The sequence below is a fragment of the Methylobacterium sp. 391_Methyba4 genome, assembly GCF_029691625.1.
Taxonomy (GTDB): Bacteria; Pseudomonadota; Alphaproteobacteria; order Rhizobiales; family Beijerinckiaceae; genus Methylobacterium; species Methylobacterium fujisawaense.
Genome location: NZ_CP121475.1, coordinates 6,439,950 through 6,495,320, shown reverse-complemented (window position 1 = coordinate 6,495,320; position 55,371 = coordinate 6,439,950). Strand labels below are relative to the sequence as shown.

Genomic DNA, 55,371 nt, shown 5'->3' with positions numbered 1-55,371 from the left:
GATGGGTTTCGCTGCCTGCGTATCTGGTGCGGGCGGCTGGATCTCGCGGCGAGAGCTCACGAAGAGGGCTCTCCCATCGAACCCTAATAGGTTGTGCAGGGGGAAACGGCGGCAGCTCTCAAAGTTTTACGAGCGCCGCCGGGCTTGAGGGCGCTGAGCGACCAGCCTTTGCGATTTTCAAGGCCTTTCACGATCCTCGGTTCAGAGGATCGGAGAGCACCATGTCGGACGATTTTCACGACGGGAACGACGCGCGGCGGTACCGCGCCAGACTCCGGCGCCAGCGCCGGTACCAGGCCGACTATCGGTCGAAGCTGAAGCAGGTCCGTGCGCCGCAGAAGGCCGACATCGCGGCCGCCTGCTTCGAGGAGCTGCTGGTCATCCTCGGTAAGGACTCCAAGGCCGTGACCGGCTTCGTCAATGCCGTCCTGCGGCGCTTGGCCGAGCGGTTCGACCAGCGGGAGGTTGCCGATCGCTTCTCCGTACTGGTGGCCCGCGCCGCGCGAGATGAAGCCAACCGCGCTGGTAGCTCCTGAACACTGCCGCGACATCAACAGGATCAGAGCGCAGTCGGATAAAAAATCGCGATGATGCTTTACATGGCAGGTGCCACGGCATAGCATCACTGTGAGCTTTTGGAGAGGTCGATGGAACCTGCACGGATTGAGAGCTGGGCCTTCAGCCGGAGCGACGCCGCAGCGCTCGTGGGCATGACAAGCGGTCAGATCGGCAACTACCTGACGCGGTACGACCTTTTCCCAGAGCGACCAAAGGGCAAGGGCTATCACGTCGACTTCAAGCTCGCTGATCTCCTGCGCCTCTGCGCCGTCAAGGTTCTGATCGACTCGCACTTCTCGCCGGAACAGGCCGCGTTCGCCATGCGGACCGGCCGCGGTCTCCTGAGCGCGATGCGGAACGACGGCTGGGGCGACGGGCAGGAGCCGCTTCACACCTACCCCGGCACCGTTTTTTTCGGACGTAGGGGCGATGGCACACTTTCCAGGGTCAACGGACCGGACGTGGTCGTCGGCACCGAAGTGCGGGCGTGGCCCATTTTCGACGACCTCTGGCCCCGGGTCCGATCCAAGATCCGCGATCAGGGCAAGTCCGATCCAGCCCCGTACTCGGGAGATGTCGAGGCGGGCATCGCCGCCTTCGAGGCCGAGATCGCCGCTCTCCGGGCTCTACGCTGGAACGAGGAGGCCTGAGACTGTGTCCCGGCGCGACCTTCAGGATCAGGATCTACCGCCGGGCCCTGGCGCCGTTGGGATGCGCCGCTCGCGCCACAGCGCGCTCCCGCCGACGCTGTCGCCCCGCCTCGTCAGTCGCGAAGCGGCAGCGGCCTACGTGTGCATCTCCCCCACCAAGTTCGACGAGATGGTCCGGGATGGTCGGATGCCGCGAGCGCGGCGGATCGATGCCCGGAAGGTGTGGTGTGTCCGCGAGCTGGACGGTGCCGCAGACAACCTCCCCATCGACGGTCAGGATGCCGCCCAGGATTCAACCTGGGAGGATATCGATGCCCCGTAAGCTGCCGCCCTACGTCGAGTGCTGGCGCGACCGGCATGGCAAGGTCCGCGTCTACTTCCGGAAGGACAAGGGCCCTCGCCTGCCGCTGCCCGAGCCCATCGGTTCGGAGGCGTTCCTGACAGCCTACCAGGAGGCATTGGCCGGGCGGACGCCGAAGGCACCGCAGAAGCGCGCCGCGGCCGAGCCCGGCACGATCGAGGCGCTGGTCCAGTCCTACTACAAGAGCGGCGAGTACGCCGCACTGCGCGCCACGACCAAGATCGGTTACCGGCGCCGCATGGAGGCGATCCGGGTCCAGCACGGCCACCGCTCGGTCGCAGGCCTGAATCACGGCCGCATCGTGAAGGCGTTCCTGGACCCGCTGGCCGGCAAGCCCGGCGCTGCACTCGACACGCTCAAGAAGCTCCGGATCCTAATCCGGCGTGCGATCGTCCTGGGCTGGCTCACCGCCGATCCATCCGTCGCGATCCGGCGACCGAAGATCGGCGAGGTGCGCTCCTGGACCGACGATGAGATCGCCCAGTTCGAGGCGCACTGGCCCGTCGGAAGCAAGCAGCGGCTCGCCTGCGCACTGCACCTCTACACCGGCCAGCGCCGGTCGGACGTGCACAGGATGACCTGGGCGGACGTGAAGGGCGAGCGCATCCGGGTCGTGCAGCAGAAGACCGGGGCCAAGATTGACGTACCGCTACACGCCGATCTCCGCGCCATCCTGGCCGAGACGCCGCGGAAGCACGCGACCATTCTCAACACCGAGTACGGGCGCCCTTTCACGGTGGACGGCCTTTCCGGCTTCATGCGCGACGCCATCACGGCTGCCGGCCTGCCGCTCGACGCGCAGCCGCACGGCCTTCGTAAGGCCGCCGGGCGACGCCTCGCCGAGGCCGGATGCACCGCTCACGAGATCATGGCCGTGCTCGGCCACAACACCCTCGCAGAGGCCGAACGGTACACGCGCGAAGCGAACCGGGCAGGCCTTTCGACAGGCGCGATCACGAAGCTGGAGGTCTGGAATAGGAACAAGACCGCCCAAACCACCCCGTGAAGGTTTGGGGAAAATCACCGAAACAGGAGTTATTCGAATGACTTACAGCACCGGCTGGCGCTCCCAAGGGGAATCGAACCCCTGTTTTCGCCGTGAGAGGGCGACGTCCTAGACCGCTAGACGATGGGAGCTTTCCGGCGGCGCGGGGGTGCTATAGCCACGACCCGGCGGCGGAGCAAGAGCCTTCGTCAGGAAATCCGCCTCGGCGGGTCAGATCGGGTGCGGACAAGGATCGTGGTGGACAACGGTGACGTCGAAAAGGCCGGGATCGTGGCCGAGGGAGGCGTGCGGCTCGATCGAGCGCTGGTCACGCTGTTCCCGGATCTGTCCCGGGCCCGATTGCAGGACCTGATCCGCGCAGGCCATGTGAAGCGGGACGGTCTCCCGGCGCGCGATCCGGCCGCCAAAGTTGCCGCCGGCGCGTCCATCATCCTCACCGTGCCGCCTCCGGCACCGGCCGAGCCGGTGGCCGAAGCCGCAGACCTGCCGATCGTCTACGAGGATGACGATCTGATCGTCATCGACAAGCCGGCCGGCCTGGTGGTCCACCCGGCGCCGGGCCACGAGAGCGGGACGCTGGTCAACGCCCTCATCGCCCATTGCGGGGCCAGCCTGTCCGGGATCGGCGGAGTGCGCCGCCCCGGCATCGTCCATCGCCTCGACAAGGACACGAGCGGCCTGATCGTCGTCGCCAAGAACGACGCGGCGCATCAGGGCCTCACCGCGCAATTCGCCGATCACGGCCGGACCGGGCCGCTGGAACGCGCCTACGCCGCATTGGTCTGGGGCCTGCCCCAGCCGCGGGCGGGGACGATCCGGGCCAGCCTTGCCCGGTCCCGGTTCCATCGGGAGAAGATCGCCGTCGTCTCCGACGACAGCGGCCGCCATGCGGTCACGCATTATGCCGTCGCCGAGTCCTATCGCGAGGCTACCCTCGTGCGGTGTCGCCTGGAGACGGGTCGCACGCATCAGATCCGCGTGCATCTCGCCCATCGCGGACATCCCCTGCTCGGGGACACGGTCTACGGAGGTGCCTTCCGCACCAAGGCGGCCCGCCTGAGTCTGGAGGCGCGTGCCGCTCTAACGGCCCTGGGACGGCAGGCGCTCCACGCGGAACTGCTCGGCTTCAGTCACCCGCGCACGGGTGAGACGCTGCGCTTCGAGAGTGCGCTGCCGACCGACATGACTGCCCTGATCCAGGCACTCCGGGCCGACGCAGGCGACCCGGCGCGCCTGTAACCGCCCCTTGCGGCGTGCGAAAGAACACCCCGTACCGCGTCACATCGTGACATGGTACGATCAAAATCGCCGGTGGCGCGTTGTTGGCGACGTGGGTGTCATCGACCGTGACCGGCTCCCCGGCGACCTGCATGAGATGGGTGGCCGGCAGGGTCGGCTCAAGAGCGGCCCGAGTAGACGGCACTGTTGTCCGTCGCGTCCGCCCGGCAGGGGGACACAGGTTCAGGAGAAAGCCATGGCCGGTACGCTTCCCGTGCTCGCCAACGAAGGTGGCCTTTCGCGCTACCTCGACGAGATTCGCAAGTTTCCGATGCTGGAGCCGTCGGAGGAATTCACCCTCGCCAAGGCCTGGCGCGACGCCGGTGACCGCGAAGCGGCGCATCGCCTGGTGACGTCGCACCTGCGCCTCGTCGCCAAGATCGCCATGGGCTATCGCGGCTACGGCCTGCCGATCGGCGAGGTCGTGTCGGAAGGCAATGTCGGCCTGATGCAGGCGGTCAAGCGCTTCGATCCCGACAAGGGGTTCCGTCTCGCCACCTATGCCATGTGGTGGATCAAGGCAGCGATCCAGGAATACATCCTGCGGTCGTGGTCTCTGGTGAAGATGGGCACGACGGCCAACCAGAAGAAGCTGTTCTTCAACCTCCGCAAGGCGAAGGGACGGATCTCCGCCCTCGATGAGGGCGATCTGAAACCCGACCAGGTGTCGCAGATCGCCACGCGCCTCGGCGTGCCCGAGCAGGACGTGATCGACATGAACCGGCGTCTGTCCGGTGACACGTCGCTCAATGCGCCCCTGCGCGAGGAGGGCGAAGGTGAGTGGCAGGACTGGCTCGTGGACAACAGCCCGAGCCAGGAGACCGTGCTCGCGCGCGAACAGGAGGGCCAGAACCGCCTTTCCGCGCTGAAGGACGCCCTCGGTGTCCTCAACGCCCGCGAGCGGCGCATCTTCGAGGCGCGACGTCTCGCCGAGGATCCGATCACGCTGGAAGATCTTTCGGGCGAGTTCGGCGTCTCCCGCGAACGCGTTCGTCAGATCGAGGTGCGGGCCTTCGAAAAGGTGCAGGAAGCGGTCAAGCGCAACATTGCCAGTCGCGAGCTGCCGCGGACCGGCATTGAAGCCCGCTGACAGCAGGTCCCCGGCGTAACTGAGCGCCGGGGACGATCCCGTTCATCACTGCCAGGCGTCGAAGGCGCTCTGCATGACCTGGGCGCCGGCGGTCCCTTTCTCGAAGGTCAGCACCGCCCGGCGACCGGAGGTGTAGCGCAGCGCGATGTCGAACCAGTTCCGATGCAGGAGCAGGTCGGTGTTGCGCTCGACGTCGTTCTGCAGCGACGACAGGCCGATCAGGAAGAGGTTGTCGCGGACACGGACCGGCAGGCCCGAGACTGGCGAACCGCGGGCGCTCTGCTCATCCTTCGCTTGCAGCAATCCGACATCCTGGACCGTCCGCGCGGTGCCGCTGCTGCCGGTCTGGCTGAACGCAAGGCTCACCGTGTGGGAGGCCGGCAACGTCGTGTCGAGGTTGCGCTGGATGGTCATCACCAGCGTCAGCCCGGCCTCCGGAACGGTCACGGTCGCGACGACCGCGTTCTGAACCGGCTGCCCCTGCTCCCCGTTCACCGTCTCCAGGCGCCACGTCACCCGCCCCTGCGTGACGGTCGGCTGGCTGCTTTCTGCGCCGGCCCCTTCCTCGACGAGTTCAGCCCTCTGGGCGACCGAGACGCCCGCCTCGGCGGATGGCGCGTTGGTCCGAGACGGTACAGCACCGTCCGCGCGCGCAGGCGCCTTCGACACCGGCGCCGCATCGCCACCGACCCGATCGCCGAACTTGGACTCGGCCTCGGACTGCTGAGAATCCGCAGTCTCCGCCCCGCTGGATGGCAGATTCTGTGGGCGGTCGCGCAGCAGGAAGGCCGCGACGGCGATCAAGCCGATCACGACCGCAAGGACGCTTCCGACAAAGACGTTGCGCAGCACGCGGGAGCGCCCGGCTCGGAGCGGCACCACCTCGATGCGCGGGCGCTGGCGGCCCGATCCGACGTCTGCGGCGGCCTCGCCGGCGTCCTGCTCCTCGACCGAGGGGCGAGCCGAAGCCGCCGCCTCAGGGGGTAGCCCTTCGGGCGCAGCAGCGGCGGAGGCGCCCGGGCGCCTCGAGGTGATCGGGATCGGTGCCTCGCGCGGTCCGGACTCGGATGCGGAATCGCTATCCCGACCCGGGATCGCGAACGGCGCCTTGGCGGCAGGAAGCACCGGATCGGGCTTCGACGCGACGCTCGGCTCAGGGGGAGACGGTTCGGGGATCTCCGGCTCCGGCTGCACCGCCGGCGCGACCGCGATGGGCTCGGAGACGACCGGTGCAGGCGCCTGCACCGGAGAGGCCTGAACCGCATCGTTGGCCGGCGCAGGCAGACCGCCATGGTCGACCTCGAGCCGTTCGATCGCGGCGTCGAGGGCGCGCCGCTCGAGATCGATATCCGCCTCGGAGAGCGGCGGGTCGAGGGAGCGCAACTGGCTGATCAGCGCGTTGCGCGCACGGTCGTAGACCGCCTTGCGCAGAGCGGGCGTTCGATCCGGTAGCGCATCGAGCGCGCGCGCCAGAAGCGGATAGTAATCGGCCATAATACCCTGGTCCGCCCCTTCGGCCGCCGTCCGGCAACGCCGGTCGAAGGCCGGGGACCGATGGCCGCTCCCGCCGGACAGGTCCGGTCGCGGCCGTCGGCCGGTTTGTCGTATTCCGCCGCACGGATCGGTGCCCGCACGCCGGTTGCGCCGCATACGGCGGATCATTCGCGAGAATGAAGGCCCGACCGCCAGCCCGTTCTAGATCAAGCCTGCGCGGACTGGATACAGGCAGCGCAGCCGGAATCACGCGTCGTCAACGGGATAGCGCGCGACGCGTCAGTCCTCGAACGGGTTGTGCATGAGGATCGTGTCGTCCCGCTCGGGGGAGGTGGACAGCAGGGCGACCGGCGCCCCGATCAACTCCTCGATCCGGCGAACATACTTGATCGCCTGCGCCGGCAGGTCCGCCCAGGATCGAGCGCCTGCGGTCGTCTCCGACCAGCCCGGGATCACCTCATAGACCGGTTCGACCCGCGCCTGAGCGGCTTGGCTCGCCGGCAGATGGTCGATCGGCTGCCCGTCCAGCATGTAGCCCGTGCAGACGCGGATCTCCTCGAAGCCGTCGAGGATGTCGAGCTTGGTCAGCGCGATCCCGTGAATGCCGGAGGTCCGGACCGTCTGGCGCACCAGCACGGCGTCGAACCAGCCGCAGCGGCGCTTGCGCCCGGTGTTGACGCCGAACTCGCGGCCGCGGCTGCCGATGGTCTCGCCGATCTCGTCGAACAGCTCGGTTGGGAACGGCCCCTCGCCGACCCGGGTCGTGTAGGCCTTGGCGATGCCCAGCACGTAGCCGATCGCACCCGGGCCGAGGCCCGAGCCCGTCGCCGCCTGCGCGGCCACGATGTTGGAGGAGGTGACGAACGGATAGGTGCCGTGATCGACGTCGAGCAGCGCGCCCTGCGCGCCCTCGAACAGGATGCGCTTACCGGCCCGCCGCTCCTCGTCGAGCAGCGCCCAGACGGTGTCGGCGAAAGGCAGGATCTTCGGCGCAATGGCCTTCAGCTCCGACAGCAGCGCCTCGGCATTGACCTCGTCGATCCCGAGGCCGCGCCGCAGGGCGTTGTGATGGGTCAGCACGCGCTCGATCTTGGCCGGCAAGGCTTCGGGATCGGCAAGATCGACGACCCGGATCGCCCGGCGCCCGACCTTGTCCTCGTAGGCCGGCCCGATACCGCGCTTGGTGGTGCCGATCTTCAGGCCGGCATTGGCGGTCTCGCGGAAATGATCCAGCTCCCGGTGGAGCGGCAGGATCAGCGTGGCGTTGTCGGCGATCCGCAGGGACGCGGGGGAGACCTCCACACCCTGGGCCTTGATCCGGTCGATCTCGTCCACGAGATGCCAGGGATCGACCACGACGCCGTTGCCGATGACCGAGAGCTTGCCGCCGCGGACCACGCCCGACGGCAGCAGCGCCAGCTTGTAGGTGACGCCGTCGATGACGAGCGTATGGCCGGCATTATGCCCGCCCTGAAACCGGACGACGATGTCGGCCTGCTCGGAGAGCCAGTCGACGATCTTGCCCTTGCCTTCGTCGCCCCACTGGGCGCCCACAACGACGACGTTGGCCATGCCTGCCTGCTTACCCGCGACGGAAACCGGGACGGCGCCGCCCACGGGTGCAGGCGGCGCACGTCGTGTGCCGTTTCCGCGATCCAGCCAGCGAAATCAAGCAAGACACCGCACGGGCGACCCGTTCTGCGGTCCGGCGATAGGCCCGGCGCGGCTACTTGGCCTCGGTTCCGGGCGTCCGGCCCGGGAGTTCGTGCGGCTTGATGACCGGCATGGTACCGGACTGATCGGGCTTCACCACGGTCCCGGTCGTCCCGGAATCCGGTGGCTTGATGACCCCGTCGTTCTTCTGGAGCTTGTCGCTGAGCGACTGATCCTGCGGCGGCGCATCCGCGTTCGGGCGCACGCGCTCGGGCGGCGTCGGAGACGGGCTGGGGGTCTGAGCAAAGGCGGGCACCGCCGCCAGGGTCGCCGCGAAGGCGGCGATCAGGATCTTCTTCGGCATGAGAGCCTCCCCGGTTCGGGATACGAATTCGGGGAGGAACAGTCGGAGACGGAATCCGTTCCTGCGGGCCTGGAAGGCCGGAGGGTCCACCTGTGGACGGTATCCGGGCAACCGATGGGCTTCAGCCCCGACGCGCGGCCTCGATGTACAGGTCCCGCAGGCGCCGGGTCAGCGGCCCCGGACGCCCCTCGCCGATGGCGCGGCCGTCGATCTCGATGACCGGCATCACGAAGGCCGAGGCGCTGGTGTAGAAGGCCTCCTGTGCCGCGTAGGCCTCCTCGACCGGAATCAGCCGCTCCTCGATCCGCAGATCCGCCTCCTGGGCGAGGCGCAGGACCGACGCCCGGGTGATGCCCGGCAGGAGCGCCGTGGAGAGCGGCCGGGTGACGAGCACGCGGTCGCGGCTGACGATGAACGCGGTCGAGGACGAGCCTTCGGTCACCGCGCCATCCTCGACCATCCACGCCTCGGCGACGCCGGCCTCGGCCGCCTGCTGCTTGGCGAGCACCTGCGCCAGCAGGGCCACCGATTTGATGTCCCGTCGCTTCCAGCGCAGATCCTCGACGGTGATCACCCGGGCGCCGCTCTCGACAAGCGGGTTGGCGAGCACGGTCTTGGCCTGCGTGAACATCATCACGGTGGGCTCGGTGCCGGCCTTCGGGAAGGCGAAGTCGCGCTCGGCCACGCCCCGGGTCACCTGCATGTAGACCAGCCCCTCGGTGACGCCGTTGCGGGCGACGAGTTCGGTCTGCAGGCGCTCCCAGCTTGCCGCATCGTGCGGATTGCGGATGCCGATCTCACCGAGGGAGCGGTCGAGGCGGGCGAGATGCGCGGCGTTGTCGACGAGCTTGCCGTCGATGATCGCCGAGACCTCGTAGATGCCGTCCGCGAACAGGAAGCCGCGATCCATGATCGGCACGCGCGCCTCCTCGAAGGGGAGGAACTGGCCGTTGAGGTAGACGATGCGGGGAGCGGTCACGGAGAGCTGTCCTGTGTTCGTCGCGGGCCCAAGCAGGAATCGTGCGGGATGCTCAGCGGTCGCCGAACACCCGCCCGAAAATCGTGTCCACGTGCTTGAAGTGGTAGTCGAGATCGAAGCACGCCTCGATCTGTTCGGGCGCGAGCGCTGCGGCGACCTCCGGGTCCGCCTTGAGCAGGGCCAGGAAATCGCCCTCGCCGCGCCAGACCGGCATCGCGTTGCGCTGGACCAGCCGGTAGGAATCCTCGCGGGACACGCCGGCCTGGGTGAGCGCGAGAAGCACGCGCTGCGAGTGGATCAGGCCGCCGAGCCGGTCGAGGTTCTTCTGCATGTTGGCCGGGTAGACCAGCAGCTTCTCCATGACCCCGGTCATGCGGGCCAGAGCGAAGTCGAGGGTCACGGTGGCGTCGGGGCCGATCATCCGCTCGACGGAGGAGTGCGAGATGTCGCGCTCATGCCAGAGGGCGACGTTCTCCAGCGCCGGGGTGACGTAGCCGCGCACCATCCGGGCGAGGCCGGTGATGTTCTCGGTGAGGACCGGGTTGCGCTTGTGCGGCATGGCCGAGGAGCCCTTCTGCCCCTCGGAGAAGAACTCTTCCGCCTCCAGAACCTCGGTGCGCTGCAGGTGCCGGATCTCGATCGCCAGGCGCTCCAGGGACGAGGCGACGACGCCGAGGGTGGCAAAGAACATCGCGTGCCGGTCGCGCGGGATCACCTGGGTGGAGACCGGCTCGGCGGTCAGGCCCATCTTCTCGGCAACGTACTGCTCCACCCGCGGGTCGATATTGGCGAAGGTGCCGACCGCCCCGGAGATGGCGCAGGTGGCGACCTCCTCGCGGGCCGCGACGAGGCGGCGGCGGTTGCGCTCGAACTCGGCATAGGCCTGGGCCAGCTTCAGCCCGAAGGTGACCGGCTCGGCATGGATGCCGTGCGATCGGCCGATGGTGGGGGTCAGCTTGTGCTCGAAGGCCCTGGCCTTGAGGGCGGCGAGGAGCGAATCGACGTCGGCGATCAGGATGTCGGCGGCGCGCACCAACTGGACGTTGAGGCAGGTGTCGAGCACGTCCGACGAGGTCATGCCCTGGTGGACGAAGCGCGCCTCGGGACCGACGATCTCGGCGAGATGGGTGAGGAAGGCGATGACATCGTGCTTCGTCACCGCCTCGATCGCGTCGATGCGGGCGACGTCGAAGACCGCGTCCTTACCCTTGGCCCAGATCGTCTCGGCCGCCTCCTTCGGGACGACGCCGATCTCGGCGAGCGCCGTGGTGGCGTGGGCCTCGATTTCGAACCAGATCCGGAATCGGCTCTCGGGCGACCAGATCGCCGTCATCGCGGGGCGGCTGTAGCGGGGGATCATGGGGGCCTCGGCACGGTCCGTATTGCGTGCGAGGCCGGTAGCATGCGCCGGCCCGGCCGCTCAATGCGCATCGGCCATGACGGGACGGCAACGGATGTGGACCGTCGGCGGCAGCGGGATCAGTCGATCCGCACCCAGCCCTGGCCCATCAGGCGCTCCTGCGGGCGGAAACGGGACTTGTAGTCCATCTTCTGCGACCCCTCGACCCAATAGCCGAGATAGAGATACGGCAGGCCGAGCCGTTGGGCCCGGCGGATATGGTCGAGGATCATGAAAGTCCCGGGAGAGCGCGCGGCTTCGGCGGGATCGTAGAACGAGTACACCATCGACAGCCCGTCGGAGAGGACGTCCGTCAGGCAGAAAGCGAGCGGCGGCCCGGAGCCGCGGCCGGTGACCGCCGTGTCCGGCCCGTGCCGCCGGTACGACACCAGATGCGTGTCGACGTGGCTGTCCTCGACCATCATGGCGTAGTCGAGCACGGTCATGTCGACCATGCCGCCGTCGCCGTGGCGGGCGTCGAGGTAGCGGCGGAACAGGGCGTACTGCTCCGAGGCGGGCCGGTTCGGCTCCGGCGTGCCGATCCAGTCGGCGCTCCGCGCCAGGATGCGTCTCTGGCTGGCGCTCGGCACGAATTCATCGACCACGACACGCACCGAGATGCACGCGCGGCAGGTCTCGCAGGCGGGACGGTAGGCGATCGTCTGCGAGCGACGGAAGCCGCCCTGGGTCAGGATCTCGTTGAGGTCGCGGGCGCGCCGCCCGACCAAGTGGGTGAAGACCTTCCGCTCCTCCTGTCCCGGCAGGTACGGGCACGGCGAGGGGGCCGTGAGGTAGAATTGCGGTGTGTCGCGCGGATGGCTGGTCACGCTTCTCACAGGCCCTGCGCCGGGTTCGTCCTCTCGGCGCCGGCATGTCAATGTACAGGCGACCGGCCGAGGCTCAATGGCCCGACCGGTCGCACCGTCAGATTTTCATCGCCGGGTTCGACGCTCAGCGGGCGTGGACGACGGCGAGGCCGAGCAGCAGGTCGTGACCGAGACGCCGGTCCGACCGCATCAGGCCGAACGCGATGTCGACGCACCAGAGCAGGAAGGTCGAGATCGCCACGTAAAACAACAGGGCGTGGACCGCGGCCGTGATCACGTCGACCCGCGCGCCGCTCTCGGGTGCGATGGTGCGCAGGCCCATCAACCGCTGGCCGATCGTGCTCTGCTTCGACCCGCCCACCGTGATCGCGCTATAGATGATGCCGCTCGCCGGCAGCACCGCGAACAGGGTCCAGCCGAGGCCGAACGTGACCACGCCGATCACGGTGATCAGCAAAGTCAGCAGGGCCGTGAAGCCGAAGATGAACAGGATATCGAGGAGATAGGCGACCGTCCGGCCGCCGAGACTCGCCCGCACGAATGGAACCGGCAGCGACGCCGCATAGCCGGGTGCCGTGTCGAAGCGCTGCGCGTATCCGGGTTGGGGGTTCTGCATGATGTCGCGTCCTGCCAGCGAGGCTGCGGGCGAGAAGGTGGGTGCGCGCCGCTCAGGCCGCAAGAGGATGCGTTTGCCCGGCCTCGGCTTCGCGCTGCTGCAGGACTGCCTTACCGTCCGGCCGGGTCGCCGGCCGCGGCGTCCGGCGTGTCGAGATAGAATCGCCTCAGCATATAGAGCGCGGGCCCCGACAGGGTCGTCCCCTCGGTGGCGAGGGCCACGAGGGTCGTCCCGGCATCGAACCGGCAGGTCAGCCAGTGCGGCCGGGTCCCGTCGGAATAATCGACCCGGACCGAATTCGCCGCCGGTCCCGGCGCCGCCCGCAGAAGCCGGATCCCAGGTTGCGGCGCCACGGCCGGCAACGCCCGTCGGCAGGTGGCGACGCGATCCCGGCGCAGGGTATCCTGGCAGGCGGCGAGCCCGCCGAGAAAGCCGGCGACGACCGCGGCCCCGAGGAGCCAGCGGTGCCCGCGTGTCACGGATGGCTGCGCAGGCGCTCCGCGACCCGCGGCGCATGATAGGTGAGGACGCCGTCGGCTCCGGCCCGCTTGAAGGCGAGGAGCGCCTCGACCATCGCGCGGTCGCCGTCGAGCCAGCCATTCCGGGCGGCCGCCTCGATCATCGCGTACTCGCCGGACACCTGGTAGGCGAAGGTCGGGACCTGGAACTCGTCGCGGACCCGGCGGATGATGTCGAGATAGGGCAGGCCCGGCTTGACCATCACCGAATCGGCGCCCTCGTCGAGGTCGAGGCGGACCTCGCGCAGGGCCTCGGACGAGTTGCCCGGATCCATCTGGTAGGTGCGCTTGTCGCCCACGAGGGCGGCCTTGGTGCCGATCGCGTCGCGGAACGGCCCGTAGAACGCACTGGCATACTTGGCCGCGTAGGCCATGATCTGCACGTCGAGGAACCCCGCCTTGTCGAGGCCGGCGCGGATCGCGCCCACGCGCCCGTCCATCATGTCGGAGGGGGCGATGATGTCGGTGCCGGCCTCGGCCTGAATCAGGCTCTGCTCGACGAGGACCGCGACGGTCTCGTCGTTGAGGACCGCGCCGTCCTTCATCAGGCCGTCATGGCCGTGGCTGGTGTAGGGATCGAGCGCCACGTCGGTCATGATCCCGACCTCGGGCACGGCCCGCTTCACGGCCCGCACCGCCCGGCAGACGAGATTGTTGGCGTTGAGCGCCTCCGAGCCGGTCGGGTCGCGCAGCGCCACATCCGTGTAGGGGAAGAACGAGATGGCCGGAATGCCGAGGCGCGCCGCGCGCTCCGCGTCGCGGACGACCTCGTCCACCGAGAGCCGCTCGACGCCGGGCATGGAGGCGATCGGCTCGCGCCGGCCCTCGCCCTCGATCACGAACATCGGCCAGATCAGATCGTCGACCGTCAGGGTATGCTCGCGGACCAGCCGGCGCGACCATTCCGATTTTCGGTTGCGGCGCGGGCGCTGGGTGATCTTGAGACCCTCCACGCGGGCGCCCTCATGGGCGGCCTCCACGGCGAGAGGGCGCGGCTCTGGCAGGGTGTCTGACATGCGGCTTCGCTACCGTTCGCGCGGACCACGCCGCGGATCGCGCGGCGCCCCTGCGCCGGAGGCGTTCGACTACCACACCGGACCTGTGCGGCGAAACCCGACCGTTGACGCAGGACGGCGGAACGGCTTCAACCCGGCGCGTTGCGTTCCCGAAGACCAGGATCCTGTTCCCTGTCCATGAGCCGGCCCATCATCTCCGCGAGTCACCGATAGTGCCCGGCTATTTTCCGATCCGGCGCAGGACGCCCCGGCCCGGGGGGATCCCCAGCGACCGGATCGAGCGCGTCCAGGGGCCGGCACCCGGCACGTGGGATACGGTGCTGATCTGGTTCATGCGGCTCACGGCCCTCGTCTGGCTGCTCAAGAGCGTCTTCGCCTGGGCGACCATCCTCGACATCGTGCCGGGGGTCCGCCCCTTCGAGGCCGAGCCCTTCGGCCGCCAATCCGCCATCGTCTACTTCGCGGTGATCGATGCCGCCGCGGCGATCGGCCTGTGGCTGACGAGCGCCTGGGGCGGCGTCATCTGGCTGCTCGCCGTCACGTCGGCGATGACGCTGGCGGTTCTGACACCGCAACTCTTGCCGTTATCGGTGCCGCTGCTCGTATTCGGGGGCTGCGTCGTGACGTTGTACTTCCTGCTGTCCTGGCTGGCGGCGCAGGAAGCACGGTGAACGAACCGTTCTTATCTTCATTCAGTTTGTCTTTACCGCGAAGAGTAAATCGCGAATTCATCCTGTCGCTTAAATCGCCTTTCATTCCCGAGCCCTAGCTTAGCCATCATCAACGGCGCCGCATCGAACGGGTGCCGGATCATCGGATGGCGAGGCAGAGATGAAGACCCAGAACGCCCGAGTCGCGCAGATCGAAGCTCCCGAGGAAGGCTTGGGCGCGAAGGGCTCCTACCTGGAGGCGCTCCACCTCGTGGAACGGCTGCACCGCCGCCTGCTCGACGTGATCAAGGACGAGTTCGAGCGCCGCGGCCGCGAGGACGTCAACAGCGTCCAGGCGCTGCTGCTGTACAACATCGGCGACAAGGAACTGACCGCGAGCGAGCTGCGGACCAAGGGGTACTATCTCGGCTCCAACGTCTCCTACAACGTGAAGAAGCTGGTCGAGGCGGGCTACCTCCACCATGCCCGCTCGAAGACGGACCGGCGCTCCGTGCGGATCAGCCTGACCGACAAGGGCCGTCAGGTCCACGAGATCATCCAGGGGCTGTACGACAAGCATGCCCGGACGATCACGCCGATCGGTGGGATCTCCGAGGACGATTTCGCCCGCCTGAATCAGGCGCTCGGCCGCCTGGAGCGCTTCTGGACCGACCAGATCCGCTACCGCCTCTGAGGCTCAGAGGTTGAGGAGCCCGGCAACCCCGGCGATCACCGCATAGGCGAAGCCGGCATTGATGGCGACGCCGAACACGCCGATGACGAGGCCGCCCAGCACGACGAGACCGTCGCGCTCGACGAGGCCGAGCCCGACCAGGCAGACGGCGAGACCGAGCGGGATCTGCCCGACGATGGGCGCGGCCACGATCAGCGCCAGCGCCAGGGCCAGCAGGACGATCCCCATGCCGCGCATGCCGAGCGCGGTCTCGAAGACGCTGACGCGGGGGCGCGACCAGCGCTCCAGGCGGCGCAGGATCGGCACCGCGCGGGTCACAGCGCGCCGGACATCCGTCAAGGCGATGGAGCGGCCCAGCAGCATCCGCGGCAGCCACGGTGCCGACATGCCGGCGGCGATCTGGATCGCCACGAGCAGCAGGAGCAGGCCGCAGATCAGTGGGATCGGCGGCGGCATCGGCAGGCAGTTCGGCAGCCCCAGCAGGACCACGAGCAGCGCGAAGGCGCGATCCCGTAGGACCGCGACGATGTCGCCCACGGTGAGGCGCTCGCCCTCCTGGCTCGCCAGCACGGTGAGGACGTCCGACGTTCGTGCACCGGAGGTCAAGGATCTGCCAACCTTCGCTAACCCGCGGGGGCTCTAGCCGAGAACATCTGGCACGCCAAGCACGGCGGATTCGCGACAGCGCGATGGCGGCCGGCAGGTGGCCGCGCACCGCGCCGCGCCCGGCAGCCCGGCCAAGCATTCCCAAAGTCACAGCGCATGCCGGCGGACATGCGGCGCGCTTTTGCCGGGCTTCCGGATTATGGCGCCAACAAATCCGGGGATGCCATCGCGCCAATCGATGCAAAAAGGTTAATTTTATCTTAAACCGATCCTTCGAGTCTGGAGGATTGACCGTGCAAAGCCAGCGCACAGCCTCAAAGATCCATGCGCGAAGGCGAACGACCCTGATTCTTCTGGCAGGCATCGTGGGTTTTTCTTCAACGGCGCACGCCAGCGAGATCGACACGCTGCTGTTCGGCAGCCTCGACGCGGGCGGCGACACGTTCCTGACCCTCGGCGCGAAGGTCGGCCTTACCTCTCTCGCGCAGGAGGGTTTCGTCGCGCTGGCGACCGTCGGCGGCGGACGGCGCACGGAAAGCGGCGCGGACGGTCCCCGCGCACGGTACACCGTCGCCGCCGCCGCACTCGCCGGGCATCAGTGGTTTTTCGACTGGGGCGTAGTCGCGGCCTATGCCGGCCTCGAGACCACGAGCGAGATGCTGATCGCAGGGCCGACGCGCGACGCCCTGCCGACCCGCTTCGGCCTGCGCCTGCACGGCGAGGTCTGGGCACGTCCGACCGCTGCGACGCTGCTTCAGGCGACCGCCGTCGCGGGATCGGCCCGGGACAGCCTCTGGGCGCGCCTCGCCTGGGGCTATCGCCTCTGGGAGACCTATCTCGGCCCAGAGGCGGCGCTCTACACCGACGCGACCGGCTACGCGAAGTGGAGCCTCGGCCTGCACGGGACAGACTTCGCCCTCGGCCGGTACAGCCTCCGCGCATCGGTGGGCCTTCAGACCGAGTCGCGCCGGGCCCGGGCTTGTCCCTACGTGACGCTGTCGGTCTGGTCGCCCCTCTGATCGGCGCTCGGCCGGGCCTCGAGGGCATCGAGGAAGGCGGCCGCGTCGCGGCGGATCTCGGCGCGGCGCTTGTCGCCGAATCCGCGCAGGGTCCGGTACGGCATCGCCAAGCGCTGATTGCCGGCCAGCCGCTCCTCGTTCTCGATCAGGAAGTTCCAGTAGAGATAGTTGAACGGACAGGCCTCGGGCCCGGACTTGACCTTCACGTCGTAGGCGCAGGACGCGCAGTAATCGGACATCCGGTCGATATAGGCGCCCGAGGCCGCATAGGGCTTGGAGCCCATCACGCCGCCATCGGCCCACAGAACCATGCCGTGAACGTTGGGCAACTCGACCCATTCGTAGGCGTCGGCGAAGACGATCAGGTACCATTCCTCCACCTGCGCCGGGTCGAGGCCGGCGATGAGGGCGAAGTTGCCGGTCACCATCAGGCGCTGGATGTGGTGGGCGTAGGCGTGGGCGCGCGTCTCGGCGACCACCTGCGCGACGCAGTTCAGCGCCGTTTCCCCCGACCAGTAGAACCACGGCAGGTCGCGGCGCGCGCCGAGGGCATTGGTGTCCCGGTAGGCGGGCATCCGCGCCCAGTAGAGGCCGCGCACGTATTCCCGCCAGCCGAGGATCTGCCGGATGAAGCCCTCGACGCAGTGGAGCGGCGCCGCACCGTCGCGGTAGGCGCGCTCGGCCGCCCAGCAGACCTCCTCGGCGGTAAGCAGGCCGGCGTTGAGGGCGGGCGACAGGAGGGCGTGGTACAGGAACGGCGCGCCGGTCTTCATTGCGTCCTGATAGTCGCCGAAGGTCGGAAGGGCCTCGGCCAGGAAGTGCCGGAGCGCCGCGAGGGCGTCGGCCCGGGTCACCGGCCAGGAGAAGCCGGAGAGATCGCCGAAATGGTCGCCGAATTCCGCCTCGACGAGGGCGATGGCCTCGCGCGTCACGGAATCGGGCTGGAAGCCGATCCGGTCCGGCGGACGATGCCCCTTGGGCAGGCGCTTGCGGTTCTCGGGATCGTAATTCCAGCGGCCGCCGGCAGGCTTGCCGCCATCCATCAGAAGGCCGGTCCGACGCCGCATGCCCCGGTAGAAGGTCTCCATCCGCAGGTGATGCCGGCCGTCTGCCCATTTCGCGAAATCCTCACGCGGACACAGGAAGCGGTTGTCGGCGCGGATCTCGAGCGGCATCGGCAGGCTCTCGCGCCAATCCTGCATCATTTCCCAGACGCGCCACTCGCCCGGTTCGGTGACGACGATCCGCTCCGGCCGGTGCCGCGCGACGGCGCGCTCCAGTTCGCCGGTGAAACTACCGGTATTGCCCGCCTCGGTGAGGCGCACGTAGTCGACGGTGATCCCCTCCGCCTCCAATTCGGCCGCGAAGTGGCGCATGGCGGCGAACAGGAAGGCGATCTTCTGCTTGTGGTGGCGGACATAGGTCGCCTCGTCCCGGACCTCGACCATCAGCACCACGTCGCATTCGGGGTCGAGGTCGACGAGGCTCGAGACCCGGCGCGTCAGCTGATCGCCGAGGACGAAACGCAGCGTGCCGCGCGGTGCGGCGGCGCCGCGGCGTTTTCCGGCCATCGTCTCAGCCCTTGGTCCGGAGGGCGGAGCGGCCGCCATCCACGCCGATGACTTGGCCGGTGATCCAGGCCGCCTCATCGGAGACCAGGAAGGCGGCCAGGGCGCCGACATCCTCCGGACGCCCGAGCCGTTGGAGGGCATGCATGGCCGCAATCCCCTGCGCGAGGGTCTCGTTGCCGGTGATCCCCGCAGCGAGCGGCGTGCGCGTCAGCGAGGGCGCCACGACGTTGATGCGGATCTGGGGCGCGAGTTCGGCCGCCAGGGACAGTGCCATGCCCTCGATGGCGCCTTTCGCCATGGCGACGGAGGCATGCGCGGCAAAACCCTGCGCCACCGCCACCGTCGAGAACAGGACGATCCCGGCCCCCGCCGCGCCGGCACCGGCCTTCAGCGCGCCCGCGGCGGCCTGCACCGCCGAGAAGGCGCCGAGCGCATTGATGGCGAAGTCGCCCTCGACATCGGCCCGCGTCAACCGATTCAGCGGCCGCAGATTGATGGTGCCGACCGCGTAGACCAGCCCCGCGAGGTCCGGGCCCGCCGCCTCGGTCACGGCGGACGCGAAGTCCGGATCGGTGACGTCGCCCGCGGTGATGCGCGTCTCCCCCAGATCCTCGGCGACCTTAGACAGGCGATCCGCGTCGCGGGCCGCGAGATGCAGGGCGTAGCCTCGGGCGCGGAGGGCACGCGCCGTGGCAAGACCGATGCCTCCGGTTCCGCCGTAGATGATCACCCGACGCACGCCGAACCCCTTGCTACCCGCATTGGCACGATCAAGGTAAGGCGAGGGACGCTCCCGGGCAGACGGCGGATCCGCGCCCTCCACGTGCACAAGGTCGCAGGCGGCAAGGATGAAGTTCGCGTTCGCCGGCATCGACTTCCTCGGCGGAGTCTTCGAGGGACTGCTGGATGCCGGCTGGACGCCGGTGAAGCTGTTCACCCGCCCCTGTGACGGGATCTACGACCACAACGAAGTCATCGTCGCCCGCGCCCGGGCGCTGCGGCTGCCGATCCAGCTGTCGCGGATCCGCGAACGGGATATCGAGGCGCTTCAGGCCGAGCACGGCCGGGATTGGGCGCTCGTGGTCGCGGGATATCCCTGGCTCATCAAGGGCTGGAAGGGCCGCGCCGCCTACGGCCTCAACATCCACCCCTCCCCGCTTCCGACGGGCCGCGGCCCCTACCCGCTGTTCCGCGCCGTCCTCGACCGCTACGAGAGCTGGGGCGTCACCGCCCATGTCCTTGCCGACGGCTTCGACACCGGCGACATCCTCGCGCAGGATATCTTCGGCTTAAGTTCGCACGAGAGCCACGAGACCCTGCTGGCCAAGTGCCAGATGGCGGCCCGCCGTCTCGCCGCGGACCCGCTCGGCCGTGAACTGCCCGCACGATGGCGGAGATCCGAGCCGCAGGGCGACGGCTCCTACTGGCCCCGTGCCACCGATTTCGACCGGACGCTCGATTTCCGGCAGGATGTCGCGACGGTCCTGCGCCGGGTGCGGGCCTTCGGCACGGTCGAGACGATTGCGCGGCTGGGAGATGCCCGGGTGTTCGTGGCGGAGGCCCAGGGCTGGCCGGAACGCCACGCGCACACGCCCGGGACGGTGGTGCACCGCCACCGCCGCCACGTCGTGGTCGCGGCCCTCGACGGCTACGTTCAGCTGACCCGCTGGTCACCGGTGCCCCTCGCGGAAGTTGGGCAGGTCGGCCGCTGACCGACGCCGACCGGGAACCGAAGCGCGAACCCTGATGTTTCCGGCGGCCCAGGACATTACGGAGTCCGACATGTCGACACGCGCCAGCCTCGCCGCAGCCCTCGGGTTTGCCGCGCTGTTCACCGGCTCCGCCTTCGCGCAGGCGGTGATCGTGACTCCCGACGAGTTCGGCCCCGACGACGATGTGGTGGTGCGCGACTACATCGTGCGCCGACCGGTGGGGCCCGGGCCGATCGTCGGATCGATCCCGCTGCGTCCCGGCAGCATCGTGCCGCCTGACGTGCGTCTGGCCCCCTTCACCGAGGCCCCGAATCCGCGCCTGCGGCGCTTCGGCTACTTCGTGGCGCCGGGCGACAAGATCGTGGTCGTCGACCCCGAGACCCGTGCGGTGGTGCGAATCCTCGATCGCTGACGCCCCGCGGCGCGCGGCTCACCAGTCGCTGAGCGCCGCGCGCTTCCAGCGATCGGGCGCGACACAGCGGTACTCGTAGGCCTCGTCCCAGGCGTGGTCCCCCGGGATGCAGGGTGCGCGGCTGCTCTCGGGCGGCCGCGGCAGCGTCTCGCGGAAAGAGGCGGCCTCGATCTGCCCGGTGTCGCTCACGCGCAGGACCGGTCCGGCTCCCGTGCCATAGACCAGATCGCGACCGTCGAAGCCGAGGCTGCGGGAGAAGCCGCCGTCGCGGTTGCCGTCGAGCCCGATCGCCTGTCCGGCCGCGAGCAGCATCGGCACGCCGGTAAACCGCGCCGCGGCAGCGTCGATCCCGATGCCGTAGGTCCCCTCCCCCTGGAACGAGATCGCCCGGTCGGTGATGGATCCGGTGAGATTGCCCATGAGGATGCCGTAGCCGGTATGGGCCCCCGGCACGCCGCCGGTGGAGATCTGCAGACCGACCCGCTGGCGGTTCCGATCCGTCGTCGGCGATTGCGCCGAGACGTCGATCTCGGCGCCGATGCACGAGGCCACGGGGTCGGCCTCGTCGGTCATGTCGACGCAATTGAAGTTGCCGGCCCAGGACGGCCCCACCGGCCCCACCCCGTTCGGTTCCTTGAAGATCGTGCCATTGACGGCGACGTTCTGTGCCCCGGTGCTGGCGAGGGCGCGATTGTGCAGTTCGCCCGTGATCGTCCATTCGTAGCCGGCATTGTGCGGGCCGGTGGAGCCGAGCGCCCAGATCGCCTTGTAGGTGTGAGTGGCCTCACCCGACCCTTCGGGCACGTGCCGGTCGACCCGCAGGGTCGAGACCGGATCAAAGGCCTGCGGCCGGTTCCAGAGGAAGACGTGGCCGCCGTCCAGCCCCGGCACGCCGGTTCCCTGGACGCTCCGGGAAAGGGTCGGCAGCCAAGGCTGATCGGGGACAGGCGCGGCTGACGGCGGCCGTCCGGGTGCCTCGGCGGCGCCGGAAAGCGGCAGACCGGCCGCGATGCTGGCCAGCAGGACCAAGCCAGGGCGGATGCGCATGATCGTCTCCGATATCCGTACGGCACGGCCGCGCCCGGAACCGGACGGGCGGCCGCCCCTCGGTGCGAGATAGGCTCTGCCGAGCGTCGCGGCGACATTAGCCCCGATCAACCGGGCAGGTTGCGGATTCGGTGCCTGGATCCCGATGTGATCTGATGCAGGCCGGATTTCGCCACCGGTTCGGACCCATGAAAGCCCTTCGTTTCCTGCGAATTTGGCTCCTGATATCGATCCCGCTGGGCCTCCTGGTCGGCAGGTTCATCAAGGTCGGCAAGGGACCGCCATCGCCCGGAAAGGGCCCGCGGTGATTATGCGAACTCCCGCCGATAGACGCGCCACGTCTTGTCCTTCTGCCGGACGATCGGGGACCATCAATCATCTATTAGTAAATACCGCGCATTTTTACTGATATCGCGCCCATCAACGGATCCAGGCAGGAACCTCGGCCGTGTCCCGCACCGCACGCCCTTACAGCGCCCTGGCGGAGCGACGGGCGACCGAGCGGAAGCCCACCGCCCTGCTGGCCTTTGCTCAGCAACGGGACGGCGCGCGTTATCCGTGTCAGGTCAGAAACATCTCCGATCGCGGCGCGATGTTGGAGTTCCTCGGCCAGCAGGCGGCGCTGCTCGAGAACGCGTTCTATCTGGTGTTGACGAGTTCAGAAACGCGGCACGCGGTTCGCCTGATCTGGCGGACGGAGCAGACGGTCGGCGTGGCGTTCAGTCCGGATTCCGATTGAGGCACGCGCCGTCCCGGCTCAAGTCGCCAAGGTCGCCATGAGCATCAGTCCGAATGCCGGGAGCGTCAGCGCCAGGATAGCCAGGGCGTCGAGCGGTGCCGGCCGGCTCGCGGCGAGCCAGCGATGCTCGGCGAACTTCTCGGCTGCGAAACCGAAGAGAACCAAGCCGCAACCGATGAACGTGACAAGCGCGGACATGACCCGGCCCCTTTGCGGAACGCCGCACGGAAGCGTGCGCCTGCCCGGCAGTACCCGCCGCGGAGGCGTAAAGTTTCACCGCAGGTCCGCCGATCGCGAAAATCACCACCCGGGCGCCTACGGGTCCCTGCACTCCGGACACGACCGCAGGGCGGCGCCGCGCCGGCATCTCCACCGTAGACCCGTGCCGAGCGCGTGCCCTCAGGGTCAGGGGGTTGCAATCCCGCGCAGATCCGTCGAGGCGGAAGCAAGCGGCATCGTTGAGGATTGTCGCAGGCAGCGGGGGGACTTCGACCTGTGAAGGCGAGCGGCAGCGGCGTGGCTGTGGGACATGAGGGCTGGTTGTACTGGGTCGGGCGCGCCGGCGAGGTAGAGGCCTTCTACGGCGACACCGCGACCTCGCGACGGATCCTCAGACGCTGGACCCGGCTGATCGGGCAACGGGCACGCCGCCTGGACGCCCTCGGAATCCGCCACGTGCATACCGTCGTCCCCGACAAGCTGGCGATCTATCCCGACCTGCTCGGCCGCCCCTTTCCGGGGCTCGACGACCCACCGGGCGTCCGCCTCGCCCGATCGGTCGCCGTCGACAGCGGAGCTCCGATGGCGGATCTGCAGACGCCACTCGTGGCCGCGCGGGACGGCGAGCCGGTCTACCTGCGGACGGACACGCACTGGACCTATCGCGGCTATCTCATCGCCTATCGCGCCCTCTGCGAAGCCCTGAACGCACCGGTGGCGGACCATGTCTTTGCCGGCACCAGCACCCGCGAGACCTTCACCTTCGATCTCGGCGAGAAGCTCGTCCCTCCGGTCGACGAAGCGTATGTGGCTTACGATTTCCCGCGCCGTGCCGAACGGATCGACGCGAACGCGCTGGTCGAGGTTCGCGAGTCCGGACGCGCCGTGCGACCGCGCGGTCTGTTCGTCGGGTCGCGGGTCGTGCTGCAGAACAAAACGGCCCCTGATCCGCGGCGCGTGATCCTGTTCGGCGATTCCTACATCTACAGCCCGGGGGCGCGTCTCACCGCCATGCTGGCCGAGACCTTCCACGAGGTGCACGCGATCTGGTCGGCGAATATCGACTGGCGCTATGTCGAGGCGGTTCGGCCGGATGTCGTGATCTTCGAGATCGCGGAGCGTTTCCTGCGTCAGGTCCCCAACGACAGGATCCACATCGATCGCTTCGCAGCGGCCCGAGCGCGCCGTGCCGTCCGCCCGACCCTCCGCGAACAGATCCGGCGCTGGCTGCGCTGAGACGATCATGCGGACGTCCTCGTCGGTTTCGGCCGCCCCTGACGATGGCGCCAACCCCGAGGTCTCGCATCATCGACTCGGCGCGCACGGCCGGTTCATCGATGCGGCGGTGAAAAACGGCGAGAGCCCCGTCGCGGGGGCGACGGGGCTCTGCGTGAAAATCCGTGGCTCGGCTCAGTAGCCGGAGCCGTAGTAACCCGGACCCCGGCTCAAAGCGCCCGCCGCAACGGCTCCGGCGGCCGCACCGGCGATGCCAAGACCGACTGCAGCCCCGGTCGAGATCCCGCGATGACGACGGTAGCCGTAATCCCGGCGCGGGCCGTATCCGCGATGATATCCGTGGCCGTATCCGTAGCCGTGATGCCGCCCGTAGCCATAGCCCTGCGCGTCCGCGCTGGTGGCGCCGAGAGCTCCGATGGAGAGGCTCAGGGCGGAGATGAGTGCGAGCTTTCGCATCGATGAATCCTTCACGGTTACGTTGGGGCCCCAACCCAATACGCCGCAAAGAGGTTCCACCGCAGGTTCTGCGAGCGCCGGCGCAATCGGCAACGCACCGCCAATCTGAAAGGAAGTCCCCATCAACGACCGCGGGCGGTTCGCCGTTACCGGCCAGCCGCGTCCGATGGGGATCACCGAGGGTGTGGTGAGCGCGCTGGGACTCGAACCCAGGACCTACAGATTAAAAGCTTGCGTGCGGCCGCGCTGGCGGCGTTGGCCTGTGTGGACGCTAATCGACAAAACGATTGCATTGTGGGCGCTTAGCTCCCTACCCTATCGATGGGCGGCGATAGCTGTCGCTCGATGTTGATGCCGCGTGCTTCCCCCGTGCTTCCCCGGAACTGGATCGGTGCTACCCCATCCGGCCTCGTGGAGCGCGCTGTGAGCCCGGGCCGGACGGGTGGCATGGCTGAGCAGCGCATCACGAAGCGGATGGTCGACGGGCTTGAGCCTCGGGCGGCAGAGTACACGGCTTGGGACCGTGACCTGACCGGCTTCGGCGTTCGCGTGCGGCCGACAGGCGGAAAGACGTACATCGTCGCCTACCGGGCCGGGCGCGGCCGCAGCGCGCCCTACCGCCGGCAGACCATCGGCCCAGCCAACAAACTCTCTCCGGATCAAGCGCGCCAAGAAGCCGAGCGGATCCTGGCCGGGGCGACGCTCGGCGCCGACCCGGCCGCCGAGCTCGCCGCCGCGAAGGAGGCTCAGGCCGAGGAGCGGAATGCGCCGAAGGTTCGCGACCTGCTGGACCGCTTCGTGGCCGAGCACGTCGACACTCGCCTCAAGTCGCGCACCGCTGCCGGCTATCGGCAGATCATCGAGCAGGCCTTGAAGCCAGAGTTGGGCGATGTGCCCGTGCGGTCTCTTACCCCTGCCCGGGTCGCCGAGCTGCACCACAAGCGCCGGGCCACCCGAACGCATGCCGACGCAATCGTCCGGGTCCTCTCCTCGGCCATGACGCTCGCAGAGCAGTGGGGCCTCCGCGAGCCCGGATCCAACCCCTGTCGCGTCCGAAAATTCGGCTCCCGCCGGCGCGAGCGCCTGTTCTCCGACATGGAGGTAGCGAAGCTCCTGAGCGCCGCCGAGAAGCTGGCCGCCGCCGGCACCATCACCGTCTTTCAGAAGCTCGGCATTGAGCTCCTGTTCGCTACCGGGTGCCGCGTCGGCGAGATCGCCGGGCTCGAATGGTCGTTTGTGAACTTCGAAGACGGCGTGATCGCCTGGCCGGACAGCAAAACCGGCTCGCTCACCAAGCCGCTCACTGAGGAGGCGCGCAGCCTCTTGGAGGCTGCGCCGCGGATCGCCGGCGCTTCGGCCGTGTGCCCGTCCAAGAACCTCAAGGCCATGCGGGTTGAGACGTTGGAAGGCTCCTTCGAGAAGACGATGGCCGCAGCCGGCGTGGCCGCGAAGGAAAACGCCACCACGCACCTGATACGCCACTGGTTCTGTACGAAGATTTATTCTGACCCGACCATCCCCCTGCCCGATCAGATGCGGATCTGCGGCCACAAGTCGGTCGCGACAGCGATGCGGTATGCCCAACTGCAGATGGAGGCGGTAAAACGCGCAGCCGAGGAAAGCTCAAAGAAGCGCGCAGCGGCACTGCAGGAGGCTCGGAAGAAGCTCGAGGCCTCTAACGTGGTCACGCTCCGTTCGGGTGGCTGAGAATGGCGTTCGCCTTCACAGACGTGCAGTGGGCGACCTTGAGTGAGGTAATCGTCCGCGTCGGCGGGCATGCGACTGATTATGTTCGAGGACAGCTGGAGGCCGACGTTGCAAGATATCTCGGCAGCATAAACAATGATGCCGAGATTACTGCCGCTCTTCGCAGGGTCTCAGCCGAAGCTCACGCCCTAAACAAATCGTTGCGCGATTTGGCTCGGGCTTGTCTGAAGGAAGAGCTGGTTGGGGCTAAGCGCCGCCCTGGTGTCATTGCCAACGATGTGAAGGAGCGGCTGAAATTCGCCCGTCAGGTACGCGAATGCGCGGAGGGGGCCGATTTCTCTCTGGATAAGGGATACCGCGCGTTCAACGATGCCCGCCGAGGTCGACCGCCCGATACAACGCTACTCGTTTGGGCGACAGCACTTCTACGCCTCGCCAGGCAGGAAAGATGGAACGTCGAGGACAGCAGAGGCCGGACTTCGGCTGCGTTGACCGACCTAATGTTCGAACTGTCACGCTGCGCTCAAACCGCCCGGATCAGCCAGGGCCACGTGCGACGCGCGCTCACGAGAGCTTTGGCACAGGCCATGACCGAGCAGCGCGTGGAAGCAGGAGGCGCGGAGCGGCTCTATTCGGAGCTCGATGCACTCTGCGGCCCTGAGCCAAAAATGCCCGAGCACTCGGCGATATATTTGCGTAGCTCACCGCCAAAATCTGATTAAATTGTCGAGCCGTGAACGGTGAAGTGAACCGAAGGCGGCACAGATGAACCATCCCACAGCTCTAGAACAGCGCGGCTTCCGTTGCGAGACGGATGCTGCAGATCAGCTCGGATCGAAGCCCTCCACGCTCCGCGCCTGGCGGGTGAAGGGAAAGGGCCCACGCTATTACAAGATCGGCGGAAAGGTCTTCTACAAGGACATCGATTTGGAAACCTGGATCGAGGCCCAGGCACGGGGATCCACGTCCGAAGTCGCGGCGTGAGGGGCGGCCATGAGCACCCTAGCAGCCCCGATCTACACTGGCATGCTCAACGGCAGGCCACTACGGTTCTTCCGAGCTCCCTTCGCTGATGTACATCTACCTTGGCACGGCTTTAGTGACCTTTTAATATGCTGTAGTATTGATCCCGCTTTAGCTACTCAGTTGGCGAATTTTATACGAGAGGCGCACCCAGAGGCAATCAAGGCCATCTCCGCAGAAACCAGTATCTGCCTCATAGCAGCCCATTATATCGCGAAGGGACTCATTGAACAGCTGGCGGCGGCCCAGCGCATACCTAGAAAATCTATCTTAGCCTACCAGATACTAACGATAGATGCCTGGGAAAGCGCATACGGAGATGCCTGCACTGACAAGTTTTTCAGTGCTTTCAACAACACCAATCGCGCATGTGAAGGGGGCTCCTCATGAAGGAACTTCCCGACCTGCCTCTGTTCAAAGCCGCCGGCCTCGTACTTGAGGAAGATGCCCTGAAGATTGCGGGTATCTCTCAGCCGAAGCGCCCCCGGAAGCCCAAGCCGCCGACGCCAGCCGAGCGCGCCGCGGCGGTCCGCCTCGAGGGCGGCCGCCGCCCTCGGGCCCCGGCGAGCCTCGGCCAGCGCTCGGGGATCGGCACGCCGCGCGACCTGAGCCCGGCGCCCGTTCTGGCGTTCCCGCTGGCTAGGAACGCGGCCGTCCTCGCGGAGGTAATCGAGCGCCTTCCTCACGGCTACGCGCCGGATCTGGACAGAAAGCGTGATTTCGAAGTCCGCAGGCTACAGAAAGGCCTGATGCAGCGCGGACTTAGCAAGCAATCAGCTTGGCGCTGTGCTAGAGAACTGGTGCACATCGCGTACATCAAGCGCGTTAGAGACGCTCACACGGAGGCAGGAATACTGTGACACTCGCCCTCGCAGAGGGCGGCCTCGTGCACACACATGCTGAAATGGAACGGGCCTTCCAGCGCCAACCGGAAGGCCCAACGAAGTTCCAGACACCCCGTCGTCAGCAAAGCACGAGCCCCCGCCCGAAATCTGCAGACAACACTCTACGTGTACACCAAGTAGACCCGCCACCGCAACGCGAGCAAAGGCTTTTCGGGCATCGCTCCGAAGTCGATAAGATCGTGGCGCGGAAGCGCCGTGATCAGATCACGGCCGTGTTGCGCGATACCAACGCCGGGGCCTGTCGGACAGACGATGCGGTCCTCTACGTTGCGGAGATCATCCCACACTTCGCCATCGCTTGCGGGCAAGACGGGTTCTGGTTCGCCCTATGGGAGTGGATCGAGGCAAATACACCGCTCGTCTCACGCGCCGACGTCACAGAGATGGTCAGCGACGTCCTGCAAGCCTTGCCGCGCTACAACTCAGTGTCGACTGGCAGGCGCATGAGGGTGACCATCGAGCAGTACGACCGCCTTGGCCTCTCACACATCAGGCCGGACGGCTGGTCGCGGAAGAGATTGGACGAGCACCTCGACGCGCGCAGGGCCAAGAAGGTCAAGGAACAGCGCCACGCGTGCCGCGAGAGCAAGACCAGGCGCGAACTGTCGATTGCGCAGCTCAAGCCCTGGAAGCTGCCCAATGCGCCCTGCAAATCGCGGGCTGCCTTCTATCGCGAGCCTGAGAACGTCCGGGACGCCCTGATCGCCCAGGCTCGTGAGGCAGCTGCCGCGAGACAGTGAGACAGATTTGTGCGCCCTACTCTTTCCTTCTCAGCGCACAAATCCGTCTCAAGCGTTCCTGCCACTGGCAGCGGGGTCGGGCGTCAGGCCCGAGCCCCGCCCGGGCCGCAGTGAGCACGGGAAGCTCGCGCATCATCCTGAAGCCTACAGACAGGCCTTAACTCACGGCCGCGTACGAGCGCACGAGGCGGGCCGGGCTCTCGCTTCCGCGCCCGGGGGCGCACGCGAGCCCCGCCCCCCCGCCGGCGCGCCCGTGAGCTGGGGGTATGAGCGAGCCTCGAGCCTCAGCTCGCCGGCGACGTCGTAGGCCAGCTAGGGGGAGTTTGAACGAGCCGTCACGCTCAACCTCAAAGCACAGCCTGGCTGGAACCCTCGTCTTCAGCGTCTCAACCGTGATCCTCGACGGCCTTGATCTTGAATTCGGCTCACCGTTGCGTCATGTAACAGGTCACGAGCGTGTGTTGCTTCAATCGACCGCGTGGAAGGCTACTGCAGAGCCTTCCTTCGCTGGCCTCTCGCGATGGGGCTGGCCGTGATCGCCGGCGGGAAGCCGGGCAGCGCGAGCTTAAGGCCCCGCCGGCACTGCCGAGCGGGGCCTTTCCATAAGCACGGGGTGTCAATGGCCAAGTCGATCCTGAAATTCTTCGGCGGGGCCAGCATCCTGGTGGGCCTACTCATCATCGGCCTGGGCTTTGACCGCCGCGATGGGGGCAGCGCCTTCGTAGCCCTGCTCGCGGGGTCAGGCTTCCTTGTCGCCGGTGCGCCACTCCTCGGGTTTGCCCGGGTGATCGAACTGCTTGAGCAGATCGCGGCCAACACGGGATCGACCCTTGCCCCGAAGGCACGAACGACACAGGGGGCCGGTGGCCTGTCCGCCTTCGCCCCAGAGCGCCCCACGGCCGCGCCGCCTGAGCCTGCGCCTGCCTTAGGGCCCCCGCAACGTGGTTGGCACACGGTCGCAGAGATCGCGCGGCAGGACACTTATCGAGGGCGTCCATTCGACGTGCACGCTGATGGTGTGGTGATATCCGCCTTCGCGGGGCAGCCCGCCACGTGGCGTTCAGAAGCCGCCTTCAAAGCGTGGGCTGACCAGCAGCCGGCGGTGGGGTAGGCGCTGAGCACCGAGTGCGTCATCCGCCGCCTCAGCCGCCTATTCTGAGCCAGGCCGCCAGATTTGGTCGCTGACGGGTTCGCCCCCGCCGGCTTCCCTCCGTACGTGCCGCAGCCCCCGCGCCTGCCCACGCCCTGCGCCAACCCTCGCGCGGGCCAGCCAGCCCCCGGCCGGGAGGGGGAGGGGGGAGGGCAAAAGGAACGTACCCCCTGGCAGGGACCCGCGATGCCGGCGCAGGCCTGGGTTCGAACGTTTTTCACCGGACGCCGATTGCAGGCTCATTTCATGATCTGAAGTTGCGGTCTTCAGGTTCATCCCTGCAGGATCAAGCACTTAGCTCCCGTCGCCATCGTGCCGTTTGTAGGCCTCTTCGTGCCTCGAGCTCGCCGCCGCATACGACTGCCCGGCCGTCCATTTGGCCTGGCGTCCGCGGCCTGTGGATAACCCCGCCGTAGGCGTACCTGCCGTTGCGCTCAAGCCACTGAAAAGTCTCAGTTTATTGGGTAAACTCGAGCATGGCTGAGACGCAAACCACCGCCATGCCGGCGGCGCTCGATGATCGGAAAGCTCTCGCCCGGCTACGAGCTGCCGACGAAGACCCCGCGACGCGGCAGAAGCTCGAGCTCATAGCGGGCATCGCCCGGGTCCAAACCAGCATCGCGCAGCGTCGAGCGGAGATGGCCGCCGACGATGCCCTGCTCGCCGCCATGTTCGGCGAGCTTGAGGCTCTCGAGAAGCGGGAGGCCCGGCGGGCGTTAGCGCTCGCGCCGCCGGCCCCGCTTTGGCTCACGCTTAAGGAAGCGGCCGGCCTTGGACGCTGCAGCGTGGCGACGATGAAGGCGAAGGCGAAGAAGCATCGGTTCGGCGAGTGCGTGGACGGGCGTTGGCGGATCTTCCGGGACGAGCTCGTGGCCTATTTGACCCTCGGTCAGACGACAGCCAGTGACGGTTTTTGATACCCTGCCCTCGGCTGGCTGCGATTTCTGACAGGTGAGGATGCGGCTGCGTTCGGGCACGTTTCCGACATGCAAACCGCCCCGCCCGATCCCCTTGACGCCCTGTGGCCCCCGGCCGAGCGAGCTGTGGCGCGCGAGCGCTGCCGCGAAGAGGCTCGCGCTTCGGCGCTGTCGCAGGTTGCCGGGATCCCGCTCGACAAGCTGAGCGACGAGAGCCGCGAGCTGTTCGCGGACAACTTGGCCAAGTCCTGGCTGGCCAATTTCGACGCCAGCCTCGACCGTGTCGGCGCCGTGCTGCGCTCGCCGGAGGCGCTCGGGCGCGAGCGTCTCGCCCGCATACTGCTCGCTCAGACCAAATTTTCCGCCGAGGTCATTGTCGGCCTGCTCGGCACGATTGGTGACGACGTGTTCGTTCTCAGCCTCGCGAGGGTCGCATGAGCATGGTTCCTCATCGTGTCCTCGGGCGGTTTTTCAATCGGCCCCTGCTCATTACGCCGGCCGCGGCCGACACCATCGGTAGCTTCCTCCTCGGGCGGATCGGGGATGCCGGCGGCATCGATATGCGCCGAGGCGGCGGGAGTGGTGACGACGCCCGCGAGAGCCGGACGCTATTCGAACCCAACCGGGGAGCAGACGGCACGCTGACGGTTCACACGCCGGCGGCTTCGCGCTTCCATGGCGATGTGCCGTTGTCCGAGGACGGCACACGCCGGCCGCTGCCGTTCCGGCGCACGGCCGAGGGCGTGGCGATTATCACGCTGGTCGGCGAGTGGGTGAACCGCGGCGGCTGGGTCGGCGCGAGCTCGGGCGTCATCTCGTACGAGGGCTTTGCGTACCAACTCGAGCAGGCCAAGGCCGATCCGCGCACGCGGGCCGTGCTGCTCGACATGGAAAGCCCTGGCGGCGAGGCGGTCGGCGCCTTCGAGGCGGCGGCCGCCGTGCGGCAGCTCACGGCGGTCAAGCCCGTCTGGGCCCTCGTGAACGGCCTGTGCGCCTCGGCGGCCTACGCCATCGCCTCGGCTGCAACCCGCATCGTGTCGATCCCGACCGGGATTTCCGGCAGCATCGGCGTCGTGCTCGCGCACTTCGACATGAGCGAATTCCTGAAGAAAGAGGGCATCAAGCCGACTTTCATTCACGCGGGCGCTCACAAGGTCGACGCCAATCCTTACCAGGCCCTGCCCGAAGCTGTTCGGGACCGCCTGCAGGCTGAGGTCGGTAGCTTCTACGACCTCTTTATCCAGACCGTTGCCGCAGGACGGCCCAGCCTATCCGCCGATGCGATCCGAGCCACGGGCGCTCTGACCTTCATGGGCGCCGACGCGCTCAGGCTCGGCCTCGTGGACGAGCTCGGATCGTTCGAGAGCGCACTCGCCGGATTGGCCGCGGGCGGCCGGACCGCGCCCACGGCGCGGCCCGTCGCGGCCCCAGCGCCAGGACCTGCGGCCACTACCTCAAACCCCGCGGCCCCGGCCGCCACAGCGCCCCAGCAGGAGAAAAACGTGACGGACCAGGAAGCCGAGCAGGTGCGTGCGAGCGAGCGCGCCCGTTTCCGCGCGATCATGGATGCTCCGGAGGCCAAAGGCCGAGAGGCTCAGGCCCGTGAGCTCGCGTTCAACACGTCGCTGACCCCGGAGACGGCGATTGCCATCCTGAAGGCCGCACCGCCCGGCACCAGCGGCGACGCGGCGGCCTTCCTGGCCAACCGCGAGGCCGAGACCCCGCTCGCCCTCGAGCCGACCGCGCCGGTCAGCACCGGAGAGGCGGCCAAGGCCGAGCGCTACGCGGCATCGACTAACATCGTGGACCGGCTCAACGCCGGCCTCCCGCAGGGGGCGATCATCCCGGGCCGGCTCGGAGAGCAGTCGTGAGGGGCCCGAGGAACCCCTCTGGGCCGCGGACCTCGGCGCATGTGGCGCAGGATCTCGCGGCAGCCCAGGTCACCTTGGCTGCTCGCGAGGAAGATGTGCAGGACGCGGCCCGTGGGTACGAGGCGGCCCTCGACCTCGGTCGTGATGAGGCCCTCGCCGCCCGTGAGCGCCTCTCAGAGGCAGAGGTCGACCGCGACATTGCCCGGCGAGCCACCACGAAGCTCGAGGCCGAGCACGGCCTCGCCCTCGAGGGCGAGCGCCGGGCCGAACTTGCCGGCGTCGTCGGCGTCGCGGATACGGCTATCGCTGCTTACCGCGACGCCTGCGAGCGTCTTCTGCCCGAGATGGGCCGCATGGCGCGGCAGCTTGTGCGTGCCTGGGCAGAGGCCGAGAACGCGAACGAGGCTGCGGAAGCCGCTCTGCAGCTGAAACTCAAGGCCGAGGGCGTCAAGAACGCGGCTCGTCAACGCCTGAGCGTCGAGAACTTCCGGATATGGCCAGGTCGGCCACGTGAGGTCGTTGGCGAGCCGGTTGAGTATGAGCTCTGGGTCAATGCCGATGGCGAGGCGCCGGCTGAGGAATGGCAGAACCGTATCCGCTTGCAGCCTAACGGAACTGGCGTTCTGCACCATCACGGGCCAGTCGTCTTCACGCATAGGCGACGGTTCCGGGAAGAACCAGTCATAGACGCACAGTCGGCCAAGGACGTGACAGCCTTGGTGAGGACGTTGTGCGTTCCCGGACTTACGGCCTTCGACAAGTGGGGCTGGGAGCCGGTGAAATTCGCCACCGCTAGCAAAGTGCTGAAGCTCCTCTCTGAACTCGAGGAGCCCCTCGATATCGCTAAAGATCAGCGGCGGCCCGAGATGAAGCCTGTGCCAGTCGGCCCGGCTTGGGAAGTTGGCCAGCCGTCGCCTGCCTTTGTGCCTATCGGCACGCAGTTCGCCTCGGATAGCGAGGCACAGGCCTGAAATTGCCGGGCGCCAGGCGCGCCCGGCCTGATCTACGCGGGGGCCCATGACGGCGCCGCGGCCCGCCGAACATCGGGAAGCTCGCCTCCGCACCCGCGAAGAGTTCGGCGGTCAAGGCGAGCGTGGCCGCATCTTCTTTCCAGAGGGCATCATGAAAGCCACCATCACCCTGCTCGGCCGCGCGACCGAGGACGACGAATTCGCTCAGCTCTGGACCGGCTCAGCCGAGGTCAGCGCCGGGACCACAAGCGTCACGCCGGTCGTCCCGGCCGCAGCTGCAGGCCACGAGCTCGCGGTCTCGGTCCTGTCGAGCGACGGCTCGGTCAACTTCGCCTCGTTCGCCGTGATCCCGCCCGCGCCGGCCGCCGATGGCGAGCCGGACGCTGCGCCGGCGAGCCCGCGCCTCGAGCGCCGTTCGTCCGTGTATGCGACGCGCGCCGGGCAGGCCCGCCGTGCGCCCTTCGCCGGTAGCCTCGTGGCGCTCTGCCGGGTCGGCACGCCCCAGCCGACCGCCTGACCCGTCCTCGAGCTGAGCGCCTTGCACCATGTCGAACCTGACCTCGACCCTCACGCTGCAGCTCAAGGACGACGGGCTCGCGGCCAAGGCGAAGGCCGATGCCGAGGCGCTGAAGAAGCTCGGCGCGAGCGGCGCGGACCTGAAGAAGCTCGGCGAGGCCGGCGCGGCCGCGCTCAAGCAGCTCGACGCGCTGGCCGGCAAGGGGGCGCGCCTCGACGCGTTCAAGGCCGGCTCGCGGGCGCTGAAGGACCAGGGCAACGCCCTGCGCCAGGCCCGGGCGACCGTCGCGAAGGAAAGCGCCGCGCTGAGCCGCGCGCAGGCCGCCGGCGACGCCAGGGCCATCAAGGCCGCTGAGAAGGCCCACACGGCGGCCATGCGCCGCCAGGCGGCCCAGCAAGAGGCGTTCATCGAGCGCGGCAAGGCCGTCCGCGACGCGCGGAACCAGCTGCTGCAGAGCGGCGTCGGCCGGGCCGGCCGCGGCTTGGCGCTCGGCGCGGCCGAAAAGCAGCTCGCGGCTGAAACCGAAGCGGCCAACGCCCAGCTGCGCGAGCAGATTGCCCTGCTCGGGCGCGTCGCCGGCGCCGAGCACAAGGCGGCCGCGGCAGCCAAGACGCACGCCATGGCCGAGCGCATGGCGACGGCCGACAGCCGGCGCCAGGCTATCGCGCAGGCCGAGCGCCGGCTCAGGGACGGCATGGGCCGTTCCGGCGGCATGGGCGCCGCGGCAGCCGCTGGCGCCGAGGCCGGCGCTGTCGCGCACGCCTCGCGCCGCCGCCGCGGGGGCGGGCACAGCGAGGAGGATCAGCGCGACCACTATATTCGACACCACGGCATCGTGGGCTACACGGCAGCCGGCGCCGCGGGCTACGCCTCGGCGCACGGCGTCGTGGGCGGCATCGAGAAAGCGGTCCACGCCGGGGCGAGCTACCAGCACGAACTGGTGGCGCTGAAGAACGCGGGCCGCACGGACCACGAGCTCGAGGAGATCCACGCGGCCAGCAAGGCGACGTCGGCGGCGGTGCCGACAGCGAGCTATGAGGAAAACCTCAAGGTCGTGAACGAGACGACCAGCGCGTTCGGTTCGCTGCACCACGCCATCGAGCACCTGACCTTCATGCAGAAGGCAGCCAGCGTCGTGCACGCGGCGGCGGGCGACAAGGTGCAGGACGACGCCGGCGAAATGGGGAACAAGATGGCCCGCTTCGCCGAGGAGCGCGGCACTGCGGGCAACGGCGAGGTCTTCGAACGAGAGAGCGAGAAGCTCGTCCGCGCCATGGTGTTCACGCGCGGCAACTTCAATCCGAGCGAGATGCTCAACTTTGCTCAGCAAGCAAAGTCGAGCCTGCAGGGCTATAACGAGCGGTTCTTGACCGGCATCATGCCATCGATTGTTGGAACGATGGGCGGCGACCGCGCCGGCACGGCGGCCAATTCATTTAACGGCGTCATCGACGGCAAGGTCAATGACATGAAACAGGCCGAGGAGTGGATGCGCCTCGGCCTGCTCGATAAGTCGCAGGCCATCATGAAAAAGGGCCATGCGGTCGGCTGGCGCACGGGCGCGATCAAGGACACGGCGCTCGCCCACGCCGACCCGCTCGAGTGGATGGAAACGGTTGTTCTGCCGGCCCTTCGCGAGAAGGGCGGCCGGGACGGCAAGGGCATCAACGTCGATGACAAAGAGCAGCTGAAGCAAGCTCTCGCGACAATGTTCCGCAATCAGACTGCGAACTTTTTCGCGAATGAACTGTCTCAGCTGAACATGCGGACCCGTCTGCACAAGGACGAGGCCCTCATGACCCAAGTCGGGTCCATGGACGATATCTATAAGCGCAACCTGGCGAGCGATCCGAAGGTGGCGCTCACGGGCCTCAAGGCCGCCCTCGAGAACCTGATGACCACGGCGACGGGCCCGGGCATGCCCTTCGCCGCCAAGAACATCACCGGGCTCTCGACGGCGATCCAGGCGATATCGAACGCGGCCTCGGATCATCCGGCTGTCGCCATGGCGGCCGGCGGCGCCGCGGCTGCGGCCGGCCTCGCCGGCGCTGGGGCGCTCAGCTACGGCATCATGAACGGGTTCGGCCTTGGCGCCAGCGCCGTCGCGCTGGATGGGGCTGCTGCGGCGCTCACGTCCGCAGCTGTCGCCCAGGGCGGCACTGCCGCCGGCGGGGCTGCCGCGGCGGCGGCGGCTGGCGCAGCCGGCGGGGCCAAGGCGGGCCGCTGGGCCAGGGCAGGCAAGTTCGTGAAGGGGGCGGCCGGCGTCGCCGGCGTCGGCGTTCTGGCCGAGCTCGCGCAGCAGCAGAACGTGCTCACGGCGCCCGATGCATCGGATGGCTTGGGGCGAGCCGTCGTGGCGGCGTTCGATCCGGTGCTTGCCGACCTGATCTATGGCGAGAGCAGCTCAGTCGGCCGCGGGCGCCGCGCGAACGCCGCCGGGCGCCGCATGGCCGGGATCCGGGGTTCGAGCCTGCCGACAGAAATCGGCTCGGCCCGGCTCGGCTTCGGCCTCAACGGGCCTGTCGGGGCGCTCGACGCCGTGCCCCTCGGCTCGGGCGGCGGCGGCCCGAGCTCGGGCTTCGGCGCCTCGCCTGTCGACGCGGGCAAGATCGCCGAGGCGAAATTGGCCCTCGAGGGCTACCGGGCCGAACTGGCCTCGCTCAAGACCGACATGGCCGCGACGGCAGGCCTGGACCTGCCGGGCCTCGGCGAGGGCATGGAGCGGCGCAAGACCGAGCTCGAGGGCCTCATCTCGGGCATGGAAGCCAAGCTGCAGTCGCTCGGCGCGGTCACGGTCGCGCCGCAGGTTGATACCTCCGGGCTGCAATCGCTCAAGAGCTCTGCCGACGCAGCAGCGGCAGCCTTGCAGAGGGTCATCAGCCTGGCAGGCGGCGCCAATGTCGCCATTGCCAGCGTCAACGCCAACGGCGGCATGCTCCGGGGCAGATCGAGCGGCAACGCCTTTCACGACGGTGAGACGCCTGGGTATGGAGCTGAGTGATGCAGACGACTGCCGAGAAGATCGACGCCGTTGAGCGCCTTTGCCTCGTGCAGAACGATGCCCTCCGGGTGCTGATCGAGCACGTGCGAGCCCTGACGGTCGTGAACGGCGCTCTCCTCGAACAGCTCAGCGGCCAGATTGACCGCGACGTGATCCGAGAGGCGGCGCTCGCAGCCCTTGACGCTCATGGTCACGTCCCTGGCGGCCTCGCCGGAACCCTTGTTGAGGCCCTTACCCGCGACCCGACTGACCGGCAGGACGTCGCCGGCTCCACGCTTGCCAGCCTGTCGGCGAGGCTGCAGTGAGCGCTGCAGCACGCCAGCGCGCGGCAGGCCGGGCCGGCTTTGAGCCGGACCCGGCCCTCGTCTGGGACTACGTTCGCAAAGCTTATCGGGCCGGCGCAGCAGTGCTCCCGCCAGCGCCGACGCCAGGTCGCGCAGTGCCGGTTCCGGGGACTGCCGCGGCGCCGGCTGCGGGCGAACGGGTGCTTGTTCCCGTGGTCTCTTCGACTGCCTTTTGCCCAGGGCTCTTCACCGATCCCGGGTTGTTCATATTCCCGGTCGCGCTGCCGCCGCCCGCGGGTTGCTGGGCGTAGGCCGCGCCGGTCAAGGCAACAGCAAGAGCGGCCGCAAGGCCGAAAACCTTCGTGTTCATAGGCGTTCCCTCAGTCTGCCCGTGTTCGGGCTCGTAAGTGAACGACGCACCCACCATATTCGTTCAACAATATTTACAGATAGGCCCCATGAACATTGATGAAAGCTCGAACCTGATCCGGGTTGTGATCCCGCCGGTGGATCCGAACGCGCCGCCTGTGCGACGGCCGCCCAGCTCACGGACCATTGCGAGGCTTCGCGAGAAGGCTGAGGCCGCCGCTCGGGACGCCGCTGCCGCTAGAGCTCTGCGCGCTCAGGTTCAGCCAGGCCTCAGGCCGCCGGCCGGGAGGCTGTTTGCTGTCGACGCCGCCGCTCTCGTGATCCAGGGCCCGGCTGGCGGGCTCGGCACGAGCGAGCGCGTCGTGCGCACGCTCGCGCCTCTGGCCGCGGGCGGGCGGCATTCAGCAGCTGCTCTGGTGGCCGCAGGATCTTGGCGGGACGAGGCAGCGCTTCTTGAGGCGCTATCTGGCCTCGGGCCGAAGCTCACGGCCCTCGGCCTCCGGATCTGCCGGCGGAAGGCTGGCCTCCGCATGGCGAAGGCGAGATAGGGCCTGCCCAACCAGGCAGGCCCCGGGCATCAGCTGAGCGAGCCGACCGCCGGCAGGCTGCACCCCGTGGATGGCCGGGCTTTAGGCGTCTGCTCTCGCGGCAGCCGTGAGAACGCCTTCGCGAGGCTCGTAATTGGGGCTTCGCCCTCGGGGGCGATACGCAGGGGTGCGCGGTCCTTGATGTGCGTCATTGGTGCTCCGTTCCTGCCTGGGCTGAGGCCCACTTGTGCATGGTCACGGACGCAACGCGGGACACGCCGGATCGGCGAGGCGCGCGTCAATGTGTCAGTGCGCAAGCCGGCGCCTGGCATCGCGGCGGCATCATGTAGGCTGTGGCCATGCCGGCAGCGAAAAAGGCTGCGCCGGCGAGCATGCCGAGCACGACAAGCGTGGGAATTAGCCAGCGGTCTCGGCGAGCCTCGGCTGCTCGCTGCAGGTCGAACTGCTCGATGCTGCTAAGCCTATCCATCACGAGCCCTCCGTCTCACCGCTCGGATCGCCCCTGCCAGGCTTTGGATTGCTTGCCTTCGCCGCGTCAGCCTCGGGAAGCGGAGGCTCTTTATAGTTGGCCACCGATAGCGTGTAATCGTCCGTCATATTGAATTGAAACACCGCCTGCGCCCGGAACTTGAATACGTCCCGGCCATCCTTGTCGGTCAACACGAAAGTGAACATGCGGCGGCACTCTATCGGGCGTGGGCGGGGGCTTTGGCCTCGAGGGCCGAGATGCTGAAGCGAACGAAGCGGTGCAGCGCGCCGCCGGTGCTGCCCTCGGGGTCGTACACGAGGGCGCGCAGGCCCTCGATATCGCCGGCGGCCTGCAGCGCGACGGCCTCGGCGAGCCATTTCCGGCCGCTCACGTGCGTCGGCTTGCTGAAATCGGGCGGCTCGGGCAGCTCGCCGGCGGCCGCGGCCTGCATGGCGCCGAGCCAGCGGGCGCTGAAGCCCCGGGCGTCGGCCTCGCTCAGCATCAGCCGGCGCTTGGCGATGACGGCCTCGCTCGAGGCCCGGGCGGGCTTCTCGGGGGCCGGAACGGCCTCAGGGGCCTCACTCACGGGCGTCGGGGCCTCACTTGGGACCGGAGGCGCCGGGGCGAGCGCCCAGATCCAGCCGGCATCCGTCTTGCTCAGCGTGAACTGCACGCCCTGTTGAGCCCCGACGCCGAGCGCCTTGCGAGCTGCGCGGATGCAATTGCCGCGAACGCTGTAGGCCTTCGGCTCCTCGCGCGGGCTGCCGTCGTGATTGAGGCGGTAGCGGGCGCACAGGGCCAGAACGCCGGCGTCGATATCCCCCTGCGGATCCCGGCCGAGCTGCTGGGCGAAGCGTGCGTTGCTGTGGGCCTCGTGGCCGCGAACGATGGCCGCCTTGTGCTCGCCGAGGTCGGCGAACTTGGCGGCGATCCGAAGGGCGCCCTGCCAGTCCCGGCGGGCGGCGGCGTCCTTGAGGCTCTGAAGCTTGGTCTGCATAGTATGGTGCCGTTTTCGAACGCATATCAGCGACGCCGGCAAGCTAATCTGATACCTGCAGCTGTAAACACTCCCTCCCTGAAAATACTCCCGGAGAAGTACGCCATCCCTGTACTCCTCAAGGCCCATCGAATCTTCCGCGATCCGCCCATGCCCATCCCTCGAGCACCGCGCTTCGGGCCACCCGCCTGCTCTCGGCAGCCCTTCGCCGTCGCGGCCGCCAGCCGTGGCCTGTGGGAAGAGCCCTTCCCCTCGGTAGCGTGAGGCGGCCGCTCGCCATGCGAGCGAAGCGGCCGCCTCACGCGCCTGCCGTGCGCGCCATAGGCCAGCTCGCACGATTCGGATGTGCAGCGAGCCACTGTCCGGGCTTCCACCGCGCTTCCGAGGTTGGAGAAGAAGCTCTGATATTCGTGCAGGGCACTACCTGGCCCCCAGGAGGGCAGAGGGGCGCCTGATTGCCCCGGGGCAGGCGCAGCCGAAGCCAGGCGGCCCATTCGCGGCTCGCGACGCGCAGCACGTTCGTATCGTTCCGTGAGCGCGAGAGGCGCCGTTCCTCGACAGTCACGAGGCCGAGCGTGCGCGCCTGGCGCAGGGCCCGCTTCGCCGTCGTCTCGCTCACGCCGGCGAGCGCCGCCATGTGGCCGAGGGCGAGCGTGCACGTGCCCCGCTTCCCGACCTCGAGGGCGACGACGGCCAGCACGGCGAGCTCGCCTTGGGTGAAGCCGGCGGCGAGCGCCGGGGGTAGATAGCCGCCGGCGGCCATGCGACGGCGCCGAGTGAGGCTGTCGGCGGTCCGAGGGCATGAGCCCGTACGATGATGCGCGCGGGCAGGCGGCGCCCCCTCCCCTCGAGGGGGATGGGCGACCGCCGGAACGAGCTGCGCCGGTAAGGGCGCGAGCGGCTGCGCCTTCACGGGCGCCGCTCGAGCCGCCCCGCGCCGGGCGTTGAGCAACCCGTCAAGCTGCTCAGCCTCAGCGTCCGTGAGCCCCCCTGCCCCATACGCCTTCCACACTGCTGCAGCGACTTCGCCCAGCCGGTCGGGAGCAGCGGCCTCCACGGCGCGCCGCATTTGGTCGAACACCATCGTTCACGGTCCCTTACGGGCCGCGTTGCGGGTCTCGGGCAAAGCTCACCCGTTGCCGGAAATCGCGCTTCCGGCTTGACGCCCGGGCGGGCGTTATGGCTTCGTGAGGGCTGTGGCTTGGGGCCCTTCACAGAGCTTCAGGTTTGACGGCCTCACCCTGCCAGGGGTGGGGCCGTTGCTTTTCCAGGATCTCGGTTCCGCGGCGGCAATACCTCGATTACGGTGCAGAAGCCGTAGGCGTATTGCGAGACCTGATAGGTCGCAACTCCCACCACGCGGTATTTTTCGATCTCGCGGGAGCCGACCACTCTGGTTCGCACCGCTATACTGAAGCGCACGCGACGGAATTGGCGCCATCGGAGTATTGAGCAGCACCCCGCAGCACTCGGCTTTTAGCTCTCTCGGCAGTCGGTCTTCAATTCAGCTCGACGGGTCCGAGTTCTGCTAGCACCTTGAATCACACTGAGCCGCTAGCAGCAGACGGGCGCCACGATGATGGGTGGCTAACGGATCGTTAACTCGAAGCCGGTCAGTTCCCGGTGTCGCTACGGCCACTCTTCGGGGGTTGAAGCCGAACGGCATGCGGGCCGGCCCCTTGAGGGCTCGGCCCGCGCCTTCAGGCTCAGTGTAGGCTGCTCAGGATACGCTGAGCTTCGCCGTCAGCCACCATTCGCTCCCAACAATCATCTACGATTGCGCAGCGCATGATGGACGCCCAACGGGGACGGACATCTCGCATTACGGCAACCGGATCAACATAGCGGTCGTGAAGATCGTATCGCCCGGAAACACTACCCCGCTCTACATACATGAAAACCAGTTGCCCGCTTTCTAGACAGATCACCGCCTCTCGACTCATCATATCCGATAGATCTGACGTAGGCTTGTCGCATAATATGACGAAATCGCTTGTCATCAATTTCGGACGAGCGCGACCATCCTTATTGTGCTTATATGCTCGAAGTCCGTCACGGATGTACCCGGTAAATTTTACATCATCGGGCCGGAGCAGGTTGATAGCCTTCGCCGGAAGATCAATATTATCCTTATGCTCGTTTCTCATGTGGATGTCGCTTCCTCTTGCATAGGCTTGCGTTGCGTTTCACCGCGATATCGCTACCTTGTGCCGAAGCTGATAACCCGGAAAATAGTTACGTGGAAGCGAAAATTACCGCCATAAGTTGCCGCATGGCCAGAAGTGGCCTTGGCATCGGCATCCGGGACGTGGCTGAGTTTTCTGGGGTAGCGGTCAACACCGTCCAGAGGTTCGAGCGCGGCGCCGAGCTGAAGGTCCGAACGGTCCTGGCAATCCAATCTGCGTACGAGGCGCGAGGCTGCACGTTTCTTGCGGACGACGGTAATGGACCAGGCGTGCGCGTACGGCCCGTTGGCGAGACGACAGGCGAGCCTCTGCAGGCTGTCGATTGAAGCGTGCGGTCTACACGCCAGCCTTCGCGCTTGCCGCTCTGTGCGGCGCGCTGAGCGCCTGTCAGGGGCAGGACGCCAGCACCTTCACGCTGTACCGCAGCTCCGTTCTCAACGATGGGGCGCGCATCCACGTCGCCACCTTCGATGCCGCGGATGGCGACGCCTACAACTGGGAGAACTGTGCCGCAGCTGCCAACCTGTTCGGCGGCCAGCCGGGCACGCGTACACGGTTCTGGTGCGAGAAGGGACGTTTCAGGCCGTAGGCAGCATGGCGCCGTTGCTTGCGGTGTCGATTGCCGTGCGTTGACGACGAAAGAAGTTGCACAACGTTGTGCGTTCGCCAGGTTTTACGTTCCGTGCTGCGCGTATCATCCGCTATCTCGGGAGCGAGGGTAAGACCGTCATTGAGCGAACGAGGGACCGATGCGGGTTGCTGGCATCGACATCAAAGGCCACCCTGGTATCGGTGACCTAGCAATTGATTTTCGAGGCGCAGACGGCAGAGCGCCGCGCCACATCGTACTTGCTGGCGGCAATGGCTGCGGAAAATCTGCAGTCTTGGAATCAATATTCACGGCATTAATTCCGTACAATTTGCTAGCGACGCTAGAGCATCTCCATTTAAATGGCCGGATCCGTGTATTTGTCGAGCACGATGTTATGAACGCAGCGTCGGATCTTGGAAATCCTATATCCCCGGAAACACACGCCGAGTTGGATGGGTGGCGGGATTTTCGCGGTGTTGCAATCGAGGCCGACGTTCGCAGGAGAGAAAACGGTCTCATCTATCGAGCAGTTATCGAGCCAAGAACCAATACGAAGATCGAGCGGCACGATGCTGTAGAGACGTTTCTCGAAAATTCTTATGGAGCCTTCCTAAGCGAGGCTGTAACAAATTTCGAGGTGAAGGCAGTTCAAAGCACGACGGCGATGGATAATCCTCGTCGGTCCGCGAGCGTGCCTGCAGAGATAGTCTTTCCTCTCCGCGGCGGATCCAACCTGTCTTCGATAATTCCGCAGCTTTTTGTGGATCTAGAGAATGCAGACGGACTTGATATGATGCGATGGCATCGAGATAATCCCGATGGAAGAGCGCCTGCTATGCTAGCTGGTGGTCGAATGCAACGGTTCAAGGAAGCATTCGAGCGCCTCATACCTCAGAAGGGGTTCGCGGGAGTCAAGCAGGTCGAAGGAGAGTTGAGGCCAGTTTTCACTGAGAATGGCCGCGAGACCCCGTTAGCCAAATTGAGCACGGGCGAAAAACAGATTGTGTTTCGCGGCGGATTTCTTCTGCGCCAAGCACAATACATGCCGGGCGCGATAGTGATGATTGACGAGCCAGAGCTAAGTCTACACCCAAACTGGCAATCCGGCATCCTCGGTTATTACGACAAAATTGTTACGGAGACAGCAGATAAAAAAAGTCAAATTATACTGGCAACTCATTCGCCATTTGTTGTTCACGGCTCGCCAGCTGCCAAGCATGTCATACTGCGACGAGATAATCATACAGGCGTTGTGAATGTTGATCCGAGCCCGACATATCCGGGCGTAACAGCTGGCGACATTGCCATCTCGGCATTCGATTTGGGTAGCTTTCTCTTTTCGCGACCCGGCAACACGATGGTTGTGGCCGTTGAAGGCAAAACCGATGCTCAAATGATCCGTTTGGCCTGGGAAAAATTGCGGCGAGACCAACCCATGCCTTTCAACCTCATGCCGAGCGGATCCGCCGGGTCGCTGCGGCAATTTCTAGGTCACGAACCGAGCTCGCCAGGCCCCCTCGCTGAAGCTTTGGCAGATCGCGGCATTGATCGCGTATTGGGCATATTCGATTTTGACAAGGAAGGTCACGGGTATTGGAACAAGGGACGTAAGCCGCAGTCGACGTCTGAAGAGAACCTCAACCTTTCGAGTTGCCCATGGTGGCGCCGTCAGGGGACGAACATTTGGTCCGCACTATTGCCTGTTCCCGCTCATCGTCCAACAGCAGCTAGCCTAGATGATGGTGACGCCGCAAACTCGATCCTAACGACCGAATTGCTTTTCCAGGATAGCGATCTCGCGGGACGGATTGATTTCGTTCAAGTGCGGCATGCACCAGCCGGCATCACCAGGCCGGTCGCCTCAAATGCGCAGAAGGTTCAGATTGCCGAAGCGGCGCAGAAATTTCCTCCGGGTTCATACGCTTCATTTGAGCCGCTGCTAGCGCTGATCGAATCCATCTTGGCTAAGCGGTTATGAGGTCGCGAAGGCGGTCGCCGCCCAGGAGCGGGGCGAAGTCCAAGGCCACGGCGGCCAGGGCAAAAGGGATGTTCCCGCCGGGAACATCCCTGCCGTGACGGATCTCGGCCTGACCCGCAAGGCGATCCACGAGGCTCGGCAGCTGCGAGACGCGGAGGCGGCCGACCCGAGCCTAGTCCGTTCTGCGGGTGGTACGTATCTGAACGCGACTGATTGAGTGGGGGCTGGCTGTGACGGGTGAAGACAAGGACGAGGGCGCGGAGAAGCTTCGCTCAGGTCAGGGCATCGCGATCTGGAAGTTCAGCGTTGGAATGGCGGCAAAAGTCGCTGGCGGAATGGCCGGCGTGGGCACTACCGCGGTGACCGCGAACCCGTTTATCGGAGCAGCGGTCGGCACTAGCCTTGCACACTCATTGGAAAAGGTCGGAACGTATCTCGTAGATACAAGACTTGGTCCACGTCAGGCTGCACGTGTCGGCCGCGCAATAGCGGTTGCCGCAACACGGATGGATGAACGCGTATCGTCCGGACAAACATTGCGCGCCGATGAATTTACCCGGCCAGACCACACCGGCCGTTCGGCGGCCGACGAAACAATAGAAGCAGCCTTGTTGGCGGCGATGAACAGCGCCGAAGAAAAGAAGATCGACTTTATTGCCGCACTTATGACTAGTATCGGCTTTAACAACGAAATCAGCCCCGCCGATGCTCAGTTACTTATCGAAACTGCTCATAACATACGATTTCGAGCCTTTGTTGTCATGAAGATCGCCAGCCAGATCAAGAGCTATGGCTGGCCAGCGCGCGGCGGCGAAGATTTGCCGGGCCCACCGGAGAAATATCATCCGCTGATGTCGCAAATATTTGACATGACACAACGGGGAATCGTGGAAATGAGATCTGCGCCCGACGATATTAATTTGTATGCCATCTTGGGTCCGGACGAAATCGATCCGACGAAGCTACATCTGAGCCCATTTGGCTGGATGCTGTTCAATGGCATGGAGCTGAGCAGGCTGTCTGATGACGATGACACATACATTCGTACTGTAGCGGATCTCGCGGAGCTATCTGGCTATGGCAAGGGCACGCCGAGAGTTGATGCCCGTATCGATGACGGCCAGTTTTAGATAGCGATGTAATGTGCGCCTGGGCGGCTTGGGCGATGCCATCCTGCACAGCGCCGGCGCCAATGCGGCGCACGGCCTGCGCCGCACGAATGCAGATAAGCTGCGCGCCGTACTCATGCTTCTCGAGGACGAGGAATGGGGCGCGTGGTCCGATAGCGAGGTCGGGCGGCATTGTGCCGTCTCGCACACCTTCGTGTCCAAGCTACGCGAGACGCTCACTTGCAACGTTTCAAGTGAGCCTGTTCCGCGGACCTATCAGGACCGGCACGGCAACGTGACCCGGATGGACACCGCGCGGATCGGCCGGCGCACGTCCGAGCCGGATCCGCCGGCCCTGGACATGCAAGCGCCCCGCGCGCCGAATGCGCGGGGCGCTGTTCATGCAGTTCAGGCGACCTTCTTCGCAGTCGCCCCTGGCGCACGCTGCTGGGCGTTGCGGATGGTAGCTACCTCATCCTCGCGGGCGCGATCGACGGCTTCGATCTCGCTCTGCACCTCCACGATGGATTGGCCGAGAGCCACCTTCTCGCGTCGCGTTTCGATGAGGCGCTTCCGAAGCGCATCTAGATCCTTGATCGGTTTGTTGCTCATCATTCCCCCCGTTTGGTGATTTTGCTGGACCTCCACCCAAACTGGGCGATCGATGGCTGTACGCCTCGATTTGGTTCGTCCTCAGCCCGCACCTTTAGGCTGAGGCGGCTCGGCTCGCTCCTGTGTGGCCGAAGACCACTTGCTGGCGGCTTGCGTGCTTGTCGGCCCGCGCCGCGGATCGGCCGCTCGGCCCCGCCCCGATCTGCTCACGGGGCGGGGGAGCGTCCGATCTCACCAGCGGGCGGGCCGATACGCAACGTGGCCCGATGGCGTCGTACCTGAGATCCATTGAACGACGGTTTCGGAGCGTCGGGCCCAGCTGTCCCACTGCGGGCATGCTCGTCTTGGTTGCGCGCTGCATCAACCGTGAGCATGCTGTTGAGCTGCTACTCCAAGCGAGGCGGCGGCAATGAACCTGTTCCGGCTCGGAACTGCACTGGCGGTGGTAGGCGTCCTGCTCGTCGGCGGCTCGGTCGCGTGGTGGCAGAAATTCTATGCCGAGGTTGCCGCTTTCCTCGGCACTCACGCTGATCCGCCGTTGCAGTGCTTGTACTCGGTCGACGGCCCCTGTGGGCAGGTGATCGAGCTAGCGGCCATGGTTGGCGCCAACCCCTATCGTCCTGGCCTTTTCTGGATCGGCGCGGTCGCCCTCGTGATCGGTGGGGTTCTGGAATTCGCGGCTAAGCCGTCTCGGCGCGTGGCGGATGGAAGACGGCCCGAAGGCGAGCGCTTGTTTGTCCCCGGCCCTGATGGGGTAAGCAGCGAGGAATGGGAGCGGTTCAAGGCCGCTGCCTTTCCGAAGGACAAGCCCTGATCGAAGTGCCTGCCCTGTGGGCCTGCAAGGAGACTTCGGGACGAAGCGGGTTGGCATCCATCGCAAGGCTGCGGGTGCTACCCCGGTGCAACCCGGGCTCCCCGCGGGGAAGCACCAAATTTGTAACCCGCTCTAAAGCACTGATTTTGCTGGTAGAATGGTGAGCGCGCTGGGACTCGAACCCAGGACCTACAGATTAAAAGTCCGTTGCTCTACCAGCTGAGCTACGCGCTCGCGTCCCGGGCCGATCGCGGTGGCCCGTCGGGGACGGCGCGTCCGCAATAGGTGAGCGGGCCCGGGGGGTCAACATAAGGGACGTGGACAATCCTCAATCCGCCCTCAATCCGCGTCGCCGCGGCTCTGCTCCACGATGCCCCGGGCCTCGGCGAAGGCCGCATCCGCGTCGAGCTCCGTGGTGTCGAGCCGGATCGCATCGTCGGCCATGCGCAGGGGTGCGGCGCTGCGGGATGCATCCCGGGCGTCGCGGGCCTCGATGTCGGCGAGGATCGTCGCGAAGGTCGCCGACTCACCGCGGCCGACCAGTTCCCGGTGGCGGCGGCGGGCGCGCTCCTCCGAGGACGCCGTGATGAACAGCTTCACCGAGGCCCCGGGGCAGACCACCGTGCCGATGTCGCGCCCGTCGAGCACCGCCCCCTGCGGATCGGCGGCAAAGCGGCGCTGCCAGGCGAGCAGGCCGGCCCGGACTTCCGGCACGGACGAGACGCGCGAGGCCGCCTCGCCCATGGCCCGGTCGCGCAGCCGCGGGTCGTCGAGCTTGCCGGCGTCGAGGGCCTGGGCCGCCCGCGCCGCGGCCGCGGAATCCTCCAGCGACAGGCCTGCATCGAGCAGGGCCATAGCCACGGCCCTGTAGAGGAGCCCGGTGTCGAGATGCGGCAGGCCGTAATGATCGGCCAGACGCTTGGCGAGCGTGCCCTTGCCGGATGCGGCCGGTCCGTCGATCGCGATGACGAGCGGCATGCCGGTCACGCCTCGATCCGGCCGCCGAGGGCCTGCATGGTCGGAAGGAAGCTCGGGAAGCTCGTGGCGATCATCGCGCCGTCATCCACCGTGACCGGGTTCCGTGCGGCGAGCCCCATGACGAGGAACGCCATGGCGATGCGGTGGTCGAGATGCGTCGCGACCGTTCCGCCGCCCGGCGCGGCGGCGCCGTCGCCCTCCACCACGAGGTCGTCACCCTCCACCGCGTGGCGGACGCCGTTGGCGGCCAGCCCCGCCGCCACGGCGGCGAGGCGGTCCGATTCCTTGACCCGCAGCTCGTGCAGGCCGTTCATCCGGGTCCGGCCCTCGGCGAAGCTCGCCGCCACCGCCAGCACCGGGTACTCGTCGATCATCGCGGGCGCCCGCTCGGCCGGGACGTCGACGCCGGTCAGGCGGCTCGCGCGCACGCGCAGGTCGGCCACGGTCTCGCCGCCCTCCTCCCGCTCCGCCACGCGCTCGATCTGCGCGCCCATCTCCAGGAGCGTCGTGATCAGCCCGATGCGCAGCGGGTTCATCATCACGCCTTCGATGACCACGTCGGAGCCGGGGACGATCAGCGCCGCCACCAGGGGGAAGGCCGCCGAAGACGGGTCGGCCGGCACCACGACATCGGTGCCGCGCAGGGTCGGCTGGCCGGTCAGCGCAACCTTGCGGCCGTGGCCGCCGGGACCGTGCGGCTCGACGACGACCGTGGCGCCGAACAGGCGCAGCATCCGCTCGGTGTGGTCGCGGGTCGCGGCCGCCTCGATCACGGTGGTGACGCCGGGCGCGTTGAGGCCGGCGAGCAGCACCGCCGACTTGATCTGCGCCGAGGCCGCCGGGGTCTCGTAGGTGATCGGGATCGCCTCCTTGGGGCCCCGCAGGGTCAGGGGCACGCGGCCGCCCTCGGCTTCGGCCAGGACCTGGGTGCCCATCCGGGTGAGCGGGTCGAGGATGCGGCGCATGGGCCGCGAACGCAGGGAGGCGTCGCCGTCGAAGGTCGCGGTCACCGGCTGCCCACCGACCACGCCCATCATGAGGCGGGAGCCGGTGCCGGCATTGCCGAAATCGAGGACGTCGGCGGGATCGCCGAGGCCCCCGATGCCGACGCCCCGGACCCGCCAGCGTCCGGCCCCGAGCCGCTCGACGCCCGCGCCGAGCGCCTTCGCGGCGGCGGCGGTCCGCAGGACGTCATCGCCCTCCAGCAGCCCTTCGACCCGCGTCTCGCCCTGGCTGAGCAAGCCGAGGATCATCGCCCGATGCGAGATCGACTTGTCGCCGGGCGGCCGAAGGCGTCCGCGCAGCGGGGTGCCCGGCGCGGCGGTGAGGGGCTGTGGAGTCGAATCGTGCGACACGGGACGTCCGTTCGGGCTCTGACGAGTGGGCCTGGATCCGGCGCGTCGCGCGGCTCGGCCGCGGCGCTGCAATCGGACGGTGAAATCGCCGGGCGGTTAACACGGGTACCGGCCGGCGTCATCAATCCGATGTCTTCGTCGATCCTCCGGACGATCCTCCTGCCGATCCTCCCGCCGATCCTCCGTAGGACGCGGCCCGGAACGCCCTGCACGGGCTCGATTGACAGGGGCCGCCACCGCGACTAACGGGGCCCCTCCCCCGAGACAGAACTGACGACGAGGTGTCCGCCCGTGGCCCGACCGGAACTTGGCTTGAAGCGCCAGTGCATGAGCTGCGGCGCGAAGTTCTACGACCTCGCCCGAGATCCCGCCGTCTGCCCGAAATGCGGCGCGGTCTATCAGGCGGTGGCCACCTCGAGCCGTGCAGCGCCTCCGGCGCTGTCGCGGAGCGCGGCCAGCAACGACGATGAGGACGAGACGGACGAGAAGGGTCCGGAGCTGGTTTCCCTCGACGAGGTCGAAGCCGCCGAGGACGATGCGGATCCGACGCCCGAGGACGATTCGGTCGAGGACGGGGATACCGCCGACGACGACACCTTCCTGGAGGAAGAGGACGCCGGCGACGACGATGTCTCCGACCTGATCGACGGCGATATCGAGAACGACGAAGAGGGCTGAGGCGGTCGTCGCCTCCCCGATCAAAAACCCCCGGCAGCAGCGAAAAAGGGGGTTGAGTCCGCGGTGCGAGCCGCCTATAGAACCGGCCTCGCCGGACGCGATTTAGACCGGCGAGACCCCGCGGGACCCAACCCGCGGCGGATGCTAAAAGTGGGGCCTTAGCTCAGCTGGGAGAGCGCTTCCATGGCATGGAAGAGGTCATCGGTTCGATCCCGTTAGGCTCCACCATCCCACTCTCGCGTGACGCGGCCCTCCACGGGACGCGAAATGCAGTAAAAATTATGGGGCCTTAGCTCAGCTGGGAGAGCGCTTCCATGGCATGGAAGAGGTCATCGGTTCGATCCCGTTAGGCTCCACCATTTATCTCGCGCGCGACGCGGCCCATCGCGGCCTGCGTACCCGAGAACGAGACTTTCCAGATTTCGCCGTCGCGAGCGGACCCCGCTGCCACTGATGCACCGTGGGCGGCCGCGTCCGGTCAGCGGGTCAGGTGCCCGAGCGGCAGCGCGGTCGCGTACTTGACCTGCCCCAGGGCGAAGCTCGATCGGATGTTGGCCACCCCGGGGATCCGCGTGAGGTGGTCCAGGACGAGCTTCTGGTACTGGCCGAGATCCTCGACCACGACCCGCAGCATGTAGTCGGCCTCGCCGCTCATCAGATAGCACTCCATCACCTCGGGGCGGTTGCGCACCGCCTCGTCGAAGGCCTGGAGCGCGGCCTGGGTCTGTTTCTCGAGCGACACGTGGACGAACACGTTGACCGCGAGCCCGAGGCTCAGCGGGTCGACCACCGCCACGCAGCCGCGGATCACCCCCGCCTCCTTCAGGTCGTTGACGCGGCGCCAGCACGGCGACGTCGACAGGCCCACCCGCTCGGCGAGATCCGCGATGCTGATCTCGCTGTCCTGCTGCAGACATTCGAGAATGCGCAGGCTCGCGGCGTCGAGGGGGGCCGGTCGTGCGGGCATCGGTTCGGTCTCCAATCTGGCCGCTGCGAAGCGCAGCCTCCGACGACGACGCGCGAGGCGCTCTGGCCTCGCGACAGAGGCATATTTTGCCGCCTATCGCCCAAATCGCGGAATATCAATCCTGACACGGCGCGATGGAAGCAAATCTTCGGCATGTCCCGCCGTCCCGATACTCGTATGATCGGGGGAATAAGGGAGGCCGCGTTGATGAACGCCATACCGCCGAAAGCCATGATCGCGCGGTCCGCCGAGGTCGATCACGACCCGGCCGAGACCCAGGACTGGCTCGCCGCGCTGGAATCCGTCTTCCGCACCGAGGGCGCGGCCCGGGCGCGGTTCATCCTCGACCGCCTGGAGCGGCGCTCGAAGGAGATCGGCATCCTCGACGAGGCCCTGCCCTACTCGCCCTACCGGAACACGGTTCCGCTGGAGAAGCAGCCGCGCTACCCCGGCGATCTCGACATCGAGGAGCGCCTGACCTCGATCATGCGCTGGAACGCGCTCGCCATGGTGGTGCGCGCCAACATGGCCTACGGCGAGCTCGGCGGCCACGTGGCCAGCTACGCCTCGGCGGCGGAGCTGTTCGAGGTCGGCTTCAACCACTTCTTCAAGGGCGGGACGGACGGCGACCTCGTCTATTTCCAGCCGCACTCGGCCCCCGGCGTCTACGCCCGGGCCTTCCTCGAGGGGCGACTCTCCGAGGAGCAGCTGAAGCACTACCGCCAGGAGATCGCCGGCGACGGTCTGTGCTCCTATCCGCATCCCTGGCTGATGCCGGATTTCTGGCAGGTTCCCACCGGCTCGATGGGCATCGGGCCGATCCACGCGGTCTATCAGGCGCGTTTCATGCGCTACCTCGCCGACCGGGGCCTCGCCGACACGTCCGGCCGCCACGTCTGGGGCGTGTTCGGCGACGGCGAGATGGACGAGCCCGAATCGATCGGCGGCCTCGCACTGGCGGCGCGCGAGAACCTCGACAACCTGACCTTCGTCATCAACTGCAACCTGCAGCGGCTCGACGGACCGGTGCGCGGCAACGGCCAGATCATCCAGGAGCTGGAGAGCCTGTTCCGGGGCGCGGGCTGGAACGTCATCAAGGTGCTGTGGGGTTCGGAGTGGGACGGGATCTTCGCCCGCGACACCAACCACGCCCTGCTGCGGCGCTTCGCCGACACGGTGGACGGCAAGTACCAGACGCTGGGCGCCAAGGACGGCGCCTACAACCTCGCCCACTTCTTCGGCGAGGATCCGGAGGTCCGCGAGCTCGTCGCCCACATGTCGGACGCCGATGTCGACCGGCTGAAGCGCGGCGGCCACGACTTCCGCAAGCTCTACGCGGCCTTCGCCGCCGCCAAGGCCACTAAGGGCCGGCCGACGGTGATCCTGGCCAAGACCAAGAAGGGCTACGGCATGGGCGGCGCGGGCGAGTCGCGCATGACCGCCCACCAGGCCAAGAAGCTCGACGTGGACGCGCTGCGCGCCTTCCGCGACCGGTTCGCCCTGCCGCTGTCGGATGCCCAGGTGGAGGGTTTGGCCTTCTACAAGCCGGCCGAGGACGGCGCCGAGATGCGCTACCTGCGCGAGCGCCGCGAGACGCTCGGCGGCGTGTTGCCGGCCCGCCGCCGCACGGCGCCGACCGTCTCGGTGCCGGCCCTCTCGACCTACGCGGGCTTCGCGCTCGAAGCGGGCGGCAAGGAGATGTCGACCACCACGGCGGTGGTGCGCCTATTCGGCAACCTCCTGAAGCACAAGGATCTCGGGCCGCGCATCGTCCCGATCGTCGCCGACGAGGCCCGGACCTTCGGCATGGCCAACCTGTTCCGGCAGGTCGGGATCTACGCGCCGCAGGGCCAGCTCTACGAGCCGGAGGATGCCGGCTCGATGCTCTACTACCGCGAGGCCCGGGACGGGCAGCTCCTGGAGGAAGGCATCACCGAGGCCGGGGCGATCTCGTCCTGGACGGCGGCGGCCACGGCCTACAGCGTCCACGGCCTGTCGATGCTGCCGTTCTACATCTACTACTCGATGTTCGGCTTCCAGCGGGTCGGCGACCTGATCTGGGCGGCGGCCGACCAACGGGCCCGCGGCTTCCTGATCGGCGCCACGGCGGGCCGGACCACGCTGGGCGGCGAGGGCCTTCAGCACCAAGACGGGTCGAGCCACATGCAGGCGGCCGCAATCCCGAACTGTCGGGCCTACGATCCGGCCTTCGCGTACGAAATGGCGGTGATCGTCGACCGGGGCGCCCGGGCGATGATGGAGGAGGGCGAGGACGCCTTCTACTACCTCACCGCGATGAACGAGAACTACGCCCAGCCCTCCATGCCGCAGGGGGCGGAGGCCGGGATCCTGAAGGGCATGTACCGGCTGTCGGGGCCGGAGGCCGGGCAAGGGACGGGCGCCGCCTTCGTGCGGCTCCTCGGCTCCGGGGCGATCCTCCCGGAGGTGATCGCGGCGGCGGAGCTGCTCGCGCAGGATTTCGGCGTCGCCGCCGAGGTGTTCAGCGTGACGAGCTTCAGCGAGCTGGCCCGCGACGCCCGCGAGGCCGAGCGGCAGGCGATGCTCAACCCGGAAGCCGAGGCGCCGGTCAGCCACGTGGCGGCGCTGCTGCCGGGCACGGCGCCCATCGTCGCGGCGAGCGACTACGTCCGGGCCTACCCGCAGCTGATCGCCTCCTATGTCGGCGCGCGCTTCGTCGCCCTCGGCACAGACGGGTTCGGGAGGAGCGACACCCGCAACGCGCTCCGCCGGTTCTTCGAGGTCGACCGGCAGCACGTGGTCATCGCGGCGCTGCACGCCCTGGCGGAAGCCGGGACGGTGCCGCGCGCCACGGTGGCGGACGCGATCCGCCGCTACGGCATCGCGGCGGACGCGCCCGCGCCCTGGACGATCTGAGGCCAACCGGCGAACCCACCCGCGACCTCATCCTGAGGTGCGCGCGCAGCGCGCCTCGAAGGAACTCTCCAGCCGGCCGTGCGATCCCTGGAGCCCTCCTTCGAGGCCTCCGCTGCGCTCCGGCGCCTCAGGATGAGGGCGTGGCTGGGAGATCCGGCGCGTCGACGACATCGCGCCTCTCTTCCCCTGCCCGCACGCGGACAGGCCGTAACAGCCTTCCAGCAACCGGAATTCCACCCGCATGAGCGCCGCGCTGCAGATCGCCCTTCCGGATATCGGCGACTATCGGGACGTGCCGGTCATCGAGCTTCTGGTGAAGCCCGGCGACCGCCTCGCGGTGGACGACCTGATCCTCAGCATCGAGTCCGACAAGGCCACCATGGAGGTTCCCTCCCCGGTCGCCGGCATCGTCCGCGAGTTGCTGGTCTCCGTGGGGTCGAAGGTGTCGGAAGGAACCCCGATCCTGACGGTGGAGCCCGCGGAGGGCAGCGGGGCCGCACCGGTGCCGGACGCCCCCCCCGCTGCCGCGGCCGCGTCGTCCCCCGAGCGGAGCGCGGGTCCCCTTTCCCGTTCGGAAGCGGGACAGGATGAGGGATCAGGGTTGTCCGGAGACGGCGCACCCCTCACCCCAACCCTCTCCCGCACGGGAGAGGGAGCCGGTCGCGCCTCGCCGAAGCCGATACAGGCCGATCCGATCCAGGCGACCCGCGGCGCGGTGCATGCCAGCCCGTCCGTCCGCCAGCTCGCCCGCGAGCTCGGTGTGGAGCTGGACCGCGTCGCCGCCACCGGGCCCAAAGGGCGGATCCTGCGCGAGGACGTACACGCCTTCGTCAAGGCGGCGCTCGGCGCGTCGGTCCCGGCGCCCGCCGCCGCGTCCGGCATCGGCGCCGGCCTGCCGCCCTGGCCGGACGTGGACTTCGCCAAATACGGCCCGGTCCGGCGCGAACCGCTGTCGCGCATCCAGAGTCTCTCGGGGGCCAATCTCAGCCGCAACTGGCTCACGATCCCGCACGTGACCAATTTCGACCGGGCCGACGTCACCGAGATCGAGTCGTTCCGGGTCGGCCTGAACACGGAGACCCGCACGCCGCCCGCGAAGGTCACCATGGTGGCCTTCCTGATCAAGGCGGCGGCCTCGGCGCTGCGCGCCTACCCGCGCTTCAATTCCTCCCTGGCGGGCGGCGAGCTGGTCCTGAAGGACTACGTCCATGTCGGCTTCGCGGTGGACACGCCGAAGGGCCTGATGGTGCCGGTGGTGCGCGACTGCGACCGCAAGGGCCTGATCGAGATTGCCACCGAGATGGCCGCGATGGCCGAGAAGGGCCGGGCAGGAACCCTCCCGGGCTCGGACATGCAGGGCGGCTGCTTCTCGGTCTCGTCGCTCGGCGGCATCGGCGGCGACGGCTTCACGCCGATCATCAACGCCCCCGAGGTCGCGATCCTGGGCGCGGCGCGCTCGCGCACCGAGGCGGTGTGGGACGGCAAAGCCTTCCAGCCGCGCCTGATCCTCCCCTTGAGCCTCTCCTGGGACCACCGCGTCGTGGACGGCGTCGCCGCCGCCCGCTTCC

General features: G+C 67.5%; 56 protein-coding genes and 4 tRNA genes (1 of these 60 cut by a window edge). 35 read left to right on the top strand and 25 right to left on the bottom strand.

From position 1 onward, the window contains the following. The first annotated feature begins 221 nt into the window (after positions 1–221). The 4 genes from P9K36_RS30645 (at position 222) to P9K36_RS30630 (ending at position 2,575) form a co-directional block, all read left to right on the top strand. The gene (locus P9K36_RS30645) at positions 222–536 is read left to right on the top strand and encodes a hypothetical protein (protein WP_278306365.1); all 315 of its coding nucleotides are present in this window, start codon (positions 222–224) and stop codon (positions 534–536) included. Between the two features lie 111 nt (positions 537–647). Beyond that, a complete protein-coding gene (locus P9K36_RS30640; RefSeq protein ID WP_278306364.1) occupies positions 648–1,208 on the top strand; it encodes a MerR family transcriptional regulator in 561 nt (186 codons plus the stop codon). 61 nt (positions 1,209–1,269) lie between these two features. Next, positions 1,270–1,530 (top strand): hypothetical protein, encoded by a 261-nt coding sequence (locus P9K36_RS30635; RefSeq protein ID WP_091681921.1) that lies wholly within the window; start codon positions 1,270–1,272, stop codon positions 1,528–1,530. Next, entirely contained in the window at positions 1,520–2,575 is a 1,056-nt protein-coding gene (locus tag P9K36_RS30630) for a tyrosine-type recombinase/integrase (protein WP_278306363.1), read from the top strand. The genes P9K36_RS30635 and P9K36_RS30630 overlap by 11 nt, the downstream gene beginning before the upstream one ends. A gap of 55 nt (positions 2,576–2,630) precedes the next feature. Here the strand turns inward: P9K36_RS30630 and P9K36_RS30625 are convergent. Next, positions 2,631–2,706, bottom strand: a tRNA-Glu gene (locus P9K36_RS30625). A 103-nt stretch (positions 2,707–2,809) separates the two neighbouring features. Here P9K36_RS30625 and P9K36_RS30620 point away from each other — a divergent pair. Further along, on the top strand, positions 2,810–3,814 hold the full coding sequence (locus P9K36_RS30620; protein ID WP_179697808.1) for an RluA family pseudouridine synthase: 1,005 nt from the start codon (positions 2,810–2,812) through the stop codon (positions 3,812–3,814). Positions 3,815–4,049: 235 nt separating this feature from the next. Then, positions 4,050–4,943: an RNA polymerase sigma factor RpoH gene (gene rpoH / locus P9K36_RS30615; RefSeq protein WP_043350239.1), complete on the top strand. Its 894-nt coding sequence runs from the start codon at positions 4,050–4,052 to the stop codon at positions 4,941–4,943. A 45-nt stretch (positions 4,944–4,988) separates the two neighbouring features. Here rpoH and P9K36_RS30610 read toward each other — a convergent pair whose 3' ends face one another. The 9 genes from P9K36_RS30610 to hemB all read right to left on the bottom strand — a co-directional run bounded on the left by P9K36_RS30610 (position 4,989) and on the right by hemB (position 13,809). Continuing rightward, complete coding sequence (locus P9K36_RS30610; protein ID WP_043760523.1) at positions 4,989–6,437, bottom strand: hypothetical protein; 1,449 nt, start codon at positions 6,435–6,437, stop codon at positions 4,989–4,991. A 279-nt stretch (positions 6,438–6,716) separates the two neighbouring features. Then, the gene (locus P9K36_RS30605) at positions 6,717–8,009 is read right to left on the bottom strand and encodes an adenylosuccinate synthase (protein ID WP_043761761.1); all 1,293 of its coding nucleotides are present in this window, start codon (positions 8,007–8,009) and stop codon (positions 6,717–6,719) included. 154 nt (positions 8,010–8,163) lie between these two features. Further along, a complete protein-coding gene (locus P9K36_RS30600; protein WP_043381798.1) occupies positions 8,164–8,454 on the bottom strand; it encodes a hypothetical protein in 291 nt (96 codons plus the stop codon). A 121-nt stretch (positions 8,455–8,575) separates the two neighbouring features. Further along, the gene (locus tag P9K36_RS30595) at positions 8,576–9,433 is read right to left on the bottom strand and encodes a D-amino-acid transaminase (protein ID WP_043350243.1); all 858 of its coding nucleotides are present in this window, start codon (positions 9,431–9,433) and stop codon (positions 8,576–8,578) included. Positions 9,434–9,485: 52 nt separating this feature from the next. Continuing rightward, on the bottom strand, positions 9,486–10,793 hold the full coding sequence (purB, locus tag P9K36_RS30590) for an adenylosuccinate lyase (RefSeq protein WP_043760520.1): 1,308 nt from the start codon (positions 10,791–10,793) through the stop codon (positions 9,486–9,488). Between the two features lie 119 nt (positions 10,794–10,912). Further along, the gene (locus P9K36_RS30585; RefSeq protein WP_278306362.1) at positions 10,913–11,659 is read right to left on the bottom strand and encodes an arginyltransferase; all 747 of its coding nucleotides are present in this window, start codon (positions 11,657–11,659) and stop codon (positions 10,913–10,915) included. 124 nt (positions 11,660–11,783) lie between these two features. Further along, positions 11,784–12,275: an RDD family protein gene (locus tag P9K36_RS30580; RefSeq protein ID WP_043350249.1), complete on the bottom strand. Its 492-nt coding sequence runs from the start codon at positions 12,273–12,275 to the stop codon at positions 11,784–11,786. Between the two features lie 110 nt (positions 12,276–12,385). After that, positions 12,386–12,754, bottom strand: coding sequence for a hypothetical protein (locus P9K36_RS30575; RefSeq protein WP_043350251.1), 369 nt, complete (start codon positions 12,752–12,754; stop codon positions 12,386–12,388). After that, positions 12,751–13,809, bottom strand: coding sequence for a porphobilinogen synthase (gene hemB, locus P9K36_RS30570; protein WP_278306361.1), 1,059 nt, complete (start codon positions 13,807–13,809; stop codon positions 12,751–12,753). The genes P9K36_RS30575 and hemB overlap by 4 nt, the downstream gene beginning before the upstream one ends. Positions 13,810–14,069: 260 nt before the next feature. Here hemB and P9K36_RS30565 point away from each other — a divergent pair, with 260 nt between their 5' ends. Together P9K36_RS30565 and P9K36_RS30560 are read left to right on the top strand one after the other, a co-directional pair. Then, entirely contained in the window at positions 14,070–14,480 is a 411-nt protein-coding gene (locus P9K36_RS30565) for a DUF6163 family protein (RefSeq protein WP_236953016.1), read from the top strand. A 160-nt stretch (positions 14,481–14,640) separates the two neighbouring features. Further along, on the top strand, positions 14,641–15,153 hold the full coding sequence (locus P9K36_RS30560; RefSeq protein ID WP_043350258.1) for a winged helix DNA-binding protein: 513 nt from the start codon (positions 14,641–14,643) through the stop codon (positions 15,151–15,153). 3 nt (positions 15,154–15,156) lie between these two features. Here P9K36_RS30560 and P9K36_RS30555 read toward each other — a convergent pair whose 3' ends face one another. After that, complete coding sequence (locus tag P9K36_RS30555) at positions 15,157–15,723, bottom strand: exopolysaccharide biosynthesis protein (protein WP_043350261.1); 567 nt, start codon at positions 15,721–15,723, stop codon at positions 15,157–15,159. A 401-nt stretch (positions 15,724–16,124) separates the two neighbouring features. Here P9K36_RS30555 and bcsS point away from each other — a divergent pair, with 401 nt between their 5' ends. Further along, on the top strand, positions 16,125–16,778 hold the full coding sequence (gene bcsS / locus P9K36_RS30550) for a cellulose biosynthesis protein BcsS (protein WP_236961701.1): 654 nt from the start codon (positions 16,125–16,127) through the stop codon (positions 16,776–16,778). Here the strand turns inward: bcsS and P9K36_RS30545 are convergent. Together P9K36_RS30545 and P9K36_RS30540 are read right to left on the bottom strand one after the other, a co-directional pair. Continuing rightward, positions 16,745–18,349 (bottom strand): cryptochrome/photolyase family protein, encoded by a 1,605-nt coding sequence (locus P9K36_RS30545; protein WP_278306360.1) that lies wholly within the window; start codon positions 18,347–18,349, stop codon positions 16,745–16,747. The two genes, bcsS and P9K36_RS30545, sit on opposite strands and share 34 nt — an antisense overlap. Positions 18,350–18,353: 4 nt before the next feature. After that, positions 18,354–19,088, bottom strand: coding sequence for an SDR family oxidoreductase (locus tag P9K36_RS30540; RefSeq protein WP_043350267.1), 735 nt, complete (start codon positions 19,086–19,088; stop codon positions 18,354–18,356). Between the two features lie 109 nt (positions 19,089–19,197). Between P9K36_RS30540 and P9K36_RS30535 the strand changes: the two genes are divergently transcribed. After that, positions 19,198–20,061: a formyltransferase family protein gene (locus P9K36_RS30535; protein WP_043760517.1), complete on the top strand. Its 864-nt coding sequence runs from the start codon at positions 19,198–19,200 to the stop codon at positions 20,059–20,061. A gap of 70 nt (positions 20,062–20,131) precedes the next feature. Then, on the top strand, positions 20,132–20,473 hold the full coding sequence (locus P9K36_RS30530; protein ID WP_043350294.1) for a hypothetical protein: 342 nt from the start codon (positions 20,132–20,134) through the stop codon (positions 20,471–20,473). Between the two features lie 18 nt (positions 20,474–20,491). Here the strand turns inward: P9K36_RS30530 and P9K36_RS30525 are convergent, their stop codons facing one another. Continuing rightward, on the bottom strand, positions 20,492–21,520 hold the full coding sequence (locus tag P9K36_RS30525) for a hypothetical protein (RefSeq protein WP_043350271.1): 1,029 nt from the start codon (positions 21,518–21,520) through the stop codon (positions 20,492–20,494). 448 nt (positions 21,521–21,968) lie between these two features. Here P9K36_RS30525 and P9K36_RS30520 point away from each other — a divergent pair, with 448 nt between their 5' ends. Continuing rightward, the gene (locus P9K36_RS30520; RefSeq protein WP_043350274.1) at positions 21,969–22,259 is read left to right on the top strand and encodes a PilZ domain-containing protein; all 291 of its coding nucleotides are present in this window, start codon (positions 21,969–21,971) and stop codon (positions 22,257–22,259) included. A gap of 18 nt (positions 22,260–22,277) precedes the next feature. On the opposite strand, the gene P9K36_RS30515 is transcribed toward P9K36_RS30520, so the two are convergent. After that, on the bottom strand, positions 22,278–22,457 hold the full coding sequence (locus tag P9K36_RS30515; protein WP_043350277.1) for a hypothetical protein: 180 nt from the start codon (positions 22,455–22,457) through the stop codon (positions 22,278–22,280). Between the two features lie 318 nt (positions 22,458–22,775). Between P9K36_RS30515 and P9K36_RS30510 the strand changes: the two genes are divergently transcribed. Continuing rightward, the gene (locus P9K36_RS30510) at positions 22,776–23,714 is read left to right on the top strand and encodes a hypothetical protein (protein WP_236961702.1); all 939 of its coding nucleotides are present in this window, start codon (positions 22,776–22,778) and stop codon (positions 23,712–23,714) included. A gap of 174 nt (positions 23,715–23,888) precedes the next feature. Here the strand turns inward: P9K36_RS30510 and P9K36_RS30505 are convergent, their stop codons facing one another. Next, on the bottom strand, positions 23,889–24,170 hold the full coding sequence (locus P9K36_RS30505; protein WP_043350305.1) for a hypothetical protein: 282 nt from the start codon (positions 24,168–24,170) through the stop codon (positions 23,889–23,891). A gap of 447 nt (positions 24,171–24,617) precedes the next feature. On the opposite strand from P9K36_RS30505, the gene P9K36_RS30500 reads away from it, so the two are divergent. The 13 genes from P9K36_RS30500 (at position 24,618) to P9K36_RS30440 (ending at position 37,277) form a co-directional block, all read left to right on the top strand. Further along, on the top strand, positions 24,618–25,877 hold the full coding sequence (locus tag P9K36_RS30500; RefSeq protein WP_278306359.1) for a tyrosine-type recombinase/integrase: 1,260 nt from the start codon (positions 24,618–24,620) through the stop codon (positions 25,875–25,877). Between the two features lie 2 nt (positions 25,878–25,879). Then, positions 25,880–26,599, top strand: coding sequence for a hypothetical protein (locus P9K36_RS30495; RefSeq protein ID WP_278306358.1), 720 nt, complete (start codon positions 25,880–25,882; stop codon positions 26,597–26,599). A gap of 43 nt (positions 26,600–26,642) precedes the next feature. After that, positions 26,643–26,861 carry a helix-turn-helix domain-containing protein gene (locus P9K36_RS30490; protein ID WP_278306357.1) on the top strand — a complete coding sequence of 73 codons (219 nt, stop codon included), beginning with the start codon at positions 26,643–26,645 and terminating at the stop codon, positions 26,859–26,861. Between the two features lie 425 nt (positions 26,862–27,286). Continuing rightward, positions 27,287–27,760 (top strand): hypothetical protein, encoded by a 474-nt coding sequence (locus P9K36_RS30485; protein WP_278306356.1) that lies wholly within the window; start codon positions 27,287–27,289, stop codon positions 27,758–27,760. A 224-nt stretch (positions 27,761–27,984) separates the two neighbouring features. Continuing rightward, entirely contained in the window at positions 27,985–28,545 is a 561-nt protein-coding gene (locus tag P9K36_RS30480; RefSeq protein WP_278306355.1) for a hypothetical protein, read from the top strand. 619 nt (positions 28,546–29,164) lie between these two features. Further along, a complete protein-coding gene (locus P9K36_RS30475) occupies positions 29,165–29,656 on the top strand; it encodes a hypothetical protein (RefSeq protein ID WP_278306354.1) in 492 nt (163 codons plus the stop codon). A gap of 515 nt (positions 29,657–30,171) precedes the next feature. After that, positions 30,172–30,612 carry a hypothetical protein gene (locus P9K36_RS30470; protein WP_278306353.1) on the top strand — a complete coding sequence of 147 codons (441 nt, stop codon included), beginning with the start codon at positions 30,172–30,174 and terminating at the stop codon, positions 30,610–30,612. A 126-nt stretch (positions 30,613–30,738) separates the two neighbouring features. Beyond that, positions 30,739–31,050 carry a hypothetical protein gene (locus P9K36_RS30465; protein ID WP_278306352.1) on the top strand — a complete coding sequence of 104 codons (312 nt, stop codon included), beginning with the start codon at positions 30,739–30,741 and terminating at the stop codon, positions 31,048–31,050. After that, the gene (locus tag P9K36_RS30460) at positions 31,047–32,483 is read left to right on the top strand and encodes a S49 family peptidase (RefSeq protein ID WP_278306351.1); all 1,437 of its coding nucleotides are present in this window, start codon (positions 31,047–31,049) and stop codon (positions 32,481–32,483) included. Before P9K36_RS30465 ends, P9K36_RS30460 begins: the two co-directional genes overlap by 4 nt. A gap of 41 nt (positions 32,484–32,524) precedes the next feature. Beyond that, positions 32,525–33,454, top strand: a complete 930-nt coding sequence (locus P9K36_RS30455) for a hypothetical protein (RefSeq protein ID WP_278306350.1) — start codon at positions 32,525–32,527, stop codon at positions 33,452–33,454. Positions 33,455–33,605: 151 nt separating this feature from the next. Continuing rightward, positions 33,606–33,971 carry a hypothetical protein gene (locus P9K36_RS30450; protein ID WP_278306349.1) on the top strand — a complete coding sequence of 122 codons (366 nt, stop codon included), beginning with the start codon at positions 33,606–33,608 and terminating at the stop codon, positions 33,969–33,971. 28 nt (positions 33,972–33,999) lie between these two features. Next, positions 34,000–36,972, top strand: coding sequence for a cell envelope integrity protein TolA (locus P9K36_RS30445; protein WP_278306348.1), 2,973 nt, complete (start codon positions 34,000–34,002; stop codon positions 36,970–36,972). Beyond that, a complete protein-coding gene (locus tag P9K36_RS30440) occupies positions 36,972–37,277 on the top strand; it encodes a hypothetical protein (protein ID WP_278306346.1) in 306 nt (101 codons plus the stop codon). Before P9K36_RS30445 ends, P9K36_RS30440 begins: the two co-directional genes overlap by 1 nt. 1,364 nt (positions 37,278–38,641) lie before the next feature. Here P9K36_RS30440 and P9K36_RS30435 read toward each other — a convergent pair. The 4 genes from P9K36_RS30435 to P9K36_RS30420 form a co-directional block, all read right to left on the bottom strand. Further along, positions 38,642–38,848: a hypothetical protein gene (locus tag P9K36_RS30435; RefSeq protein ID WP_278306345.1), complete on the bottom strand. Its 207-nt coding sequence runs from the start codon at positions 38,846–38,848 to the stop codon at positions 38,642–38,644. A gap of 11 nt (positions 38,849–38,859) precedes the next feature. After that, entirely contained in the window at positions 38,860–39,639 is a 780-nt protein-coding gene (locus P9K36_RS30430; RefSeq protein WP_278306344.1) for a hypothetical protein, read from the bottom strand. Between the two features lie 298 nt (positions 39,640–39,937). After that, positions 39,938–40,402 carry a hypothetical protein gene (locus P9K36_RS30425; RefSeq protein ID WP_278306343.1) on the bottom strand — a complete coding sequence of 155 codons (465 nt, stop codon included), beginning with the start codon at positions 40,400–40,402 and terminating at the stop codon, positions 39,938–39,940. A 943-nt stretch (positions 40,403–41,345) separates the two neighbouring features. Beyond that, positions 41,346–41,786, bottom strand: a complete 441-nt coding sequence (locus tag P9K36_RS30420) for a hypothetical protein (RefSeq protein ID WP_278306342.1) — start codon at positions 41,784–41,786, stop codon at positions 41,346–41,348. Between the two features lie 361 nt (positions 41,787–42,147). Here P9K36_RS30420 and P9K36_RS30415 point away from each other — a divergent pair, with 361 nt between their 5' ends. The 3 genes from P9K36_RS30415 (at position 42,148) to P9K36_RS30405 (ending at position 45,525) form a co-directional block, all read left to right on the top strand. Further along, the gene (locus tag P9K36_RS30415) at positions 42,148–42,414 is read left to right on the top strand and encodes a hypothetical protein (protein WP_278306341.1); all 267 of its coding nucleotides are present in this window, start codon (positions 42,148–42,150) and stop codon (positions 42,412–42,414) included. 160 nt (positions 42,415–42,574) lie between these two features. Beyond that, complete coding sequence (locus P9K36_RS30410; RefSeq protein WP_278306340.1) at positions 42,575–44,395, top strand: ATP-binding protein; 1,821 nt, start codon at positions 42,575–42,577, stop codon at positions 44,393–44,395. A gap of 230 nt (positions 44,396–44,625) precedes the next feature. After that, on the top strand, positions 44,626–45,525 hold the full coding sequence (locus P9K36_RS30405) for a hypothetical protein (RefSeq protein ID WP_278306339.1): 900 nt from the start codon (positions 44,626–44,628) through the stop codon (positions 45,523–45,525). A 387-nt stretch (positions 45,526–45,912) separates the two neighbouring features. Here P9K36_RS30405 and P9K36_RS30400 read toward each other — a convergent pair whose 3' ends face one another. Further along, entirely contained in the window at positions 45,913–46,119 is a 207-nt protein-coding gene (locus tag P9K36_RS30400; RefSeq protein ID WP_278306338.1) for a hypothetical protein, read from the bottom strand. A 406-nt stretch (positions 46,120–46,525) separates the two neighbouring features. Here P9K36_RS30400 and P9K36_RS30395 point away from each other — a divergent pair, with 406 nt between their 5' ends. Further along, complete coding sequence (locus P9K36_RS30395) at positions 46,526–46,930, top strand: hypothetical protein (protein ID WP_278306337.1); 405 nt, start codon at positions 46,526–46,528, stop codon at positions 46,928–46,930. A 158-nt stretch (positions 46,931–47,088) separates the two neighbouring features. Here P9K36_RS30395 and P9K36_RS30390 read toward each other — a convergent pair. The 3 genes from P9K36_RS30390 to aroA form a co-directional block, all read right to left on the bottom strand. Beyond that, positions 47,089–47,164: transfer RNA gene (locus P9K36_RS30390), tRNA-Lys, on the bottom strand. Positions 47,165–47,269: 105 nt separating this feature from the next. Continuing rightward, the gene (gene cmk, locus P9K36_RS30385) at positions 47,270–47,908 is read right to left on the bottom strand and encodes a (d)CMP kinase (protein ID WP_052083944.1); all 639 of its coding nucleotides are present in this window, start codon (positions 47,906–47,908) and stop codon (positions 47,270–47,272) included. Positions 47,909–47,913: 5 nt separating this feature from the next. Beyond that, positions 47,914–49,263, bottom strand: a complete 1,350-nt coding sequence (aroA, locus tag P9K36_RS30380; RefSeq protein WP_043381639.1) for a 3-phosphoshikimate 1-carboxyvinyltransferase — start codon at positions 49,261–49,263, stop codon at positions 47,914–47,916. A gap of 291 nt (positions 49,264–49,554) precedes the next feature. Here aroA and P9K36_RS30375 point away from each other — a divergent pair, with 291 nt between their 5' ends. From P9K36_RS30375 to P9K36_RS30365, 3 genes are all read left to right on the top strand, one after another. After that, positions 49,555–49,941, top strand: coding sequence for a TIGR02300 family protein (locus P9K36_RS30375; RefSeq protein ID WP_075381438.1), 387 nt, complete (start codon positions 49,555–49,557; stop codon positions 49,939–49,941). 152 nt (positions 49,942–50,093) lie between these two features. Beyond that, positions 50,094–50,169 (top strand) — tRNA-Ala (locus P9K36_RS30370). 55 nt (positions 50,170–50,224) lie between these two features. Then, positions 50,225–50,300 (top strand) — tRNA-Ala (locus P9K36_RS30365). 119 nt (positions 50,301–50,419) lie between these two features. Here P9K36_RS30365 and P9K36_RS30360 read toward each other — a convergent pair. After that, positions 50,420–50,908, bottom strand: coding sequence for an Lrp/AsnC family transcriptional regulator (locus P9K36_RS30360; RefSeq protein WP_043354596.1), 489 nt, complete (start codon positions 50,906–50,908; stop codon positions 50,420–50,422). Between the two features lie 207 nt (positions 50,909–51,115). On the opposite strand from P9K36_RS30360, the gene mdeB reads away from it, so the two are divergent. Together mdeB and P9K36_RS30350 are read left to right on the top strand one after the other, a co-directional pair. Then, positions 51,116–53,803 (top strand): alpha-ketoglutarate dehydrogenase, encoded by a 2,688-nt coding sequence (gene mdeB / locus P9K36_RS30355; protein WP_278306336.1) that lies wholly within the window; start codon positions 51,116–51,118, stop codon positions 53,801–53,803. Between the two features lie 241 nt (positions 53,804–54,044). Then, positions 54,045–55,371, top strand: partial view of a 2-oxo acid dehydrogenase subunit E2 gene (locus P9K36_RS30350; RefSeq protein ID WP_278306335.1) — the 5' portion only. The gene runs 50 nt beyond the window's last position; the window shows 1,327 of its 1,377 coding nt (coding positions 1–1,327); it begins with the start codon at positions 54,045–54,047; its stop codon lies off the right edge, out of view.

Coding starts and splice junctions, on each gene's coding strand:
- P9K36_RS30645 (WP_278306365.1), top strand. CDS start 222: ATGTCGGACGATTTTCACGACGGGAACGACGCGCGGCGGTACCGCGCC.
- P9K36_RS30640 (WP_278306364.1), top strand. CDS start 648: ATGGAACCTGCACGGATTGAGAGCTGGGCCTTCAGCCGGAGCGACGCC.
- P9K36_RS30635 (WP_091681921.1), top strand. CDS start 1,270: ATGCGCCGCTCGCGCCACAGCGCGCTCCCGCCGACGCTGTCGCCCCGC.
- P9K36_RS30630 (WP_278306363.1), top strand. CDS start 1,520: ATGCCCCGTAAGCTGCCGCCCTACGTCGAGTGCTGGCGCGACCGGCAT.
- rpoH (WP_043350239.1), top strand. CDS start 4,050: ATGGCCGGTACGCTTCCCGTGCTCGCCAACGAAGGTGGCCTTTCGCGC.
- P9K36_RS30610 (WP_043760523.1), bottom strand. CDS start 6,437: ATGGCCGATTACTATCCGCTTCTGGCGCGCGCGCTCGATGCGCTACCG.
- P9K36_RS30605 (WP_043761761.1), bottom strand. CDS start 8,009: ATGGCCAACGTCGTCGTTGTGGGCGCCCAGTGGGGCGACGAAGGCAAG.
- P9K36_RS30600 (WP_043381798.1), bottom strand. CDS start 8,454: ATGCCGAAGAAGATCCTGATCGCCGCCTTCGCGGCGACCCTGGCGGCG.
- purB (WP_043760520.1), bottom strand. CDS start 10,793: ATGATCCCCCGCTACAGCCGCCCCGCGATGACGGCGATCTGGTCGCCC.
- P9K36_RS30580 (WP_043350249.1), bottom strand. CDS start 12,275: ATGCAGAACCCCCAACCCGGATACGCGCAGCGCTTCGACACGGCACCC.
- hemB (WP_278306361.1), bottom strand. CDS start 13,809: ATGTCAGACACCCTGCCAGAGCCGCGCCCTCTCGCCGTGGAGGCCGCC.
- P9K36_RS30560 (WP_043350258.1), top strand. CDS start 14,641: ATGAAGACCCAGAACGCCCGAGTCGCGCAGATCGAAGCTCCCGAGGAA.
- P9K36_RS30545 (WP_278306360.1), bottom strand. CDS start 18,349: ATGGCCGGAAAACGCCGCGGCGCCGCCGCACCGCGCGGCACGCTGCGT.
- P9K36_RS30535 (WP_043760517.1), top strand. CDS start 19,198: ATGAAGTTCGCGTTCGCCGGCATCGACTTCCTCGGCGGAGTCTTCGAG.
- P9K36_RS30530 (WP_043350294.1), top strand. CDS start 20,132: ATGTCGACACGCGCCAGCCTCGCCGCAGCCCTCGGGTTTGCCGCGCTG.
- P9K36_RS30525 (WP_043350271.1), bottom strand. CDS start 21,520: ATGCGCATCCGCCCTGGCTTGGTCCTGCTGGCCAGCATCGCGGCCGGT.
- P9K36_RS30515 (WP_043350277.1), bottom strand. CDS start 22,457: ATGTCCGCGCTTGTCACGTTCATCGGTTGCGGCTTGGTTCTCTTCGGT.
- P9K36_RS30505 (WP_043350305.1), bottom strand. CDS start 24,170: ATGCGAAAGCTCGCACTCATCTCCGCCCTGAGCCTCTCCATCGGAGCT.
- P9K36_RS30500 (WP_278306359.1), top strand. CDS start 24,618: ATGGCTGAGCAGCGCATCACGAAGCGGATGGTCGACGGGCTTGAGCCT.
- P9K36_RS30495 (WP_278306358.1), top strand. CDS start 25,880: ATGGCGTTCGCCTTCACAGACGTGCAGTGGGCGACCTTGAGTGAGGTA.
- P9K36_RS30490 (WP_278306357.1), top strand. CDS start 26,643: ATGAACCATCCCACAGCTCTAGAACAGCGCGGCTTCCGTTGCGAGACG.
- P9K36_RS30485 (WP_278306356.1), top strand. CDS start 27,287: ATGAAGGAACTTCCCGACCTGCCTCTGTTCAAAGCCGCCGGCCTCGTA.
- P9K36_RS30475 (WP_278306354.1), top strand. CDS start 29,165: ATGGCCAAGTCGATCCTGAAATTCTTCGGCGGGGCCAGCATCCTGGTG.
- P9K36_RS30470 (WP_278306353.1), top strand. CDS start 30,172: ATGGCTGAGACGCAAACCACCGCCATGCCGGCGGCGCTCGATGATCGG.
- P9K36_RS30460 (WP_278306351.1), top strand. CDS start 31,047: ATGAGCATGGTTCCTCATCGTGTCCTCGGGCGGTTTTTCAATCGGCCC.
- P9K36_RS30450 (WP_278306349.1), top strand. CDS start 33,606: ATGAAAGCCACCATCACCCTGCTCGGCCGCGCGACCGAGGACGACGAA.
- P9K36_RS30445 (WP_278306348.1), top strand. CDS start 34,000: ATGTCGAACCTGACCTCGACCCTCACGCTGCAGCTCAAGGACGACGGG.
- P9K36_RS30440 (WP_278306346.1), top strand. CDS start 36,972: ATGCAGACGACTGCCGAGAAGATCGACGCCGTTGAGCGCCTTTGCCTC.
- P9K36_RS30435 (WP_278306345.1), bottom strand. CDS start 38,848: ATGTTCACTTTCGTGTTGACCGACAAGGATGGCCGGGACGTATTCAAG.
- P9K36_RS30430 (WP_278306344.1), bottom strand. CDS start 39,639: ATGCAGACCAAGCTTCAGAGCCTCAAGGACGCCGCCGCCCGCCGGGAC.
- P9K36_RS30425 (WP_278306343.1), bottom strand. CDS start 40,402: ATGGCCGCCGGCGGCTATCTACCCCCGGCGCTCGCCGCCGGCTTCACC.
- P9K36_RS30420 (WP_278306342.1), bottom strand. CDS start 41,786: ATGAGAAACGAGCATAAGGATAATATTGATCTTCCGGCGAAGGCTATC.
- P9K36_RS30410 (WP_278306340.1), top strand. CDS start 42,575: ATGCGGGTTGCTGGCATCGACATCAAAGGCCACCCTGGTATCGGTGAC.
- P9K36_RS30400 (WP_278306338.1), bottom strand. CDS start 46,119: ATGATGAGCAACAAACCGATCAAGGATCTAGATGCGCTTCGGAAGCGC.
- P9K36_RS30395 (WP_278306337.1), top strand. CDS start 46,526: ATGAACCTGTTCCGGCTCGGAACTGCACTGGCGGTGGTAGGCGTCCTG.
- cmk (WP_052083944.1), bottom strand. CDS start 47,908: ATGCCGCTCGTCATCGCGATCGACGGACCGGCCGCATCCGGCAAGGGC.
- P9K36_RS30360 (WP_043354596.1), bottom strand. CDS start 50,908: ATGCCCGCACGACCGGCCCCCCTCGACGCCGCGAGCCTGCGCATTCTC.
- mdeB (WP_278306336.1), top strand. CDS start 51,116: ATGAACGCCATACCGCCGAAAGCCATGATCGCGCGGTCCGCCGAGGTC.